Source organism: Ruegeria sp. G5 (assembly GCF_056533365.1).
Genome location: NZ_JBQFOK010000016.1, coordinates 1 through 54,054, shown reverse-complemented (window position 1 = coordinate 54,054; position 54,054 = coordinate 1). Strand labels below are relative to the sequence as shown.

51 protein-coding genes are annotated in these 54,054 nt (G+C 56.0%); 33 read left to right on the top strand and 18 right to left on the bottom strand.

All coding sequences use genetic code 11. The features are described 5' to 3' along the window. The coding region (locus tag ACR0BD_RS19530; protein ID WP_480832931.1) for a DUF7507 domain-containing protein at positions 1 to 1,545 on the top strand (1,545 nt) is incomplete at its 5' end. 472 nt (positions 1,546 to 2,017) lie between these two features. Here ACR0BD_RS19530 and ACR0BD_RS19525 read toward each other — a convergent pair. The 5 genes from ACR0BD_RS19525 to ACR0BD_RS19505 form a co-directional block, all read right to left on the bottom strand. Further along, positions 2,018 to 2,749 (bottom strand): amino acid ABC transporter ATP-binding protein, encoded by a 732-nt coding sequence (locus ACR0BD_RS19525; protein ID WP_480832929.1) that lies wholly within the window; start codon positions 2,747 to 2,749, stop codon positions 2,018 to 2,020. Then, positions 2,746 to 3,606 (bottom strand): amino acid ABC transporter permease, encoded by an 861-nt coding sequence (locus tag ACR0BD_RS19520; protein ID WP_480832928.1) that lies wholly within the window; start codon positions 3,604 to 3,606, stop codon positions 2,746 to 2,748. The genes ACR0BD_RS19525 and ACR0BD_RS19520 overlap by 4 nt, the downstream gene beginning before the upstream one ends. Next, positions 3,607 to 4,431: an ABC transporter substrate-binding protein gene (locus tag ACR0BD_RS19515; protein WP_480832926.1), complete on the bottom strand. Its 825-nt coding sequence runs from the start codon at positions 4,429 to 4,431 to the stop codon at positions 3,607 to 3,609. 97 nt (positions 4,432 to 4,528) lie between these two features. Further along, a complete protein-coding gene (locus tag ACR0BD_RS19510; RefSeq protein WP_480832925.1) occupies positions 4,529 to 5,251 on the bottom strand; it encodes a glutathione S-transferase family protein in 723 nt (240 codons plus the stop codon). Further along, positions 5,238 to 5,846: an NAD(P)H-dependent oxidoreductase gene (locus ACR0BD_RS19505; RefSeq protein ID WP_480832923.1), complete on the bottom strand. Its 609-nt coding sequence runs from the start codon at positions 5,844 to 5,846 to the stop codon at positions 5,238 to 5,240. Before ACR0BD_RS19505 ends, ACR0BD_RS19510 begins: the two co-directional genes overlap by 14 nt. A gap of 114 nt (positions 5,847 to 5,960) precedes the next feature. Between ACR0BD_RS19505 and ACR0BD_RS19500 the strand changes: the two genes are divergently transcribed. The 5 genes from ACR0BD_RS19500 (at position 5,961) to ACR0BD_RS19480 (ending at position 11,250) form a co-directional block, all read left to right on the top strand. Continuing rightward, positions 5,961 to 6,335, top strand: a complete 375-nt coding sequence (locus ACR0BD_RS19500; RefSeq protein ID WP_480832921.1) for a winged helix-turn-helix transcriptional regulator — start codon at positions 5,961 to 5,963, stop codon at positions 6,333 to 6,335. 235 nt (positions 6,336 to 6,570) lie between these two features. Next, positions 6,571 to 7,521: an ABC transporter substrate-binding protein gene (locus ACR0BD_RS19495; RefSeq protein ID WP_480700191.1), complete on the top strand. Its 951-nt coding sequence runs from the start codon at positions 6,571 to 6,573 to the stop codon at positions 7,519 to 7,521. Between the two features lie 84 nt (positions 7,522 to 7,605). Continuing rightward, complete coding sequence (locus ACR0BD_RS19490) at positions 7,606 to 8,643, top strand: quaternary amine ABC transporter ATP-binding protein (protein ID WP_480700190.1); 1,038 nt, start codon at positions 7,606 to 7,608, stop codon at positions 8,641 to 8,643. After that, positions 8,636 to 10,225: an ABC transporter permease gene (locus ACR0BD_RS19485; protein WP_480700189.1), complete on the top strand. Its 1,590-nt coding sequence runs from the start codon at positions 8,636 to 8,638 to the stop codon at positions 10,223 to 10,225. The genes ACR0BD_RS19490 and ACR0BD_RS19485 overlap by 8 nt, the downstream gene beginning before the upstream one ends. Positions 10,226 to 10,275: 50 nt before the next feature. After that, on the top strand, positions 10,276 to 11,250 hold the full coding sequence (locus ACR0BD_RS19480) for an arginase family protein (RefSeq protein WP_480832918.1): 975 nt from the start codon (positions 10,276 to 10,278) through the stop codon (positions 11,248 to 11,250). Here the strand turns inward: ACR0BD_RS19480 and ACR0BD_RS19475 are convergent. Both ACR0BD_RS19475 and ACR0BD_RS19470 read right to left on the bottom strand, forming a co-directional pair. Next, a complete protein-coding gene (locus ACR0BD_RS19475; protein ID WP_480832916.1) occupies positions 11,247 to 12,215 on the bottom strand; it encodes an agmatinase in 969 nt (322 codons plus the stop codon). The genes ACR0BD_RS19480 and ACR0BD_RS19475 overlap by 4 nt on opposite strands. A 60-nt stretch (positions 12,216 to 12,275) precedes the next feature. After that, on the bottom strand, positions 12,276 to 13,793 hold the full coding sequence (locus ACR0BD_RS19470) for a trimethylamine methyltransferase family protein (protein ID WP_480832914.1): 1,518 nt from the start codon (positions 13,791 to 13,793) through the stop codon (positions 12,276 to 12,278). Positions 13,794 to 13,975: 182 nt separating this feature from the next. Between ACR0BD_RS19470 and ACR0BD_RS19465 the strand changes: the two genes are divergently transcribed. Beyond that, positions 13,976 to 16,411, top strand: a complete 2,436-nt coding sequence (locus ACR0BD_RS19465) for a GcvT family protein (protein WP_480832912.1) — start codon at positions 13,976 to 13,978, stop codon at positions 16,409 to 16,411. A gap of 90 nt (positions 16,412 to 16,501) precedes the next feature. Next, positions 16,502 to 17,473: a LysR family transcriptional regulator gene (locus tag ACR0BD_RS19460; RefSeq protein WP_480700184.1), complete on the top strand. Its 972-nt coding sequence runs from the start codon at positions 16,502 to 16,504 to the stop codon at positions 17,471 to 17,473. Here the strand turns inward: ACR0BD_RS19460 and ACR0BD_RS19455 are convergent. Continuing rightward, on the bottom strand, positions 17,470 to 18,495 hold the full coding sequence (locus tag ACR0BD_RS19455; RefSeq protein WP_480700183.1) for a LacI family DNA-binding transcriptional regulator: 1,026 nt from the start codon (positions 18,493 to 18,495) through the stop codon (positions 17,470 to 17,472). The two genes, ACR0BD_RS19460 and ACR0BD_RS19455, sit on opposite strands and share 4 nt — an antisense overlap. A 138-nt stretch (positions 18,496 to 18,633) precedes the next feature. Here ACR0BD_RS19455 and ACR0BD_RS19450 point away from each other — a divergent pair, with 138 nt between their 5' ends. From ACR0BD_RS19450 to ACR0BD_RS19385, 14 genes are all read left to right on the top strand, one after another. Then, positions 18,634 to 18,819 carry a hypothetical protein gene (locus ACR0BD_RS19450; RefSeq protein ID WP_480700182.1) on the top strand — a complete coding sequence of 62 codons (186 nt, stop codon included), beginning with the start codon at positions 18,634 to 18,636 and terminating at the stop codon, positions 18,817 to 18,819. Positions 18,820 to 18,844: 25 nt separating this feature from the next. Then, positions 18,845 to 19,990 (top strand): TRAP transporter substrate-binding protein, encoded by a 1,146-nt coding sequence (locus tag ACR0BD_RS19445; protein WP_480700181.1) that lies wholly within the window; start codon positions 18,845 to 18,847, stop codon positions 19,988 to 19,990. 100 nt (positions 19,991 to 20,090) lie between these two features. After that, positions 20,091 to 20,603 carry a TRAP transporter small permease gene (locus ACR0BD_RS19440; protein WP_480700180.1) on the top strand — a complete coding sequence of 171 codons (513 nt, stop codon included), beginning with the start codon at positions 20,091 to 20,093 and terminating at the stop codon, positions 20,601 to 20,603. 11 nt (positions 20,604 to 20,614) lie between these two features. Next, entirely contained in the window at positions 20,615 to 21,943 is a 1,329-nt protein-coding gene (locus ACR0BD_RS19435; protein WP_480832909.1) for a TRAP transporter large permease, read from the top strand. Between the two features lie 12 nt (positions 21,944 to 21,955). Next, positions 21,956 to 23,263 carry a histidinol dehydrogenase gene (gene hisD, locus ACR0BD_RS19430; protein WP_480832907.1) on the top strand — a complete coding sequence of 436 codons (1,308 nt, stop codon included), beginning with the start codon at positions 21,956 to 21,958 and terminating at the stop codon, positions 23,261 to 23,263. After that, entirely contained in the window at positions 23,256 to 24,017 is a 762-nt protein-coding gene (locus ACR0BD_RS19425) for an SDR family NAD(P)-dependent oxidoreductase (RefSeq protein WP_480832933.1), read from the top strand. The genes hisD and ACR0BD_RS19425 overlap by 8 nt, the downstream gene beginning before the upstream one ends. Beyond that, complete coding sequence (locus ACR0BD_RS19420) at positions 24,014 to 24,994, top strand: alcohol dehydrogenase catalytic domain-containing protein (protein WP_480832905.1); 981 nt, start codon at positions 24,014 to 24,016, stop codon at positions 24,992 to 24,994. The genes ACR0BD_RS19425 and ACR0BD_RS19420 overlap by 4 nt, the downstream gene beginning before the upstream one ends. Positions 24,995 to 25,017: 23 nt before the next feature. Beyond that, positions 25,018 to 25,428: a universal stress protein gene (locus tag ACR0BD_RS19415; protein WP_480832903.1), complete on the top strand. Its 411-nt coding sequence runs from the start codon at positions 25,018 to 25,020 to the stop codon at positions 25,426 to 25,428. A gap of 50 nt (positions 25,429 to 25,478) precedes the next feature. Then, a complete protein-coding gene (gene comD, locus ACR0BD_RS19410) occupies positions 25,479 to 25,985 on the top strand; it encodes a sulfopyruvate decarboxylase subunit alpha (protein ID WP_480832901.1) in 507 nt (168 codons plus the stop codon). Next, entirely contained in the window at positions 25,982 to 26,536 is a 555-nt protein-coding gene (gene comE, locus ACR0BD_RS19405; protein ID WP_480832899.1) for a sulfopyruvate decarboxylase subunit beta, read from the top strand. The genes comD and comE overlap by 4 nt, the downstream gene beginning before the upstream one ends. A gap of 349 nt (positions 26,537 to 26,885) precedes the next feature. Continuing rightward, entirely contained in the window at positions 26,886 to 28,184 is a 1,299-nt protein-coding gene (locus ACR0BD_RS19400) for a hypothetical protein (RefSeq protein WP_480832897.1), read from the top strand. A 15-nt stretch (positions 28,185 to 28,199) separates the two neighbouring features. Continuing rightward, complete coding sequence (locus ACR0BD_RS19395; protein ID WP_480832895.1) at positions 28,200 to 29,321, top strand: cytochrome-c peroxidase; 1,122 nt, start codon at positions 28,200 to 28,202, stop codon at positions 29,319 to 29,321. Next, positions 29,321 to 30,055, top strand: a complete 735-nt coding sequence (locus tag ACR0BD_RS19390) for an MbnP family protein (protein WP_480832893.1) — start codon at positions 29,321 to 29,323, stop codon at positions 30,053 to 30,055. Before ACR0BD_RS19395 ends, ACR0BD_RS19390 begins: the two co-directional genes overlap by 1 nt. Before the next feature lie 178 nt (positions 30,056 to 30,233). After that, the gene (locus ACR0BD_RS19385) at positions 30,234 to 30,689 is read left to right on the top strand and encodes a hypothetical protein (protein WP_480832892.1); all 456 of its coding nucleotides are present in this window, start codon (positions 30,234 to 30,236) and stop codon (positions 30,687 to 30,689) included. 30 nt (positions 30,690 to 30,719) lie between these two features. Here ACR0BD_RS19385 and ACR0BD_RS19380 read toward each other — a convergent pair whose 3' ends face one another. Both ACR0BD_RS19380 and ACR0BD_RS19375 read right to left on the bottom strand, forming a co-directional pair. Further along, positions 30,720 to 31,472 carry an outer membrane protein gene (locus ACR0BD_RS19380; protein ID WP_480832890.1) on the bottom strand — a complete coding sequence of 251 codons (753 nt, stop codon included), beginning with the start codon at positions 31,470 to 31,472 and terminating at the stop codon, positions 30,720 to 30,722. Between the two features lie 39 nt (positions 31,473 to 31,511). Then, a complete protein-coding gene (locus ACR0BD_RS19375; RefSeq protein ID WP_480832888.1) occupies positions 31,512 to 32,756 on the bottom strand; it encodes a DUF3179 domain-containing (seleno)protein in 1,245 nt (414 codons plus the stop codon). A 419-nt stretch (positions 32,757 to 33,175) separates the two neighbouring features. Between ACR0BD_RS19375 and ACR0BD_RS19370 the strand changes: the two genes are divergently transcribed. Continuing rightward, the gene (locus tag ACR0BD_RS19370) at positions 33,176 to 33,355 is read left to right on the top strand and encodes a hypothetical protein (RefSeq protein WP_480832886.1); all 180 of its coding nucleotides are present in this window, start codon (positions 33,176 to 33,178) and stop codon (positions 33,353 to 33,355) included. 113 nt (positions 33,356 to 33,468) lie between these two features. Here the strand turns inward: ACR0BD_RS19370 and ACR0BD_RS19365 are convergent, their stop codons facing one another. The 7 genes from ACR0BD_RS19365 to ACR0BD_RS19335 form a co-directional block, all read right to left on the bottom strand. Further along, positions 33,469 to 34,566, bottom strand: a complete 1,098-nt coding sequence (locus ACR0BD_RS19365) for an ABC transporter ATP-binding protein (protein WP_480832884.1) — start codon at positions 34,564 to 34,566, stop codon at positions 33,469 to 33,471. Further along, positions 34,563 to 35,573, bottom strand: a complete 1,011-nt coding sequence (locus tag ACR0BD_RS19360) for an ABC transporter ATP-binding protein (RefSeq protein ID WP_480832883.1) — start codon at positions 35,571 to 35,573, stop codon at positions 34,563 to 34,565. The genes ACR0BD_RS19365 and ACR0BD_RS19360 overlap by 4 nt, the downstream gene beginning before the upstream one ends. Before the next feature lies 1 nt (position 35,574). Beyond that, positions 35,575 to 36,717, bottom strand: a complete 1,143-nt coding sequence (locus tag ACR0BD_RS19355; RefSeq protein WP_480832881.1) for an ABC transporter permease — start codon at positions 36,715 to 36,717, stop codon at positions 35,575 to 35,577. 3 nt (positions 36,718 to 36,720) lie between these two features. Then, positions 36,721 to 37,728: an ABC transporter permease gene (locus ACR0BD_RS19350; protein WP_480700164.1), complete on the bottom strand. Its 1,008-nt coding sequence runs from the start codon at positions 37,726 to 37,728 to the stop codon at positions 36,721 to 36,723. Between the two features lie 72 nt (positions 37,729 to 37,800). Continuing rightward, a complete protein-coding gene (locus ACR0BD_RS19345) occupies positions 37,801 to 39,855 on the bottom strand; it encodes an ABC transporter substrate-binding protein (protein ID WP_480832878.1) in 2,055 nt (684 codons plus the stop codon). Positions 39,856 to 39,939: 84 nt separating this feature from the next. After that, complete coding sequence (locus ACR0BD_RS19340) at positions 39,940 to 40,848, bottom strand: LysR substrate-binding domain-containing protein (protein WP_480832876.1); 909 nt, start codon at positions 40,846 to 40,848, stop codon at positions 39,940 to 39,942. 164 nt (positions 40,849 to 41,012) lie between these two features. Continuing rightward, the gene (locus ACR0BD_RS19335; RefSeq protein ID WP_480832874.1) at positions 41,013 to 42,068 is read right to left on the bottom strand and encodes a LacI family DNA-binding transcriptional regulator; all 1,056 of its coding nucleotides are present in this window, start codon (positions 42,066 to 42,068) and stop codon (positions 41,013 to 41,015) included. A gap of 181 nt (positions 42,069 to 42,249) precedes the next feature. Here ACR0BD_RS19335 and ACR0BD_RS19330 point away from each other — a divergent pair, with 181 nt between their 5' ends. From ACR0BD_RS19330 to ACR0BD_RS19300, 7 genes are all read left to right on the top strand, one after another. Beyond that, a complete protein-coding gene (locus tag ACR0BD_RS19330; RefSeq protein ID WP_480700160.1) occupies positions 42,250 to 43,566 on the top strand; it encodes an ABC transporter substrate-binding protein in 1,317 nt (438 codons plus the stop codon). Positions 43,567 to 43,694: 128 nt separating this feature from the next. Beyond that, positions 43,695 to 44,642 carry a carbohydrate ABC transporter permease gene (locus ACR0BD_RS19325; RefSeq protein ID WP_480832872.1) on the top strand — a complete coding sequence of 316 codons (948 nt, stop codon included), beginning with the start codon at positions 43,695 to 43,697 and terminating at the stop codon, positions 44,640 to 44,642. After that, positions 44,639 to 45,577 carry a carbohydrate ABC transporter permease gene (locus ACR0BD_RS19320; protein ID WP_480700158.1) on the top strand — a complete coding sequence of 313 codons (939 nt, stop codon included), beginning with the start codon at positions 44,639 to 44,641 and terminating at the stop codon, positions 45,575 to 45,577. Before ACR0BD_RS19325 ends, ACR0BD_RS19320 begins: the two co-directional genes overlap by 4 nt. Next, positions 45,574 to 45,762 (top strand): hypothetical protein, encoded by a 189-nt coding sequence (locus tag ACR0BD_RS19315; protein ID WP_480832870.1) that lies wholly within the window; start codon positions 45,574 to 45,576, stop codon positions 45,760 to 45,762. Before ACR0BD_RS19320 ends, ACR0BD_RS19315 begins: the two co-directional genes overlap by 4 nt. Positions 45,763 to 45,766: 4 nt before the next feature. Beyond that, positions 45,767 to 46,864, top strand: a complete 1,098-nt coding sequence (locus tag ACR0BD_RS19310; RefSeq protein WP_480832868.1) for an ABC transporter ATP-binding protein — start codon at positions 45,767 to 45,769, stop codon at positions 46,862 to 46,864. Further along, complete coding sequence (locus ACR0BD_RS19305; protein WP_480700156.1) at positions 46,857 to 47,852, top strand: ABC transporter ATP-binding protein; 996 nt, start codon at positions 46,857 to 46,859, stop codon at positions 47,850 to 47,852. Before ACR0BD_RS19310 ends, ACR0BD_RS19305 begins: the two co-directional genes overlap by 8 nt. Before the next feature lie 11 nt (positions 47,853 to 47,863). Further along, positions 47,864 to 49,486, top strand: coding sequence for a dihydroxyacetone kinase subunit DhaK (locus ACR0BD_RS19300; RefSeq protein WP_480700155.1), 1,623 nt, complete (start codon positions 47,864 to 47,866; stop codon positions 49,484 to 49,486). A gap of 39 nt (positions 49,487 to 49,525) precedes the next feature. Here ACR0BD_RS19300 and ACR0BD_RS19295 read toward each other — a convergent pair whose 3' ends face one another. Next, positions 49,526 to 50,341, bottom strand: coding sequence for a DeoR/GlpR family DNA-binding transcription regulator (locus ACR0BD_RS19295; protein WP_480832866.1), 816 nt, complete (start codon positions 50,339 to 50,341; stop codon positions 49,526 to 49,528). A 146-nt stretch (positions 50,342 to 50,487) separates the two neighbouring features. Between ACR0BD_RS19295 and pyk the strand changes: the two genes are divergently transcribed. The 3 genes from pyk to eno form a co-directional block, all read left to right on the top strand. After that, entirely contained in the window at positions 50,488 to 51,936 is a 1,449-nt protein-coding gene (gene pyk, locus ACR0BD_RS19290; RefSeq protein WP_480832864.1) for a pyruvate kinase, read from the top strand. 33 nt (positions 51,937 to 51,969) lie between these two features. After that, positions 51,970 to 52,971, top strand: a complete 1,002-nt coding sequence (gene gap, locus ACR0BD_RS19285; protein ID WP_480832862.1) for a type I glyceraldehyde-3-phosphate dehydrogenase — start codon at positions 51,970 to 51,972, stop codon at positions 52,969 to 52,971. An 11-nt stretch (positions 52,972 to 52,982) separates the two neighbouring features. Further along, positions 52,983 to 54,054, top strand: a 1,072-nt coding sequence (eno, locus tag ACR0BD_RS19280; protein ID WP_480832861.1) for a phosphopyruvate hydratase, incomplete at its 3' end; no start/stop codon positions are given.

Sequence of the window (54,054 nt, the reverse complement as noted above, 5' to 3'; positions counted from 1 at the left end):
GACAACAGCATCGACAACACGGCCACGGCGAACAGCGCGGAGACGGATGAGGTCTCTGACAGCGCGCAGCAGCCGATTGATTACCTGCCTGATCTTGAGATTGAGAAGACGATCACGGGCGTTACGGATGTGAACGGGAACGGGTTCACGGATGCGGGTGATGAGATCAACTACAGCATCACGGTGACGAACACAGGGAATGTGACGCTGACGGATGTTGTGGTTGAGGACCCGCTTCTTGGGGGTGTTCTGGCCTCTGGCGAGACGTTCGCGGTGGGTGCTGAAGAGACCTATATGGGGTCTTACACGATCACGCAGGCGGATGTGGACAGCCAGGGGGATCTTGAGCCTGACGACCTTGGCGATGACGATGATGACAACAGCATCGACAACACGGCCACGGCGAACAGCGCGGAGACGGATGAGGTCTCTGACAGCGCGCAGCAGCCGATTGATTACCTGCCTGGTATCGACCTCGTAAAACTTGTCGATGTTGGTGATGGAAACGGTTTTCAGGATGCAAATGATCCCAGCGGCCCAGAAGCTCAAGTTTCCGGTGGAGACGCAACTTTCCGTATTGAGTTGACCAATACTGGCAACGTGACGCTGACAGGTCTCACGATTACCGATTTCGATAGCTCGACTGGAGACATCGATCTGTCGGGCTTTACTCTTATCGAGTCTGGCGACCAAGACGGTATTTTGGATGTGGGTGAAAGTGCATATCTGGAATACTCGCTAGCGATCACGGCTGGTCAACATCTGAACACGGCGAGCGTCACAACTGATCAAGGTGCTTCTGACGACGACCCGGCCTATTATTTCGGCCTTGAAGACGAAGGTCCGGGCGTGCGTACTCCTGGTGGATGGGGGAACAGCTTTAAGCTGCTCAGCTACTGGGATGGAGTGGAAGGTAATGAAATCGAACCTGAGAAAGATGAATTTCCTGATGGTGAACTGACGTACAACGTTCGTTACGACAGTGACGGAGACGGAGATATAGATGAGAATGACGAAATCTATAATCCAGACAACGACTTAGACACCGTAGATGCATTGCTCATCGGGGACTACAACAAGAATGGTTATGCCGATAATGGCGAAACGGTAATCTTGGTTGATCTCGATGACGCGCTTGATCTAGTCCGGAACGAGGCTGACACGTCAAAACAAAACAAAATAGATGATGTTGGGCGACAAGCCGTTGCAACCTGGTTGAACTACCTGGCTGGAAACTCAATCACAGATGGTGATGCAGACATTGATAGCGATGACGCCGAATTCTGGCTGGATGAGGCTGTGGATTGGCTGCTGGAGAACGCAGATGGTGCACCCGTCCCTAACGGGGATTCCAAGTTTGATTTGAATGGTCCCATCGTAAAGGCGAAAAGTGACGCCTGGAAAGATGGAGGCAAGGACATCTTGGACGCGCTGGACGAGTACAACAATGACGGTACCGTAAATGGTGAGGTCAACGCGTTGGATGCGGACGAACCATCTACGTCGACATCTTTGCTTTCAGGCGACCAATTCGATTTCGTATGACCCATGTTGCGAAACGGGGTTTCGTCTTAGTTTTCGCGAAAACCTAAAAAAACGGCGGAGGGGGATAATTCCCCTCCGAACCTTAACTGCCAAACAAGCGTTGGGCGGTTTCCAATCGGTTGCGCGATCTAGCGCAATCCAGAACCTGTATGTAGTTACTGAATAAGTGCGGATTTTTTTATTCATCAAATAACCGCGCTTTTTCAAAGCCGCAGATGCGTACCTTAGCTTTCACTTTCCAATCGAGCCAGACCAGAGGCCACCACACAACCTGTAGAACTTTTGGCGAAAGAGTGTCTGGTTAGAAATTAGATACGGCCTCAAAAACTGGAGCCGCTTCCGTGATGTTAGGCTTTGCGTAAGAAAGTCATTGGGGCAGCTAAAGCACGAATTCTGATCAGAGCTTAGCGAGGGTATGGTTCCACGAAGGGCTGCTTGTCCGGCAGACCGCTGGCGACATTCATGTCTTCCCCTAAAGAACCCGCGACAAAAACGCCTTGGTGCGCGCTTCGCGTGGGTTGGTGAAAAGCTCTTGGGGTGGACCTTGTTCCAGGATGCGTCCGGCATCCAGGAAGCACACTTTGTCAGCAAGCTCTCGGGCAAAGCCCATTTCGTGGGTGGCAAGAACCATCGTCATGCCCTGCTTGCGCAAGTCGCGAAGAACGTCCAGGACTTCACCGACCAGTTCGGGATCCAGAGCGCTTGTGATCTCGTCGAAAAGCATGATCTGGGGCTCCATTGCAAGTGCACGAATGATTGCCACGCGCTGCTGCTGACCGCCGGATAGCTGGTCCGGGTAGTGTTGCATCCGGTCGCCCAAGCCAAAGCGTGTGAAAAGCTGCGTCACCTTTGGGCGCAGGGCGTCTCGGCTTAGTCCGTGTACACGTCGGGGGGCAAGCATTACGTTTTCTGCGGCGGTCATGTGAGGGAAGAGGTTATAGCTTTGAAACACAATGCCGATCTTTTGGCGTACGGGTTGGGGATCCAGGCCGGGTTCGGAGATATCAGCTCCATCCAACCAGATCGTCCCGTCATCAATTGGTTCCAGCAGGTTCATGCAGCGCAGAAGTGTGGATTTGCCAGACCCGGATGCCCCTATCAGGCAGACCATCTCACCTTCGGCGACATCGAGATCGATGCCCTTACATACCTCGTGTTCATCAAACCGCTTTCGAACGCCGCGCAAAGATAGCTTTGCCTTCATGTGCGCGCCTTGTTTTGTTTGTTCATAAGATAGTCAGCGTATCGCGTGGCCGGGATGGTCAGCGCCAGAAAGATCAGTGCGGCGCCAACATATGGTGTGAAATTGGCGTACAGAGATTTATAGACACCGGCCTGACGAAAAATCTCAACCGGGCCAATGAACGACAAAAGTGCCACGTCTTTCTGCAAGGCGATGAAAAGGTTCATATTGGCGGGAACCACGTTGCGTATGGCCTGTGGCAGCACCACATACCGCATCGTGTCACCGTCACTTAGGCCGAGCGATGCCGCGGCGGATCGTTGCGATTGATGCACAGAGTCGATGCCAGAACGGATGACCTCTGCCACGTAGGCCGAATAGACCAGAACCAGCGCCAGGGTTCCCCAGATATAAGGGCTATTCCAAGGCCGGGGCAGGCCCAGACCCGGAATGCCAAAGCCTATTATGTAGATGACAAGGACGACGGGAAGGCCCCGGAATATGTCGGTATAGGCTATTCCGAACAAACGTAGCGGAAACAAAGCTGGCGCACGTGTGTCCCGGCAAAGTGCGATTGCCAAGCCGGTGATCGCGATAAGCGGCGCAGACCATGCAAAGATCATCACATTCACTAGAAAAGCGTCCAACAACCCGGGAAAGGTGGCAGCGAACACCCGGCCATTGAAGAACGCGCGCTGAACCGCGTCCCAGCCCGGAGCAAGCGGGATGAGAACGATCAGTGCAACGATAACACTGACTGTCGAGATCAGAGCGATCCGGTTGGATTTTCGTCGTACGCCCGCCTCGTACAGATCCCGGCGCGTTGGCTTCGAGGACGGGTGTTCGGACGAGCCGCTTTGCACTGAGGTTTCGTTCATTTACTTGATGACCGGAACACCCGTCGCCTCGGACAGCCACTGGGCCTCTATTGCGGCAAGCGCGCCGCTTTCGGTCAGTTCCGTAATGGCGGCATCGACGCATTCTTTCAAAGCGTTACCTTCTTCCATCAGCAGACCGAACTGATCGGGGCTTTCCGATTGATCGGCTGGGAACTGACCCAGCAACGCGCCGCCCTCTACCACCACGGCTGACAGGTACAGTGCAGTTGGCAAATCATAGAGCGCTGCATCAATCTGACCGGCCATAATGGCGGCGTTTACATCAGCATTGTCGTTGTACAATAGCGGATCATCCGACGGTTGGATCACGTTGTTCAGCATGGGAATTGCGGTTGTCGTCGCCACGGCACCCCATTTCAACCCTTTCAGACCCTCCAGCGTCGCTTGCGCGCCGTTGTCGACAACGTTTTGCGTGGTCAGAACAGCCATGGCAGACGTGTAATAGGGCAGGCTGAAATCGACCATCTCCTCTCTCTCGGGTGTGATCGAGTATTGCTGCATATTGAAGTCGAAGTTCTTTGCACCGGGTTGAATGGCTTCGTCAAAGCTGGTGCGAACCCAGCTGACGCTGTCTTTGTCAAACCCCATCTTTTCTGCGATGGCATAGGCAACCGCAGCCTCAAACCCCTCGCCGCTTTCCGGCGCGTCGTTCATGACCCAAGGGTAATAGGCTGGGTTGCCTGTGGCGATCGTCAAAGTGCCATCGGTCAAGGTCTTACCTGCCGCACAGGTTTCACCGCCTGCGGCAAACGCCGAGGAAGCTGAGAAAACCAAGGCCAGACCCGTCAAAGCAATCCGTTTCATTCAAACGACTCCCTATTTTTTGATTTCGCACAGGTTCTTACGCGCGAACGCATTTGTCTAGGGTGAGGAATGAATGGAACGGGGTGTGGCCATGCACTTAAGTTTCGGGTTTAACATCGCCTGCAAAACGCGCGGCATTCTCCTTGGCAAAATCTGACGCGTCGGCATTTGCGTCCCAAAACTGAGGGTTCGCCTTGGGGATTGTCAGGGCTTTCTGGACTGCGGGCCGCGCGTCGATACGCTCGAACCAATCGTTCAGATGCGGCAAACCTTCGACCGAAGCGCGTGCCCAGACATAAGCGCGGGCCCACGGGTACAGCATCATGTCTGCGATTGTGTATTCGTCTGCTGCAATCCACTCGCGCCCCTCAAGCCGTGCGTCCATCACTTCCAGCAGTCTGCGGCTTTCATCTACATAGCGGCGGATCGAGAATGGCTCATGATGCCCGTTGGGGGCTGCTATGTGTTGAAAATACATGGCCTGTCCCATCATGGGACCGATATGCCCGACCTGAAACAAGAGCCACTGCATGACCTCGGACCGTTTGACCGGATCCGATGGCAGGAACTGTCCGTATTTCTCGGCCAGATGCCACAGGATCGCGCCGCTTTCGAAGATCGCGCGGTTTTCCGTTCGGTCATAGATCGCCGGGATCTTGCCATTGGGGTTGAGCGCCAGGAATTCGGGTGTTTTCTGTTCCTGTTTGGAAAAGTTGATATGCGTCAGGTCATACGGCACGCCCGCCTCTTCCAGGAAGATAACCGGTTTGTAACCGTTCATAGTACCTGCGGTGTATAGATGGATATCAGGCTGCGACATGATCGACCTCTTTGAAAATGGTGTTCAGATGTGTTTGGAAACGCGCGAAATCTGCCTCGATCGTCGGATTCTTCATAACATCGAATGCGGCAAATGTGGGTAATGGCTGCAAAGCCATGAATTTGGCCGTCAGGTGGATCGGTTTCAGCAGATCGTCTACGCTGTCACCGGTAAAGAAGGGCTCGGCCGGATTCTCAAATGCGTCCCGTGGGGCGTTGAATGTGACTGAGAGCATGTATTTCTTGTCGTGCAACAAGCCACCCGTCCCGTAATTCGCCGTGGGCTCTTGGCTGGTCCGGCCGTCGCCGTTTGCAAAGCGGCCATCCATTGCAGCCGTGTAAATTTCGTCCATGTATTTTTTGAAAACCCATGGAACACCCATCCAGTTTACGGGAAACTGCATGATGATCGTATCTGCCCAAAGATGCGCATTGATCTCGGATTGGAGGTCATAGCCCTCGGCAACCGTCGTGACCCTGACATTGTGACCTATGGCCACCAACTGCGCCCGCGCCGCCTCAGTCAAGCTGGCGTTTAGTTTGCCGGGCGCAGAGGGGTAGGGTTGCGTACCGTTTAGAATGAGAATGTTGCTCATGCTTTTGTCCTTGGAAAATAGGCTTAGCCGTTGTTTGTCGAAAGTTGGGGGTGGTGGAGACAAAAAGCAACCAGTATACTTTTAGTAACCTAGTGTTTGAATAAGGGGTATGTCATGCGCGCAAAGGTCAACGTAGACGGAAGCGGGCGGCGTCAAGCTGTCGATGCTTGCCTGGAACCTTGTGCGGTTGAACGTGGCATGCGCATCATAGGTGGTAAATGGACGGGGTCTATATTGTGGCACCTCAAGGACGGGCCGGTCCGATTTAACGATTTGTCCCGTATGATCGGCGGGGCCAGCAAAAAGATGATCACCGAGCGCCTGCGCCAGCTTGAAGCGCAGGGGTTGGTAAGTCGGCAGGTCTTGCAGACCTCACCGGTTTCGGTTGAATATTCGGTTACAGAGTTGGGGCGCACAGCGCTGGGTTTTTTGGATGAAATCAGGCGCTGGAGCGAGGCTTTGCCCAGTGCGGTTTCTCAAGAGCGCTGAAAATTTATTCGAAAAAACAAAAACAAATCTATGATAATGCCGGATACACGTTTTTGTCTGACGTAATGCTTGATGGGTGGCGCATCGCTATGCTTCAATTTTGCTGCCAACCCAGCGTGTAAAGCTGCTGGCCTAATAACCGGGAAGTTGTTGCTTTCCGACACAGTTTGCAAAGTGCGGATCCGACAGCAGTCGAAAAAAACAGCACTGTGAACACCCAACATGGAGATACCAGATGAAAAAACTAGCCACGCTTATGGGAAGCGCAACCGTTATCGCCGCAGGTCCTGCGCTTGCGGCAGATATCGTGATTGGCGTACCGAACTGGGCTTCGGTCAATGCGACTGCGCATATCCTTGAAGCTGTGATCGAAGATAACCTTGGCCTGGATGTTGAACTGCAGAACGGCACAAATCCGATTGTGTTTGAGGCGATGGATTCCGGTGCAATGCACGTTCATCCCGAGGTTTGGATGCCCAACCAGCAGAACCTGCATGACACCTATGTCAAAGACAACGGTACCGTTGTGATGAACGAAAACCCGGTTCAGGCCGAGCAGGGTATGTGCGTTCCCACAAGCATTGCCGAGAAGTATGATATCAAGTCCATCGACGATCTCAGCGATCCGGACAAGATGGCGATCTTTGACACCGACGGCAATGGAACCCCCGAAGTATGGATCGGGGCACCCGGCTGGGCGTCGACCGTAGTGGAAAAAATCCGGGCCAAGTCCTATGGCTATGACCAGATTTTTGATCTGACCGAATATGAAGAAACGATTGCCTATGCCAACCTCGCAAATGCGACAAAGGCGGGTGATCCATGGATCGGGTTCTGCTACAGCCCGCACTACATCTTTGTCACGCAGGATCTGACAGTTCTGGAAGAGCCAGCCCACGACCCTGCAACCTGGACCATCGTCCAGCCCACAGACGATCCGGACTGGCTGGCAAAATCCGAGGCGTCGTCGGCCTGGAATGGTGCCACACTTCACCTGCACTACGCCAAAGAGCTGGAAGAAAGCTATCCAGAGGTTGCTGCCCTGTTCCGTAACTATCAGATGAACGGCGACGATCTGAGCGCGATGGGCAAGGCGTTGGCTGTGGACAACATGGAGGCCGCTGATTTTGCTCGCGAGTGGGTGGCCAATAACGAAGACACCGTTATCGGCTGGCTAACGAACTAAAGTTCAACTCCGAGGGGCCGTCGCGATAAATCGCGGCGGCCCTTTGCTTATAGGTCGGGGGCAAACCCCGCAGATGAGGGGCAAATGGACGATCCTGTCGTAAAACTGGAAAATGTCTGGAAAATCTTCGGCGCGCGCGCCGAAGAGGCCATGGCCGCGGTTCGGAGTGAGGGGATCGGTAAACCCGAAGTTCTGGAAAGATACAACTGCGTCGTCGGTGTTCAGGGCGCAACCTTCGAAGTGCCGCGTGGAGAGATCTTTTGTATCATGGGCCTGTCTGGCTCTGGCAAGTCGACACTGGTGCGCCATGTCAACCGATTGATTGAGCCGACGGCGGGTAAGATCGAAATCATGGGGCAGGATGTCTCTAAGATTTCAGAGGCCGAGCTACGCCGCATCCGTGCTCAGCAGATTGGTATGGTCTTTCAGCACATGGCCCTGATGCCGCACCGGTCGGTGCGCGATAACGTGGCCTACCCGCTGGAAATCCGCAAAGTTTCAAAGTCCAAGCGTTGGGCGGTTTCTGATCACGCGCTGGGACTGGTGGATTTGACAGGTTATGAGGACCGCCTGCCAAAAGAGCTGTCAGGCGGGATGCAGCAGCGCGTGGGTATCGCTCGCGCTTTGGCCTCAGACCCCGAGATTTTGTTGATGGACGAGCCGTTCTCGGCCCTCGACCCACTGATCCGGCTACAATTGCAGGATCAGTTCAAGGCTCTGGTGGCACAGCTGAAAAAGACCACGTTGTTCATTACGCATGATTTGGACGAAGCCATCCGCATCGGCCATCGCATCGCCATTATGAAAGACGGTGTAATCGTTCAGATCGGGACCCCCGAAGATATCGTGATGAACCCGGCCGACGATTACGTGCGCGAGTTCGTTCAGGGGATTTCCAAGCTGAAGCTGGTCAAGGCCCATTCGATTATGGAACCGATGGAGAGCTATTCGGGCAGCCTTGAAGGTGCTCCGCGCGCCGATGAAGGGGCCGATCTGGACCAGTTGATTGATCTTGCTGTCAGTTCAGACTTGCCGGTTGTGATAACGGATGCGGGTGGCGACGTGGGCGTTGTCACCAAACCACGTTTGCTGCGCGGTATTCAGGGGGGCAAAAATGACTGATGCAACGACGGAACTAAAGGTCACCGCCGCCTCGGATATCGAAGTCGACCGCGATGCGCTGGATCGCTCGATTCAGGAATTCGCAGGGCCAAATGGCGACTACTACGTTGAGACGTTCCACAAAATCCACGACAACACCAGTTTCTTGCCCCGCACGTTCAATCTGTGGGCTGCGGTTCTGGGCCCGCTTTGGGCGTCATCGCGCGCGATTTGGGGGATGTTCTGGGCCTTTCTGATACTCGAGATCATTGCCTGGGTGCAGATCGGGCGTGGTTTGTGGGGCACGCCGGGGTCTGAATTCCTGGAACGCGCGGCCGCACAGACAGAAACTATGCAACGCCGTCTGGAGCAAGCTGCAGAAGCGACGGACCAGGCCGACATTGATCGCTTTACCAAGCTTGCGGACAACATGCAGCGCGCCATCGACACTAATCTGGAACGGGTCGAACAGGCGCAGGCCGAAGCAACCGGCATTATGATCACAGGTCTCATAATGCTGGCGTTTTTCAAACTGATTCAGGGGCTCTACGCCAACACCGTTTATGAAAAGCAATACTCTCGCTGGCGGATAGACCCTGACCATACCGAAAGCGGGCGGTCAACGCGTAACGCTGTCTTGGGGGCTGTTCTGACCTTTGCGATCGCACCGCTGGTCATCTATCGCTTTACCGTCAACGCGTCGATGGCCGCGCTTGAGGCTTTTCCGGACCGTCAGGTTTCGGAATACGTATTGGGTGAGGGCAACGGGACACTCTTCAGCGCTGTGGCGTCCTGGATGGAGGTTCGTATCGATGCCGCGGCCATTGCCGGCGACGATGTCTTCGATGGCATCGTCACGGGGGTTCGTACCGTACTGGACGGCTTGACCATCGCATTGAATGAGACCCCATGGCCGGTCGTGATGCTGGTCATTGCCGTGACAGCATGGCGATCAGCGGGTCCGCGCGTGGCGGTATTTACAGTCGCGGCGATGGCTTACATGGCACTGCTTGGGTACTGGGCGCTGGCTATGGAAACGCTGGCTCTGGTCGGGGCCGCGGTGTTGCTGTGTGTTGTGATCGGCATTCCGCTGGGCATTTGGTTCGGCAAGTCGCGACGCGCCTACCGGATGGCCGAACCTGTGCTGGACCTCATGCAGACCTTGCCGGCTTTCGTTTACCTGATCCCCATCATCGCGTTCTTTGGTACCGGCAACCCACCCGGCATTCTGGCCACGATCATTTTCGGAATGCCGCCGGTGATCCGCCTGACTGCGCTTGGGATGCGGGGTGTGCCTGAAAGCATCAAAGAAGCGGCGGATGCCTTTGGCGCGACGCGCTGGCAAAAGCTGAAGGATGTTGAAATACCGCTGGCGCTTCCTTCGATCATGGCGGGTGTGAACCAGACCATTCTGATGTGCCTGTCCATGGTTGTGATCATCTCGCTGATCGGTGGCGGCGGATTGGGGCAGGAAATTCTTGAAGCGTTGCAATTCGCGGCCAAAGGGCCGGGGCTGCTGGGCGGTTTTGCCATTCTGTTCCTTGCAATGGTCATGGACCGGATCATTCAGGGCGCCTTCAGGCGAGAAGACGAAAAAGTCTGAACCAAGCGCCCTCGGTTGCCGGGGGCGTTTTTCTTTGACCGGAGGCAGAGATGACCGACCGCTATGAACAGTCGATGATGGATAACCTGTACTGGTGGGGTGTGCCGACGTTGTTTCGTTGCCCCAACCAAGGTCCCGAAGGGCAGGATATCGCACTGGTCGGCGTGCCCCATTCGACCGGGAATGGAACGACCGAGCGCGATCAGCACCTTGGCCCACGGGCCCTGCGTCATGTCTCGGCCGTCCAGCGACGTGTGCATTCTGTTTTTGAAATTGATCCATGGACTAGCGCCCGGATTGCTGACGTGGGCGACGTGCCGTTTCCGCGTGCCAATGACAACGAAGATTGCATCGAACAGATCACGACCTTTTTCAAAACAATAGATGCCGCCGGTGCACGACCAGTTTCGGTGGGCGGCGACCACTCGATCACCGGCGGGATTGTTCAGGCTTTGGGCCGGGGTAACTTGGCGGGTGGAGAACCGATCAGCTTTCTGCATCTGGACGCGCATACGGACGTTTTCACCAAGGTAGACCACTTTCTGGGTGCTAAGAAATCTGCGGCCCACTGGGGGGCGTATCTGGCCGATCAGGGGCAGGTTGACCCAACCCGTTCGATGCAGATCGGCCTGCGCGGCCATCCACGCAGTCTGGATTGGCTGCAACCGTCTTATGACTATGGCTACAACATCGTCACCATGCGCGAATTCCGCCAGCGCGGGCTTGAGGACGTGGTGGCGCAGACGCGCGAGGTTCTAGGGGATCGGCCAGTCTATGTCACTTTTGATCTCGATTGCCTCGACCCGACCGTAGCGCCTGCAGTGTCAAATCTTGAACCAGGTGAGAAAGGGTTCGATATTGATGAGGCCGTTTGCATTCTGCGTGCGGCGCGCGGGTTGAATATCGTGGGCGGAGATGTCGTCTGTATGATGCCAACGAAGGACAGCCCCAACAACATCACCGCGCTGACAGCCGCAGCGGTGATGTTCGAGATGATTTCCATGATCGCTGAAAACGTCAGTTAGCAGCGCGCATTGACGGCTTGTGCCAAAACACAAAGCAGTTCGAACATCAGCGATATCCCCAGCCACGCGGTGCCGCCGCTTGGATCAAAGGGGGGCGAGACCTCGACCAGATCGGCCCCCACAAGGTTCACCCCGGCCATTTGGCGTATCACCTGTTGCGCCTGAAAGCTGTTTGGTCCGCCGATCTCGGGTGTGCCCGTTCCGGGGGCAAATGTGGGGTCCACGAAGTCGATGTCATAGGTGCAGTAGGTGGGTTCAGAGCCGACGATGCTGCACACTTCGGCCATAACGTCACTAATGCCGCGGTCGAACAGTTCTTCGATGCGTATGATGCGAATGCCCTGTGCCTCGCCCCATTCCACATCCTCGGTGTTGTAGGCGGTGCCGCGAATGCCGACCTGTACGAAACGCTTGGGGTCGATCAGCCCTTCCTCGACTGCGCGACGAAAGGGGGTGCCGTGCGTGAACTTATGCCCGCCGAAATAGCTGTCGAACAGATCGGTGTGACTGTCGAACTGGATCAATCCCAGTGGACCGGATTTAGCCAGTGCACGCAGGACGGGAAGGGTGGTCAAGTGATCCCCCCCGGCGGTCAGAGGGGTAATGCCTTTTGCTGCAAGCTCCGCAAAAAAGGCGGTCACACGATGAAGCGTGTCTTCGATATCGACTGGGTTTGGTGCGACGTCACCCACATCGGCGCAGTTCACCATTGAGAATGGCGAAACCCCGGTTACAGGGTTCATCGCGCGGATCATGGTCGAGTAGTCTCGCAATTGGCGCGGCCCATGTCGCGCGCCGGGTCGGTTCGTGGTGCCGCCGTCCCACGGAATTCCGACCAACCCAATATCGACCTCGCCAATCCGCTCATGATCGGGTGTCATGCCGGGCAGGCGCATGAAGGTCGGCACGCCTGCAAAGCGCGCGAGTTCCATTGCCGAGACTGGCTGAAAAAAGGGGTCGGTCATATGGGCCTCATTGATCAGACGTTCCCTTGACCCTAGCCGCCGAATGCGCGTTGAGAAAGATCAATTGAGGATACGAAACCGCGCGCGTATTTCGGCATCCTGCGCAGCTGTCAGGTACTGAGGGTGATGCGTGGCAAGAACCTCTCGCGCGCGTTCACGGGCGACTGTCCATGCGTCTGCGGCCCCTTCGTCGGCCCATGTGCGCGGCTCGTTTCGGTCGGCCAGTTCCGGATAGTAGTAATCCCGTTCCATGGCGGCATAGGTGTGCGTGCTGCCCAGAAAATGCCCGTCGCCCAGAACGGATTGGCAGATGGCGTCGAACCCAAGGTTTTCCTCGGTCACTTCGATCCCACGCAGCGCGCGGTAGGTGTGGGCATGCATTTCGTTATCCAATACGAAACCTTCGAAACTGGCACCCAACAGGGAAGCAGTCATCCCTGAGCTTTCGTAGATCAAATTGCCCCCGGCCAATGCGGCAGCCAGCGAAGTGATCCCTTTCTCAGCCCCATATTGCGCATCGATGGCCTTGGCGTCGGTCATCGACGCAGCGACCCCCGATGGCAGCCCCAGCCAGTTCGTAATCTGCGCCGAGGCCGCGTTTAGGATCGCGGTTTCACCGCTGCCACCTGCAAAGGATCCGGTTCGCAAATCTACAATGAACGGCCAGTTGGAAAACACCATCGGAAAACCGGGTTTGATTGTGTTGACCATGACGAGGCTGGCCAGTGTCTCGGCCAGAGATTGCGCCAGAAATCCGGCCAACGTTGCCGGGGCTGTCGCACCTGCCTGAGCAGCGGTAATGCAGGACATGGGGATGTTGTGAGCTACGCATTCATAGACCACATCGACGGCGTCCTCACCGTAGCGCAAAGGCGAGATAACCGGGCTGATATGAGCCTTCAGGAAAGGGCGCTTGGCGAATTCGCCGGGTCCGCCGGCGACGATATCCAAAAGCTCGACAATCGGAGCCACATGCTCTGCCAGAGTGAACGAGGTTGCGATCGGTTTGGTCGTGTTACGCACCAGCGCATAGACTGTATTGATGTCCAGGTCACGGACATCCGGTACATCTGTCGCAACACAGCAGCGGGTAAACCAACTGACATTGGCCAATGTATCCTGCAAGCGCGTGAAATCGTGCAGATCGGTCAGCGTGGCCGGTCGATATATCCCGCTGTCGATATCCAGCGTCTGAACCGCTGCACCACCGGTGCCGAAATACACCCGGTCACCACCCACAGTGATCGAACGCGCTGGGTCGCGGCCATGAAAAACAAAGCTTTTGGGTGCGGCGGAAATCGCGCCCTCGACCATGTCGCGGGGAAAAAGCAGGCGCCCGGGTTCGCCCGGTTTGGCACCGGCAGCCAACAGATCCCGGGCCAGACGATCTGGTACGTTGCCCATGCCCAGTTTTCCAAGCAAACGAATTGCTGTGTCGTAGATTTGCGTGATCTCGGGCACTGTTAGCGGTTTGAACGCCCCGCCGACCTGACCGGGCGGACAGGGATCTATGACAGGTGCAGCGGCGCGCTGCGCGTGCCGGGCACGTCTTCCACTTCTTTTGCCGCTTGCTGTCATGCGGTTCCTTCTCTGTTGCCTTTCGCAAACCCTAAGCGTCGAAATGCAACCTTCGCAAAGGCGAAGTGCAATTTGCAGAATCCGCAATCGCGGTTTCGATTTTTCAATACAAGTGACTGTCCTGTTGTCGCCAGAACCCCTTGTTCCGCAAAACTTGAACCGAAATAGCGGGAGAAGAGCGGATGAAGTCGCGCACCAAAGTGGTTGTGATCGGAGGCGGAATTGCTGGGTGTTCAACGCTCTACCATCTGACGCAGGAAGGCTGGAGCGACGTGGTCCTGGTCGAGCGGAACGAGCTGACCTCGGGGACCACGTGGCATTCCGCCGCGCAGGTGACGAATTTCGGTATGAACCAAACCATGGTCGGGCTGAAATCGCATTCGATCCGATTGTATAAAGAACTGGCCGAAGACCCGGACTATCCTATCAACTACCACCACGGCGATGGGGGTATCCGACTGGCCAATACCGAAGCCCAGATGCAGGGGTACCGCCATTTCGCCTCGATGGCGCGGGGCATGGACGTACATTTTGAGGTCATCGACGCGGCAGAATGCGCACGCCGTCATCCGTTGATATCGACTGAAAACCTGATCGGCGGGCTGTGGGACCCGCTGGACGGAGACATCGACCCGGCGCAACTGTGTCAGGCGCTGGCGCGACGTGCGCGCAAGGCCGGGGCGGAGGTCTATCGCAACACGCCCGTGATTGGCTTGAGACAACACGCAGACGACACTTGGACCGTCCAGACGGAACACGGTGACATAGACTGCGATATCGTGGTCAACGCCTGTGGCTACCGCGTCAACGAAGTGGGCGCGATGATGGGTGTGCACCATCCGGTATCGTCCATGGAACATCAGTATTTTCTGACTGAAGAAATTCCGGCGATCCGCGACGCTGGCCACCGGATGCCCCTGCTGCGCTGTCCGATCAGCGACTATTATTGCAGGCAGGAAAAGAACGGTTTGCTGCTGGGGTTTTATGAACAGGACTGCAAAACCTGGGGAATGGACGGGATCGATCCGAATTTCGTCAACGCGCTTTGCCCGGACGATCTGGATCGCGTGACGGATGTGCTTGAAGGCGCTTTTGCCCGGATGCCTGCCTTGATGGAGGTTGGCGTACACACGGTGGTCAATGGCCCGATCACCTACACGATTGACGGCGCGCCTCTGGTAGGGCCGATCCCCGGCAAGCGAAACGCGTTCTGTATTATCGGGTTGCGTGCAGGGCTGGGTGAAGGGGGTGGTCACGGCTGGCTATTGGCGCAGCAGATTGTACACGGCGAGGCGTGCTACGACACATGGTGCCTTGATCCACGCCGATTTGCAGGTCACACCAATGTCGAGCTGACGGCGCTAAAGGCCATCGAAGACTATCAGAACGAGTTTCGGTTTCACTTTCCGCATGAACATCGCCCCGCTGGACGGCCGGCAAAGACAACCCCCCTGACGCCTGTTTTGGCGGCCGAGGGGGCTGAGTTTACGGTGGTCAATGGATGGGAGAGGGTGGATTACATCAAGCCGTCCTCTGATTTCTCACCGACCCTCAGTTTCGATTTTGACGAAACCTTTGATGTGGTGGCTGCCGAGGTTGAGAATGTGCAATCCGGTGTTGGTATCGCCGAAGTAAACGGTTTCAACAGGATTGAAATAACGGGTGCAGATCGTCATGCGTTTCTGGACCGGCTCTTTTGCGGCAAGTTGAACCGCCGCGCTGGCCGTGTTGGATTGGGGTACCTGCTGAACCAACACGGGATGGTCAAGGCCGAGGCTACGGTGGCGAACTTACCTGCCAGCGATCGCGGCCCCGAACGTGTCTGGTATGGCTCAGCCGCTGCCAGCGAACTGCATGACATGGACTGGCTGATCCGCCATCGACGCGCCGGAGAAGACGTGCAGATACGTAGTCTGACCAACGACCATACAATTCTGATACTTGCTGGCCCAAAGGCGCGCGCCGTGCTGTCAGGTTGCGCTAGGGGGGACTGGTCAGCAAAGGCTTTCCCTTGGCTTAGTGTGCGCGAGTGTTTCGTCGGCATCGCGCCCGCTGTGGTCATGGGCGTCAGTTTTTCTGGCGAGTTGGCATATGAAATTCATGTCCCAAACGCGTCTCTGTATGCAGCGTATCTGGCACTTCGGCAGGCCGGAGAAGCGCACGGAATACAGCTTTTTGGCGCTCGCGCGGTTGAGTCGATGCGCATGGAGAAAAGCTTCCTTCATTGGAAGGCCGATCTGATCACCGAGTTTGATCCGTTTGAGACCGGGCTGGACCGCTTTGTAAATCTGGAAAAGGAGGAGTTTGTCGGTCGCGAAGCCCTTTTGGCCCGTCATGCCGAAGGGCCGCGCAAGAAACTTGTGGTGCTGCAAATTGATTCTACGCAGGGCCCGGCGCATGCAGGTGCGTCGCTGATGCACGAAGACGGGGTTGTTGGAACGATTACTTCAGGTGAATGGGGGCATCGCACCGGCCTCAACCTAGCACATGGGTTCCTGGCGCCGGAATTCTCTGCCATCGGTTCTGAGTTGGAACTGGACCGGTGCGGCGAACGTGTTCCGGTTCGGGTGATTGACCCGTCACCCTATGACCCTGGTTTCAGTCGGATGAAGTCCTGATCGTTCCTTGCGGCATCCATTTCTTCGTTGCCGCAGGGTGCAATCTCTGGTTCCATAGTTTCGAAGAAGTCGAAACTATGGGTGTCGGATATGTCGAAATCTCTGAGCCTCCGCTGGCTGGAGGTGTTTCAGCTCATTGCCAAGTCGGGCTCAATTCAGCAAGTCGCATCTGAGACGGGGCTGTCGATCAGTACTGTTTCAAACCATCTGCGCAGCCTTGAAAACGCCCTTGGAATTGAGCTGGTCGACCATAGCCGTCGTCCGATGGGTCTGACCCCGGCGGGCGAAGTCTTTGCGCGCTATGTCCGGGACGGTTTGACCACCCTACGGCGAGGCGAGGCCGAGATTCGCACCGGAAACTGGCGCCACGCTACCGACTTGCGACTGGCCTTAATCGACGATTTCGACAATCAAATTGCGCCGGATCTGTTCAGGTTTCTGGCACAAGCCCTGCCGCGCTGTAATTTCCGCCACTTCACACGCCCCAGCCATGAAATCATAGCCAAGCTGCAAGAACACAAATTGGACGCTGGTGTCGCAACGCGCCCGTCCGAGCGAACAGACGGGCTGATTGAATATCCGTTGATGCGCGATCCGTTCATTGTGATCCTACCCAGCGGCTTCGAAGGCACAGCCGAGGCATTGTTCACCCCAGATGCCGATCTGCCCTTGTTGCGGTACTCGCGCGACTACATGATCGGCAAACAGATCGAGATCCAGCTGACCCGAAGCAAGTACAACTTACCGAACCGGTTCGAACTGGAATGCAACCAGTCGATCATTGGGTTGGTCGCCGAAGGTGCCGGCTGGGCCATAACGACGGCTGCTTGTTTTCATCGTGCCCAAAGGTTCCATGACAACGTGCGCGCCATCCCGTTCCCTGGCCGGAACTTTGTGCGCACGGTGTCGCTGTTTACAACCGAAGTGTATCCCGAGACCACCTCGGCTTTGATCCAAAAGGCGATGGGGAAATTGATCCGACAGCACTTCACCGGCCCAATGTGCAGCAAACATGAATGGCTGAAGGATGATTTCAGAACGATGGAGGCAGAGGCAGCTTAGACCCGTGAAGGTGGGCCAAGGGATTTTCCGTCAATGATACCGGTCGCCAATTGTTCACCGGTTCCGGCAGATTGATTTTCTACCATTTCCACAAGCTGAAGTGCTGCCTTTCGGCCCATTTCACGATGCGGAACGTGAACCGTGGTCAAGGCAGGCGTGACGATGCGGGCCAGTTCGATGTCGTCGAAACCGGTGATCGATACGTCTTCGGGAACCTTGAAGCCTAGGTCTTGTGCGCGCCGTAGCGCTCCGACCGCAAGCACATCGTTGCCGCATAGAACGGCCGTAGGTGGTTCAGCATCAGCCATAAGCTCAGAAAACGCCTCGGACCCGTGTTCAATTTCGTATGGGGTTTCTTTGATCCGAAGGTCTGCTGGGTCGAGGCCGCTCTGGCGCATTGCATCCTTGACGCCTTCAGCCCTTAGGCGGGCCCGATCGTTGCCAAGGCGAATACCTGAGATCACCGCTAAACGTCGATGACCCAACCCTATGACGCGGTTTGCCAGAGCACACATGGCGGCCCGGTTGTCGAAACCGATGGAGGGTAGGCTTGCGCCCTCCAGATAGGACCAGGCGACCAGGGTCGGGATTTTACGCCGCTCAAGATATTCATAAATTTTGGGGTCGCGGTCGTGGCCAATCAACAGCAAACCATCCACGCCGCGGGCGGTCAGTGTTCGAATTTGTTCTTCTTCGATGTCGGGTTTGTAGGCCGAACTTGACACAAGTAGGGTAAAACCGCGCTGATGCAGTTCTTCCTGAAAGGCTTGCAGACCACGGGCAAAGATTGCGTTCTCCATCGTTGGGATGATTGCGCCGATCGTAAAGCTACGTTTGGCTGCCATGACCCGCGCTGCGAAATTTGGTGTATATCCCAGGGAGTCCACGGCTGACTGGACCTTTTGCCGTGTTTTTTCCACGACGCGATCGGGATTGTTCAGGCAACGAGACACAGTTGCCGTCGAAACACCGGCCATCTTGGCGACATCATCCAGCGTTGGTGTGGACCTTAGTTTCGACATTTCCAAACCCGAAATTCACGTTCTCCAATAACTCTATGCGCAAGCACGGCGTATTGAAAGCAGATATGTAAGCGCTTGCATTTTGTATGTAAGCGCTTACAAATGAAATTGAGCCGAATCCAATAGGGAACCCGGAAGATGTTTCTGTATGCGTCAATGATCGTATTCGTCGTCTATTTTGCGAATGTTTCGATGGGCGCTTTTGCGAACAGTGCATTCCTCGGGGACGTGGGAGAGATGTTGGTTCTATTCGCGGCGTCGATTCTGTTCGTTGTCGCAATTCTGAAAAAGGAGGCTGACCGCGACGAAAAAAGCGACGGCTGAATTTTTTGCTTGGGAGGGCAACTTAATGAACGACGACAGAAAAGAACTTGCATCTGCAGAGCGGCGCAATTTCCTGAAGCTAAGCGCCACTGGTGCTTTTACGGCTGCGTTGGTGGCCGGGGCAGGGGGGGTCCTGTGGTCCTCTGAAGCAGCTGCGCAAACCGCCAAGGAAGAGCGTGAACGCGAGCAGGCCGCAGAACATGTGATGACAATTGCAACAGCTTATGTTCTGGGTGCCTCGCGCAGTTACCCGATCATGCAACTGGACCTGAAAGAGAACATTCAGAACGCGACCAATGGCAAGGTATACGTCAAACTAGCACCGGGCGGTCAGCTGGGTGCAGGCGGATCGCTGGTTCAGAAGGTGCAGGGTGGTACCATTCAGGCGGCACAGCATTCCCTGTCTAACTTTGCTCCGTTCGCGTCGACCGTTGACCTAATCAACATGCCGTACCTTTGCGGTTCGAACCAGAAATTTACCAATCTTGTTCATTCGGACACATGGCAAAACGAGGTGCATCCCAAGGTCGAAGCTGCAGGCTTCAAAGCACTGTTTTATGTGGTGATCGACCCGCGGGTTGTGGCTGTACGCCAAGGTGGAAACGCCATTATCACTCCGGGTGATATGGGCGGCGTCAAGTTCCGTGTGCCGGGCTCTAAGATGCTACAGCAATACTACCGTATGGTCGGAGCGAACCCGACACCCGTCGCTTGGGGAGAGACCCCCTCGGCCATCAAGCAGGGTGTCGCGGATGCGCTGGATCCGTCTGTCGGGGCGCTGTTTGTCTTTGGGTTCAAGGACATCCTCAGCCATGTGACCTTTACGCAGGCCGTTCCGGACAGTCAGGTTTATTCCTGTAACCTTGAATGGTTCAATTCGATGCCAGCCGACGTGCAGGATGGCATCATGTGGGGGTCCGAGATGACCAGCCACCAGAACCTTGCCAAGGTTCCTTCGGCGCGGGCCTATGCAATGGCCGAGTTGAACAAGGCCGGTGTCGAGTTCCATTCTCTCAGTTCGGATCAACTGGCCGAGTGGGAAGATGCTGGCGGATATCAGAACGCAGAATGGGATCCGTTCAAGACAGAACTCGCCGGGTCGATGGACGCGTTCGAAAAGCTGGTCGAGGCGGCCGGTACGCAGGGCAAGTACTACGTCCACGACGCTTGATCCGATCCGGGCGGGCGACCGCCATCACCTCATGCAGTCAGGCCGGTAAAGACCCGGAACAGAAGGCGTGCGCCTGACTGCTCTATCGACGAGGGAACTGATGACCTTACTACAAAACATAGACCGCAACGCCGAGCGCTGGCTGCTGTTGGTGTTCTACGTGATGCTGGTCATCACCATGGCCATCGAGGTCCTTCGGCGCGAGATTTTCGCATTCTCGTCGATTTGGGGCGAAGAAATCGTCCGCTATTCTTTCATCTATCTGGCGTGGATCGGCGCGGCTGCGGCGGTGAAGGAACGCGCCCATATCCGCATCGACGTGATCATGCATTACCTTGGGCCGCGCCCCAAGGCGCTGCTGTATATCTTCGGTGATCTGGTCATGTTCGTCGTCGCGGTCATCGCGCTCTACTGGTCCTACGAGGCGGTGCATGTCTCGGCCAAATTCGGATCGGTGACCGACGGTCTTCGGGTGTCCAAGGTCTGGTTCCTGATGGCCGTACCAACCGGATTTGCACTAATGATCTGGCGGTTGATCCAGTCGCTGATGCGCGACCTGAAATCCCTTCGTGACGGCACGCCCGTCTTCGAAGGCGACAAACTTTTTGACTGAGGGAGATCACGATGCTTTGGGGTTCCCTCAATCAAACCGTTGAACTGGGTTGGGATTTCTACCTGCCCGTAATCCTGTTCGTTGGGCTAATCGCACTGGCCGTGCCCGTCTGGGCGGCCATTGGTACCGCCGCCATCGTCATGCTGGTTATGTCCGGTGACCTGCCGCTGAGCCTTGTGGGCGAAAGCTTGTTCACCGGCATCGACGCCTTTGCCCTGACCGCCGTGCCGCTGTTCATTTTGACGGGCGACGTGCTGGTGAGAACCGGATTATCCCGAAAATTCCTGGATGTGGCCGAGGCACTGACATGTTTCGCCAAAGGCGGGTTTGGATCTGCGACCGTTCTGGTCTGTGGCATGTTCGCCGCGATCTCAGGCTCGGACGCGGCAGGTGCTGCTGCGGTCGGCCGGATGACGATCAACCGTCTGGTCGAAAGCGGCTATCCGCGTCCCTATGCCTGCGCGCTGGTGGCAGCCGGGGCCTGTACCGGCATCCTGATCCCGCCATCAATTGCGTACATCATCATCGGGCTTGTGCTGGGTATTTCCGCCTCGACCCTGTTTTTGGCGGCCCTTATCCCCGGTCTGGCCATTCTGGTCTCGATCCTTGTGACCAACATCATCATGAACCGCATCTATTCCTATGAGGGCGGCGGTATGATGACCATGAGTGAATGGCTGGCCAATCTGGGCAAGGCGCTGAAGTCCGGCTGGTATGCGTTCATCGTGCCGGGGATCATCTTCTACGGCATCTTCTCGGGCCGCCTGACGCCGACCGAGGCCGGTGCGACCGCCGTGGTCGTCACCATCATCATGGGCTTCATCCTGCGCACGCTGACACTGGCTGATTTCCCGTCGATGCTGGTCAGTTCGGCCAAGGTGAACGGGGTGATCCTGCCGATCATCGCCTTTTCGGCCCCGCTTGCCGAAGCTTTGGCGATCATGGGTGTGCCGCAAGGGTTCGTGACAGCCGTGACTTCGCTGACCGAAGACCCCTATCTGTTGATCCTGCTTATGATCGGCATATTGATCGCCGCCGGCTGCGTCATGGAGACGACACCCAACATTGTTATCCTGGCCCCCATTCTCAAGCCGCTGGCCGACAACATTGGGATGAACGAGATTCAGTTCTGTATCATGATGATTACGGCGCTGGGGGTTGGGTTTATTACGCCGCCGCTTGGGCTAAATCTGTTTGTTGTGTCGGGGATTACCGGTGAGTCCATCCTTAAGATCGCAGCCCGGGCCATACCGTTTGTTTTGACAATGCTCATCGTGGTCATCCTGATTGCCTATGTTCCGGCAGTTTCGACCACGTTGCTTCCTGCAATCTACCAATAGGGCTTTACGATTATGCCGCGTGAGTATCTGAAAAAGGCGACGCTGACCCCGCAATCCCATGCGTCCGAAGTGCATGAGACGGTCAAGACGATCCTTGCCGACATCGAAGTCGGAGGGGACGCCAAAGCGAAAGAATACGCAGCCAAGTTCGACAAATACGACGGCAACGTGTTGATGACCCAGGCCGAGATCGATGCGGCGATTGCAAGGGTTCCTGAAAAGTTGAAAGCGGACATCCGGTTTGCGCATGACAATGTGCGGCGTTTTGCGGAAACGCAGAAAGCGACGGTCTCTGATGTGCAGATGGAGATTGTACCGGGCTTTGTAGCTGGCCAAAAAGCGATCCCTGTGGACGCTGCGGGCTGCTATGTTCCGGGCGGGCGATACAGCCATATCGCTAGCGCAATCATGACGGTTACCACAGCCAAGGTCGCCGGGTGTCGCCATATTACAGCGTGCTCTCCGCCGCGTCCGGGCGAGGGGGTTGCGCCCGCAATTGTCTATGCCGCGCATATCTGTGGTGCTGACAGCATTCTTGCCATGGGCGGGGTGCAGGGTGTGGCGGCGATGACCTATGGTCTGTTCGGCCTCCCGCGCGCGAATATCCTTGTGGGTCCCGGCAACCAGTTCGTGGCCGAGGCCAAGCGTATTCTCTATGGCAAGGTTGGCATCGACATGATCGCGGGGCCGACCGACAGCCTGATCTTGGCCGACAATTCGGCTGACGCCCATGTTGTCGCCACCGACTTGGTCAGTCAGGCTGAGCATGGCTATAACTCGCCCGTTTGGCTGGTCACGGATGATCGCATGCTGGCGCAAAAGGTTATGGAACTGGTGCCCTCGCTGATCGCCGATCTGCCCGAATTGAATCGCGAAAACGCCTCTGCCGCATGGCGCGACTATGCCGAAGTGATCGTCTGTTCGGATCGTGAGGAAATGGCGGCCTGTTCTGACGAATACGCCCCCGAACATCTAACCGTTCAGGCCGAGGATCTGGATTGGTGGCTAGGTCGCCTGACCTGCTATGGATCACTGTTTCTGGGCGAAGAGACGACCGTTTCCTATGGCGACAAGGCTACCGGCACCAACCACGTGCTGCCGACCTCGGGCGCGGCCAGCTATACGGGCGGGCTGAGTGTCCACAAGTACATGAAGATCGTAACCTGGCAGCGCGCCACGCGCGAGGGCTCAAAGCCCATCGCCGTGGCCACAGCTCGGATTTCGCGGTTGGAGGGGATGGAGGGGCACGCCCGCGCCGCCGATGTGCGCTTGGCCAAGTATTTCCCTGATGAACAGTTCGATCTGTCCGCAGATGGATGACCCAAGGACGCTTTTTGATCTGACGGGCCGTGTTGCCTGTGTGACCGGCGCAAGCACTGGCTTGGGGCGTCGTACTGTTCAGGTTTTGTTTGCGGCCGGTGCGCAGGTTGTGGGTGTTGCACGGCGTGAGGACGCGTTGAAAGCCCTGCGCGAGGAGGTCGGAGACCGCGTCAAGACGGTCACGGCTGATGTGTCTGACAGGACCCGTTTGCCTCAGCTTTCCAGTGAGATCAGCGCCTGTTTCGGCGCGCCTGATATCGTCGTCCATGCTGCGGGCATCAACACCCGTGAGATCGCAGATGAAGTTACCCATGACGGCTGGGACAAAACGCTTGAGTTGAACCTGAGTGTGCCGTTTTTTCTTAGCCAGGCATTGGTCCCCGCGATGAAACGCAAAGGCTGGGGGCGGATCGTCAACTTTGCCTCATTACAGACAACGCGCGCGTTTCCCGGCGGGATCGCCTATGGTGCCACCAAGGCTGGGATCGGGCAGCTAACCCGAGCCATGGCCGAGGCGTGGTCGCGCGACGGTATCACCGCGAATGCGATCGGACCGGGTTTTTTCCCAACAGAACTGACACAAGCCGTGTTTGACGACCCCGCACGGGCAGAGAGGAATGCAGCGCAAACCTGTGTCAATCGCAATGGGCGACTGCAGGACATTGACGGCCCGATCCTCTTTCTGTGTTCGCGTGCGTCTGACTATGTCACGGGGCAAGTCCTGATGGTTGACGGGGGGTTTACGGCGAAATGAAAGCCCTTGTCTATGAAGATGTCGAACAGCTTGCGTATCGCGATGTCGCGGACACTGTACCGGCATCGGATGAGCATCTTATTCGCGTCGAAGCGGTTGGGATTTGCGGGTCGGACATGCACGCTTATCTTGGCCATGACGAAAGACGCCCTGCGCCGCTTGTTCTTGGTCACGAGGCCGCAGGTGTGGTGGTCAGCGGGCCTTTTGATGGACATCGGGTAACGATTAATCCTTTGGTCACATGCGGTCGCTGCCCGGCTTGCACGGCTGGGCGGGAAAACCTGTGCCCGGACAGGCAGATCATTTCGATGCCGCCTCGTCAGGGTGCGTTTTCCCAGTTTGTTTCGATGCCTGAACGCAATCTAATCCGAGTTCCGGATGCAGTCCCATTGACCCGCGCGGCGTTGGCTGAGCCATTGGCGGTTAGTTGGCACACGGCACGGTTGGCCTTGGCTGCATTGGACCCGTCAATGGATCGGCGTGCGCTTGTGATTGGTGGTGGTGCGATTGGATTGGCCGCGGCGCTGGCCTTGGGCGCGATGGGCGTCAACGATGTGCGCGTGCTTGAACCGAACGACCTGCGCCGCGCCTTTTTGAAAGATCTAAAGAGTTTTGACGTAGTTGCCGAGACAACCGATATGTTCCCAATGATTATCGATGCGGTTGGGTATTCTGCAACACGCGCGGTCGCATCTGAACAGGTACTACCGGGCGGTGTCGTGGCGCATGTCGGTCTGGGTGAGGATGCGGGCGGCTTGGATATCCGAAGGATGACCTTGCAGGAGATCACTTTTATCGGCACCTATACATATACTGCCGATGATTTCCGCCAAACGGCACAGGCAATTTTCGATGGACGCCTCGGTGCCTTGAACTGGCCGGAAGAGAGGGCGATGTCAGACGGGTCCAAAGCGTTTCAAGATCTTCGCAATGGGGCGGTGGCTGCGCCCAAAATCATCCTGAAGCCTTGGGAATAGGCCCGTAAGAAAGAGAGGGACCAATGTATCAGAAAATTCTCGTACCCATGGCGCTGGACCACGACATATCGCAGCACACGCTGCAAGTTGCTCAGGCCCTTTCTGCTGCTGACGCCGAGGTTGTCGCGCTGCATGTCTACGAAATGCCCCAGGGATCTGTCAGCGCCTATCTGGACAAGGACGTTGTCGCCGAAGGGTTTCGCGCCGCGCGTAATCTCTTGCGCGAAAAGGTTTCAGGTTTGGACGGGGTCAAGCCCGAGATCGTCAAGGGCCACACCGCCCGAACGATCATTGATTTTGCTCATGACAACAACTTCGATTGCATCGTCATAGGGTCCCATAAGCCGGGCTTAAGCGACTATTTCCTTGGCTCGACCGCATCGCGGGTCGTGCGCCATGCAACCTGCGCGGTGCATGTGCATCGCCGAACCTGATCGTCTCAATCGCGCCTGAAGGCGCCTTAAACAGGACTTACAGATACGACATGAACATAGACAAAAAGATCACCGATGATCTGATGGCGAACGATATTTCGTTTGTCACCACCGTCCCGTGCAAGCAATTGGCGGGTGTCATCGCCGAGATTGATGAGCGCGAGGGTATCTACCACATCCCCTCGAACAAGGAAGACGAGGGTATGGGGCTGTGCGCAGGTGCATGGATGGGCGGTAAGCGTCCGGCCATCATCATGCAAAACACCGCCATCGGGGTGACGATCAACACACTGGCCACGTTGATCCAATATTACCGGATGCCGCTGCCAATGCTGATCTCGTATCGTGGCGAACTGCGCGAACCCATTGCCTGTCAGGTCGAGATGGCTGTGCACACCAAGGCACTGCTGGCCCAGTTGAACATCCCAACGTATCACTTCCACCATCAGGCGGATGTCGAGGAGTTGGATGCAATCCTGAAATACATATTCATGTGCAACAAGCCGGTCGCCATTCTGACCGACGCCAATTTCTGGGGAGGCTATGGCGACCAATGATCCGTTCTGACATTCTGAAAGAAATCGCCCCGATCCTGCGTGACCAGCTTGTTGTCTGCAATATCGGCATCCCCAGTCAGGAGTTGCACGCGATCGACGATCAGCCCAGCAATTTCTACATGCTGGGAACAATGGGGCTGGCCTCAAGCATCGGTCTGGGCTTGGCGCTGTCGCAGCCTAAACCGGTGATCGTGATTGATGGTGACGGCTCGGTGCTGACCAATCTGGGCACTCTGCCGACCATCGCCAACAACGTGGCGGACAACTACATCCTGCTGATCGTGGACAACGGTTCTTATGGATCGACCGGTGATCAGCCCACCTATGCCGGGCAGAAGACATCGTTGACGAAAATGGCCGAGGCCGCAGGATGCGAGCGCGTCATCGAGTGCGCGGCTGAAGATACAGGCCGGGTCCTGCAAGAGGCGTTGGACGCGGGTCAGATGACCATCATTGTGTCTAAATGCGAGAGCGGAAACGCAAAGATGCCGCCGATCACGATGGATCCGGTGGTGATCCGCGACCGTTTCATGAAGGCCGTTCAGTCCTGATTGACTAAGAGTTTCCGAAAAAGTCGAACTGATATCGCCGCCTCGAAATGTCGAGGCGGCGATTTTTCATTCGGCGTAGCGAATTGAGTCGAAAGGTATTTCCTTACCGGCTTAAAGCACCCGGAATTGTTCTGCGCTGGGCGCAATAATATCTATGCGAGACAATGGGCCTAAATTGCTCGCTCACCGGTTGATAAAGCGCGTAGTTAAACGCTTTACCACCGATGTTTGACCAATCTTCAGCGGACTTCATTTGGCGCAGCTTTCGCTCTGTGTTAATAATTTACGTAAGGTAAAGTGCCTTGAGCGCTACAGTTTTTCGATTCCGCATCATCCGGGGGGAAATGCCATGAGACTGAATTCTGTTGTTCAAACCGTGTTGCTGGGGTTGGGCGTTTCTATCGTCGCATTATCGCCAGCCCAATCGCAAAACCGGGAAGAAAGTCAGGGGATGGTGCTGCTGCGTGGGTTGCCAACGCTGGACACCAGTCACAGCATTGCGATTGTCGAACTCGACCCGGAATCTGATCGTTTCGGAGAGATCCTGAGCGAAGTTGAACAACCAGATATCGAACACCCTCTGCACCATTTGTATTACAGCCCGAATGGCAGATTGTATTCGACCGGGCTGGACCCGGCTTGCAGCTTGGCCGAGGTCGGTCTGTCCCGTGACGCGTCCGGCGCGCCCGTAATCGAAGGCTTTACCTGTCTGGATACGCAAGGCCAGATTGTTGGCGAAGACATCATGTGGACCACCTCGAACGGGCAGGAATATATGTTCGTCACCTTTATGGGTGGCACGGGCGGAGACGATGGCGGCTCGGTCGGGGTCTTTGATCCGCAGACCAATGAGGTCGTCAAAGTCATCGAAGCGCGTAAAAGCCAGATACCAGAAGGCGAGCCTTATATCATGTACCCACATGGCATTTCGGCCTTTGAGGACCGCATGGTGGTGACATCAACGGTGCATCCCGACCTTGCGACAGGTGTCGGTAACGTTCTGACGATTATTGACCTGAACACGTTGGAGCCGATTCAAAACATCACTGTCGAAAATGAGAAGCCACTGAACTTCCCATCCTCACCGGTCGAGGTTCTGTTTGCGCGTCCCACTATTCACCCCGATATCGAACCGGCAATTCTTGCCAATACGATGTTCGGCTTTGAAACCTGGAAAGTGCCTTATGATGCGTCCTCTAAGACATTTGGTACGCCCGAGGTTATCTATAGCGGCGTGGCAAATGACACTGCTGTTCCGCTGGAATTCTACGGCACCGAGGATGAACTGTTTGTTTCGCATGCCTTGCCCGGCGTGGTGAAGCGGTACGAACTGGCAGCTTTGCCCGAGCTCGTGTCCAGTGGGCCTGATATCGTCGCGGATCCCGGTGCCCATCACATGATCTTTTTCACCTCGGCATCCGGCCGGGATCTGATCGCGATCCAAAACAATCTTCTGAACCTTGGGAACGGCGCGGAAGATGACCCGACGGATGTGGATTTTATCGCCAGTCTGAATGCCCACACGATATCAGTGCACGATCTTGAAACGGGCGAGCGTATCGCGACCGTCGACTTCAAAGAACGCTACAACAAAGGCGTTGAAAACGTCGAAGGTCTGTTCGGTTCGGGTTTTGTACATCACCACTAAGGGGCCGAGAACGCAATGAACCGTGTGCTGGTCCTGTTGATCGCTGTCTTGATCTGTGCGGCGACAGGGTGGTTGATCTGGGATCGCACACGCGTGCCGCAAACTACTCCGATCGCGGATTTTTCGGCGCCTTTTGTTTTCGGCCGCTTTAGTGTTCCGCCAGATAATCCGTTGACCGAGGAAAGCTTTGCGCTTGGTCGGCACCTGTTTTACGACCCGATTTTGTCGGGCAACAATCAGGTATCCTGCGCGACCTGCCATGTGCAGGCGCTTGCGTTCACAGATGGCCGGGCCAAGGCCCCGGCTTTGTCAGGCGGTGAGCTGGAATTCAGCTCGATGAGCCTAACAAACCTGCTTTGGGGGCAGGAAAGGTTCTTTTGGGACGGGCGTGCGACGTCACTGGAGCAACAGGCGTTAATGCCAATCCAGCACCCCGAGGAAATGGGACAGGACATCGACGCGCTGGTTGATGAGCTTTCCGCGTCGCGCATGTACCGAAGGATGTTTCGGGCCGCATATGGCGATGTCAGTGCTGATAACATAGCGCGGGCCCTGTCGAACTTTATGCGAATGCTGATCTCGGCTGATTCAAAATACGATCGGTTTCTACGCGGAGAAGCCCGCCTGACCCCGCAAGAAGAACATGGGCGTAAACTGTTTATGGCGCACCCCGACACCAAGGTTTCATTGCGTGGGGGCAATTGCATTGATTGCCACAGCCAGTTCCTGACTTCCGGATTTCGCGACGCTCTGGATGGCTTTTCAAACAACGGTCTCGACAGTGATAAAGAGCTAGCGCCAGGTCTGATGGCCGTGACAGGCAACGCCGCGCACAAAGGGTTTTTCAAGGTGCCCAGCCTGCGCAACATCGCGGTAACTGGGCCCTACATGCATGACGGACGTTTCGAAACGCTCGAGGATGTCATGGCGCACTACAATGACGGCATCGTCGCCAGCGACACACTCAGCCCGCTGATCCTTGAGGCGGATAATGCGCCCGATACCCCAGACGATACGATCGGATTGCGGATGACACCCGAGGAAATCACCGCGATCATCGCCTTTCTGCATACGCTGACGGACGAAACCTTTTTGACGGATCCAAAATTCTCTGATCCGTTCGACGGAGGCACATGATGCAACGACCTCAGATCATGACCGGAGTCGCCGTTGTTTTGACCGTTATCATCGGTGCCTGGGTCGCGATGGCTATGCGGGAAACAAAGCCCAAGACCGTGACGCTGATCTTCCATGCGGAAATGGACGACTCTCCATTGGTTTTCGACCAATTTGTTTATGAAAACCCCGGTGGGGAAGGGACGTTCCGAATTCGCGATTTCCGTTTTTACGTCAGCAACTTGTCTCTGTCTGGCGGTAACGAAATTTATGCAGAACCGGACAGCTACCATCTTTTACGTTTTGATAATGCAGACGGGTCACATTCGGTCACTGTGCCGGACGTTCCGATACGGGCTGTAGACGGATTACAGTTTTTGATCGGTGTCGACCCAAGCGCCAACAGCTCTATCGAGGTGCGCGGAGACCTTGATCCCAACAGCCAGATGGCTTGGAATTGGGAAGTCGGCTATAAATTCGTCGTGTTCGAAGGTGCCTTACAAGTGGGGGATGTGGTTTCCCCGCTTGTGTATCATGTCGGATTTTCTGAAAACGCCCGCGAAGTTTCTTTCACTTTGCCTGCTGAGGTATCAGAGGACGCCAACCCTGAAATCCATCTGAACGTTGATCTGTCCCAGCTGTTTTCCGGGCCCTATGATATCGACATGCAAAAACTGCCATCCGTTAAATTCGATCGCGACGACGCGCGTATGCTTGCCGACAATTATACGCAGATGATTTCACTCAAGAAATAACGGCTCCCTCGTGTTCAACGCGACGGTTTCGAGGCAATTTTTCGCGTTTTGAGGTCCACCGGCATGTCAATACGCAGTGCCGTACAAGGACAAAGTCAAACTTCCGCCCTTATTTCGTCAGATCAACCGCAAAATCACGGCTCACAAAGACGTAGTACACAGTCAGAGGGTCTTCGTGGTGAAGCGGGTCTTTAAACATCTCGATCAGGAAAAACGAAGACTGTATTCGATCGCGTTTCTGGCGTTTTCCGCAGGGTATGTCCTTTACGCTCATATCGATGCAACCCGCATGGGTTTGCCGCTGCCGGTTCTGACCGGTTTGATCTACATGGGAGCCATCGTGATCGCGACAGCGTTTACAAGCTATTTCCTGCCCGGTTTGACCCGCGTGACGGATGCCGTCGCCGTCACCCGTCTTGGATTTGCGTTGTGGATCGCCAGCACGCATAGCCACGACCTTGCGGCCTCACCAGTATTAGGCGCGACAATTGTTGTAGGTGGGGCGATGGTCCTGCTGCAGCTTTGCACGTGGTCACAGCTTGCAGCACAGAAACTGCCGCAAGCGCTTCCTCACTTCTTCATGCTTGGAATGGCTCAACAGCGCCTGGCCGTTCAAACCGTCAGAGCGGTTTGAACAACACTTAGTTGATTTTGGACCGACGTTTCAGAACCGATAGGTAGCGCCAAACACAGGTCCGGACTGATCGAACGAAAAGTCATTTCCGTCAATCTCATGGTCGAATGAGATATAGCGATAGCCAAACCGCAGTAGCCAACTGGTGTTGATCTCATAATCAGCAGTCAGCAAAACCTGCCAGGTCTCGCTGCCGCTGCGAAATCCGCCATAGTCGAAAAACCCGGTCGCTGACCAACGCTCAGTCAACTGGGTTTGAGTGCGTATCCCGATCACCGGATCGGTCCAATTCTCGCTGACATTCACCGAGCGACCGGGGGCCGCCCCGGGGGTTACGGTCAGATCGGTTTCCGTTTTGAACCAGCGAAAGCCACCAGCCAGATCGACCTTGGATTTGTCGGTGGTTAATACACGATATCCGACATAGCCGCTAAAGAACTGTGTCGTCAGTGAGGTGTTTAGCTCAGCACTACCCGGCCCGGGGGCGTTATTGCTGAACGATAAGTCCGTATAATTGTAATCAGCCAACAGGGACCATCGTCCGTTGCTTGCCGAAAACGCGCCCATAAAGGCCAGATCAAGGTTCTCCAGCGCGTCTGAAAAACTGAGCGTGCCTTCCAGTTCCCCAGTAGCGGTTTCTTGCGAAACGTTGGTTTCGGGCGTGAACAGGTAAATCGTAGCTTGATAAGACCAGTCCGATTGTTGGGCAGCAAGTGCGGTCGGAACGCAGGCAGAAATGGCCGCGCCCAACGTCGCGTTTATGATTTTTGAAAAGCGATGCATATCTTTGCTCCAAATCTAAATGCTTTGCATCAATGCCGGTTAAGCGGCCGTTACGGTTCCATGTTCCCGATTGCGATTGATGCGATTGATGTCCGTGTTCGGGAAAAACTCGGACCACACGTGCCAAAAGACACCCGCCCGAAGGGTTTCAACCCGGCTTAGTCTGCCCTGATCTGACATGCCCCAAAAATCGCACCGGGATACGGGCTGGCCGCTGTCATTATACCAGACACCAAGGCTTTCGTATCTTGGGTCAAGGCTGACAACGACATCCCGACCACCTACCTGGGCATTAACAATCCAGTTGTTTGCAATAACGAAATCATCGGTCCAGCACGTCGCGTCCTTGCCGATTGTGATGCCCCAAACATACGTCTTGTTGGGCAGTCGGGTGTCCGAACGCTCCATATTATCCATTACGGGTGCGTCTTCCTGATGTTGTCGCGCAATGCCCCAGCCAAAGGTGATCTCGGTCACCAAATCCAGCAACCTCAGGACAGGGTTCGGCGAAGGTCTGTTCAGGAAAACCTCACCTTTGGGAAAGGCTTTTTGGAACCCGCGAAACGTCATCCGGTAGGTCGGCCACGGTTTCATCTGAGCCTCTGGCCGCAACGGGCAAGCCGCACCTTCTGCTGCGCGGTCCTGATCGGATTCTCGAAACCCGTAGATATGCTGGATTGGTTCCCGGCTTTCGTTGTCTCGCAGGATCAGGTTGTTTCCATGCTGGGCCAGAACCTCAAGGTCCAGCCGTTTTCCCTCGATCCGGGGGGCATACCCCTGTCCAAGATTGGCCATCGCACAATAGGTCATCACGATGTCTTCTCCGCCCAGCCCGTCCGAGTCGCCTGCCAAATGTGGGCGCATGATCTGAGCGTCCGGATGCGCGCGGGCATGCCCGTTGTTTTCGATCACGATAACTGGCGCTGTGGGCCCTACATATTTGCGCGCTTCGTCGATTGGGAAAAAAGCGGCGTTGTTGAGCTGGTTGCGAAGCCCCAAATGCACCCAGACATAAGGAAACCCAAAAAAAACAAGCGTGAGCAACGCACCGATCAACCAAATCCAGAATGGACCGCCCCCCAGAAATAAGAACGACAGTGTCGCAACAGCGAACCCACCCAAGCCGATGGCGATCAACCGGTATTCATGTCGAATGAAACGCACCATGTTCTGGCGCTTTACCTTCAGCAGCATTTGAGACACGTCGCCCAAATCCCTGAAATAGACAAAGCCGATCCCAAGCGACACAATCAGTCCAAGTGCAAAAAGAATACTTCCGGTCATTTATGTATCCTGTGTCAAAGGCATTGCGGTCGTTCGTCAGAACCGGGACCGGCGCTGGCAGAGTGAACTCACAGAGCCCTCCCTTGTTTTTCAACGGGCTGGCAAGACCGTTCCAGGCGCATTTCACATTGAAACATCGCAATGTGAATTGGGCAAGTCTTTTAACGGAAAGAACATTTTGGACTATGAGGCGCTGTTTCGCGGATCTGACGCAAAAATCGCCCGAATAATCCATAGGTTGAGTGCTCGTTCGTTCAGAATTAGTGAACAACGTGCCGATCCCATTGAGATTATCCCCACTATGTCGTCAAAAACCGCGATAATCCTGCTAAAACCTGCGCGTTCACATTGGGTTAAAGCAGCGCTAGATATTTTGTATTTGTGGTTAAAGTAACGAGTTGAATATGTTGAAGCAGATCATGAGAGAGCCGTTTCCATCATCCCTGAAAACTGCGATCGCAGTGCGTATCGGGAACGGCTCTCCCAAATCCAAAAAAGACGCGCTGGAAATGATCGCTCCGCTAGCTATTTGCGTAGGGTTGTTGGCGTATTACCTGCATAAAGCATCTGTAGAAAGCTACGTCTCTGTCTTGATGTAAGCACTGTAAACGTAATTATTTACAATCGCTTAACATCCTTTCTGTTCTGAGTGACAGCCCGTTCTCTGGGATCACCGCGCAATCTTGTCCGTGATCCCAACACCTCAGACACCTCACCTTCGACTAAAGTCAAATGAATCGGCAAAATGGCACGCAACAAAGTGCTCTTTGTCCACCTCACGCCACTCTGGCACTTCGGCTTTGCAGCGGTCTTTTGCAAAAGGACAACGTGTGTGAAAGCGACACCCAGATGGGGCGTCAAGCGGGTTCGGAATTTCACCCTGCAGGCGGATTGGTTCAAAATTGGCATCGGGGTCAGCGGTTGGAATAGCGCTGAGCAATGCGTGGGTGTATGGATGCTTAGGGTTGAAAAACAGCTTTTCAGTTGGGGCGTATTCGACGAATTTCCCTACATATAGCACGGCAACCCGATGCGACATCTGCGCGACGACACTCAGATCATGGGCAATGAACAAAAAGGACACGCCCATCTCTTCTTGGAGGTCCTTCAGCAGATTGACGATTTCTGCCTGAATCGAAACATCCAATGCAGAAACGCTTTCATCACACACGACGAATTTCGGTTTTGATACCAAAGCCCGGGCGATACAGATACGCTGGCGCTGCCCGCCGGAAAACGCATGCGGGAACCGCCGCAGATGTTCCAGGTTTAGCTTACAACGCGCGGCGATCTCGCGCACACGCGCATCAATCTTTTCCCGATTCTTGAATTTGCCGGACGCAACCAAAGGTTCGGCGATAATGTCGCGCACCGTCATACGCGGATTCAGCGATGAGTAGGGGTCTTGAAAAACAAGGCTCATCTCTGGCCTGAAAGCGCGCAGCACGTCACCTGCCAATGTATGCACTTGGATCCCACCTTCGCTGAAGGCCATGTTCATCTTGGAGCGGACCTTGCGCAGCTCGGCCTCGGACGCATGGGCCAGATCAATGTCGCCCTTTTTCTTGCGATGGAAAATCACCTCGCCATCGGTCGGGTCTATCGCCCGCAGGATTGCGCGCCCGACGGTGGTTTTGCCTGATCCGGATTCGCCAACCAGACCAACGGTTTCGCCGCGTTTGATGTCAAAGGTTACGCCATCCACGGCACGCAGCATCTGGACTTGGGTCTTGAACATCTTACGGGTCTTGATCGGGAAATGAACCGACAGGTCCTTTACTTCGATCAGGGTGTCGTCTTTCGGGGTCATGCCGCGCTCCGATCTTTTTGGTCGTGCAGCCAGCAACGGACAGAGCGGCCGGGCAGTGGTGTCGTTTCAGCAGGTTCGCGCACGTCGCATGTGCCGGCGATGCTATGCGCGCAGCGTGTGTGAAAGGGGCACCCTGTAGGGCGCGCTGTCGGGCTTGGGATGTCGCCCGGAACTGGCTTCAACCGATCATGCAGGTGGTCGACGCTTGGGATCGCGTCAAGCAGACCCTGCGTATAGGGATGTTGCGGGTTGCGGATAACGTCGCGTGCTGGTCCACGTTCGACAATGGTGCCCAGGTACATGACGGCCACATCGTCTGCAATTTGTGCGATCACGCCCAGATCATGGGTGATAAAGATCATGCCCATACCTAAATCACGCTGCAGATCACGCATCAAATCAAGCACTTGCGCCTGAATTGTCACGTCCAGAGCAGTGGTTGGTTCGTCCGCGATCAACAGGGCTGGGCCTGCGGACAAAGTCAGCGCAATCATCGCACGCTGGCGCATCCCCCCTGACAATTCGTGCGGATACTGGTCGACGCGCGCAGTTGCGTTGGAAATGCCCACCTTGTTCAGCATTTCGATCGCGTATTCCCGTGCCTCGCGTTTTTTGAGGCCACGATGCAGCATGATGGCCTCCATCATCTGGTTGCCAATCGTGTATACCGGCGAAAAGCTGGCCATCGGTTCCTGAAAGATCATCCCGATCTCACCACCTCTGATACGCCGAAGCTCTTTGCTGCCGGGTTTGAGATTGCCCAACGTGATCTCTTTCCCGTTCTTGTCGGTATAGGTCAATCGCGTGTCATGACCCAGCGATGCATTACCAGGCAGCAATTGCATCAGGGCTTTGGTCGATATGGATTTACCTGAACCGGATTCACCCACCAGGCCGAGTGTCTTACCGGCCTCGACGCCGAAGGACACACCCTGGACGGGGGTAATGACACCTTCGCCTGTATTGAATGAGATCGACAGGTTTTCCACGCTCAGCATTTTGGACATGTCAGTTCGCCTCCGAATAGGGATCAGCGGCATCACGCAGGCCATCGCCAATGACGGTGAAGGCGAGAACGGCGACCACAACAAAAATTGCGGGAATAAACAGCCAGGGCGTCTGCTCGATGGCGCGGACGGATTGTGCCTGTTGCAGCAGAACGCCCCATGAAACTGATGGCGGGCGCAGGCCGAGACCAACAAAAGACAGGGCCGTTTCAGACAGGATCATGTAGGGGAAGCTGATCACAAGGTCGACGATGATAAAGCTGGTAAAGCTTGGCAGCATATGCTGTGCGATGATCCGGCGCGGGCGTGCACCCGCCAGACGGGCTGCAACCACATAGTCTTCGTTGCGGATCGACAGCAGCTGTGAGCGGATCCGCCGCGCCAGCGTGGGCCAGCCAAACAGGCCAAGGATAAGCGTCATCGCGAAATAGACCTGCGTGGTCGACCATTCCTTGGGCATGGCGGCGGCTAAACCCATATAGAGCGGGATGATGGGAACAACGCGGATCACCTCGGTTACGCGCTGTATGACATTGTCGATCATGCCACTGAAATACCCGGCAACACCGCCAATAATCAGCGCCAGAACGAAAGAAATCATAACCCCGATAACCCCAATCGATAGCGAGGTGCGCGTGGCATAGATGGTGCGACTGAACACGTCGCGCCCCAAATCATCGGTGCCCCAGAAGTGGATTTTCTGGTCCACATCGGGGCTGAGCCCCACCAAATGCCGGTCAATTGGGATAAAGCCTAACAGTTTTACAGGCTCTCCCTTGACGAAGAATTTAATATAGTGGCGCACTTCGGGGTCCGGCACCGAGATCGCGCGCAGGGTGACAGGGTCACGTTCGGTTTTTGTGCCATTCACGAAGGGAAAAGCCGAACATCCTTGCGCATCACAGAAGCGCGGTACTTGTGGCGCGCCTTCGATATAGTTCGTGTCTCGGGTCACCGGACCATAGGGCGCAACGAATTCGGCAAAGATACCAGCCAGCGCCATAAGGCCCAAAAGCGAAGCCGCGATCATGGCTGCACGGTGGCGACGGAAGCGCCACCAGATCAGCGTCCACTGTGAGGCTGAATAGTACTTTAGCCGCGCTTCTTCGGCCTTGGAATCCGCTTGGTGAGTTGCATCTGTCATGGATCAGGCCCCCAGTTTGATGCGCGGGTCCAGCCACGCCAGCAAAAGGTCGGAAATGAAGTTCATGAACACAATTGCGAAGGTCAGCATCAGCAAGATCGCCCCGGCTACGTTCATGTCGAGGTCCAGATAAGCGCGCAGCAACAGCTCTCCCAGCTCGGTCAGGCCGAGCACGACAGCGACGATTGGCAACTCGGAAAAGATACGGTTGACGTCAAACCCGATGGTCGAGACGACCGGGTTGATCGCCAGGCGCGTCGGGTATTTGATCAGCAACTTCATCTCGGGCACACCGCGGGCGCGGGCGGCGGTGACGGACAGCTTGTTCAGCTCATCCGACATTGTGGCACGAACCGTCTGGATCTGGATCGCGACGGCTGACCATGCCAGGACGACTGCGGGCAGCCAAAGGTGTTTGAGCATGTCCCAGAACTTGGCCATCGACCAGGGCGCATCACGGTACTGATCTGAAAACAACCCGCCGATATCGGCGCCGAACCAGCGGTTCGCGAAATACAGCATGACCAAGGCCATCAGAAAATTCGGCAATGCGAGACCCAGGTATGAAAATACGGTCAGCCCATAGTCGACTGCTGACCCACGTCGTACCGCAGCAAAGATGCCGATGGGGATCGATACGATGTAGGTCAGCAGCAAGGTTGAGAACAAGATACCGGCGGTCAGCCAAACCTTGTCCCCGATCACTTTGGTCACCGAAGTTTCAAAAGCGAAAGCCTGTCCAAAATCCCAATGCAGAACGATGCCGCCGATCCAGTCGAAGTAGCGCAGCAACATGGGTTTATCCAAACCCAGATCGCGCCGAATGGCCTCGATATCCGCTTCGGTAACATTCACCCCCGTTCCCGAGTATTTGCGAAAAGCATAGCGATCAGCGTAATCGCCCGGTGGCAATTCCATGATCAGGAAGACCATTACCGATACCAACAGCATCGTGACGATCATTCCGATGAAACGCTCGAGAGTGAATCTTAGCAAAACGGTGTCCCCCATCAGGCCCCTCAGGGCCGAAACCGGAACGCAGACGGGCTGCGTTCCGGCATCATTTTCAGGCTGTCGCCTTTGTTATTGTTCCAGCCACCACTGCGACGGGCGGTATGGATAGGTCCAGTAGAAGTCGTAGGTTTTCGACTTGATCGGCTTCACGTTCTGGAGGTCGTTGCGATACAGGAACGGGGCCACAATGTCGCCAACGGTGCCGATTTTCAGCATGTTGTCGGTGTGGATCTTGACGATCTCTTCGCCCAACTGGTTGCTTTCATCGGTGCCCATTTCAACCTGGATGAACTTTTCGCTCAGGTCCCACAGCTTCTTGATGTCTGCGGGCGGTTCGATGCCTTCGCTGCCGCCACTGGTTTTCCACGCAGCCCAGCCAAACCCGGTGCCGGGGTTGAAGAAATCACCGAAGGGCGGAACGAAAACGGTCACGTCCTGGCTGATGGTCGGGCCGGCATTGCCGTCATATTTCCATACGGTCAGGTCCAGATCGTTGTTGTTGCCCGAGGCGCGGTATTCGTCCGAGGTGACCTCTTTCAGGTCAACGCGCACGCCGACCGCCGACCAGTAGTCGCGGACCAGTTCCTGCATCTTCACAGGCGCACCCTGTGACGAGTAGACCAGACGCACAACCAACGGCTTGCCATCGGGGCGTTCCAGCGTGCCGTCGCCATCCGCGTCGGTCAGGCCCATCTCGGCCAACAGCGCCTTGGCGGCTGCGGGATCATAGGCGATGTCGCGGTTCAGAACTTCGTCCGAGACAAAGGACACGGTTTTGGGTTCCGCAGGCACACCCTGCATCGGGGTGCCCTGACCCAGATAGACGATCTCGTTGATCTCGTCGCGGTTCATCGCCATCGACATGGCGCGGTTAAAGCGAACGTCGTTGAAGATTTCGCGCAGAACCGGGTCCTGATGGGTGCGGTTGAACGAATAGAATACGTTCTCACCAAAGGTGGGGGCGAAGTTGATGGTATAGCCACCATTACCTTCGTTTTCCTTTAGCAGCGGGAAGTCTTCGAGGAAGACAGCCTGCTGTTTCCAGACAACGTCGCCGTTCATGATCTTGAGGTTCTGCACCTCTTTGTCGCCCACATAGGTCTCAACGATTTCGTTGATATAGGGCAGCTGGTTACCTGCGGTGTCGACCTGGTGGAAATATGGGTTGGCCACCAATTTACGGCCTTCGGCTGTTTCTTCGACAACGATATAGCTTTCCAGCGTCGGCACGACGGCGCGACCGATCTTGGCAGCTTTTTCAGCGTCTTTCAGCAGCGGGCTGGGCACGTCTTTCCAGTCGGAACCACCATAGTAGAAATCAACCGCGGCAGCAGCGTTTTCAAAGCCGTATTCCTGCGCCAGCGATTCTGCGTTCTCGTTGTGCTTGGGCATGAACTGGCCCAGGAAGTGCTTGGGCTGGAACGGCTGACCGTAGTCGACGGCAAAGCGATTCAGAATGCCAGGTGTCGGAACAGGGAAGGTGAATTTGACGGTGGTGTCGTCGACAGCCTCTACCTGAGCCTGCTCGCCCGCGAACAGCCAACGATCTGGTGTTTTGTCATAGACGTCAGGGTTGTAGATGACGTCGTTCAGCCAGAACTCGACATCGCTTGCAGTGAAGGGCGCGCCATCCGACCATTTGTGACCTTCACGCAGCACGATTGTCAGCTGAGTGTAGTCGTCATTCCAGGACCATGCTTTGGCGATGTTGGGAACGACAGTCTGCAGATCATCGGCATAACGCACGAAATTCACGTGGCGCACCGACAAAAGGTCCGAGGTGCCCGATTCCGTGCCTTTGGACAGGCCGGTGATGGTGCCGCCATACTGACCAATGGTGTCGTAAGGCATAACAACAAGCGGCTCAGTAGGCAGGCGGTCTGCGACGGGAGCCAGATCAGCGTTGCCCAGGATGCGCGCGTTCAGATCAGCGATCGATGGGTTTTCTGCAAAACCCAGTTCGCATGATGCTGCGTTCTGCAGTTCAACCAGTTCCAACTGTTGTGGGAATACAGGCTCCAGACCCATTGGGTCGGCGACGGTTGCAATGGGGCAAGCGGCCAGAGCGGGTGTTCCCAGTGCGGCCAATGCGGTGAAAGAAAGAAGAGAGGTGCGAAGCTTCATAGCCATCCCTGCGTTTGTGTGACGAGAGAGCGCTAGTGCTGGAAGTTAACAAAATTATGATGGTTATTGATAAATAGGAAAAAGCTATGATGCATCCGCTGACATGAAAGCATCACAATCCCGCATTTCTTCTGCGATCTTGAAAAAATTCGACACAGCGGATGTGTGCCGCATTGCCGGTAAACAGGCCAGAAAATGATACGCTTTCAGGTTTCTGTCCTGAACGGGCACGAATTTAACGCCCGGCTCATCTTTGCATTCCTGAGCGAAAGCAACGCCGACGCCGACGCCCGATGTGACTAGCGTCCGAATGGATCCCCAGGAGCCAAGACCCAGAATCGTTGTGAGGTTTACCCGAGACACTCGGGCCGCTGCGTCGAAAATCTGGCGTGTGGAAGAGCTGGGTTCACGCTGAATCAGTTTTAGCTGTGCAACATCGGTCCAGGTCACCTTGGCCGAGTCGGCCAGTGGATGATCATGGGGTAGAACTAGGCCAATTTGGGTTTCAGATATTTTGGTTCCCGCCAGATCGGGTGGCAGTTCTTTGGCCGTGATCAACCCAACATCGAATTCGCCCGTGTAAAGCAGAGGCATCAAGTCATGAGACGCCAACGTGCGTGCTGTCACTTCGACCGAGGGAAAGGATCGTACGAACTCGGATATCAGCGGCATCGCGATCTGATATGTGGAATAGCCAATCTGAAAGTTCCCGGAATGCAGGTTGCGTGCGGCAGACAGCTGATCGTCAATGTCGTTGCGCAGGGCAATCAAGGCTTTAATGTCGCCCCGGATTTTATTCAAAAGGTCTGTGGACGTAATAACTGAACCAGAACGATCAAGTAATCGGCACTGATATTGCTGTTCCAGGGAATTGACCAGATTGGACACGGTGGGTTGCGATACGCCAAGCTCTTTTGCGGCCTGGGTAAAGCTGCCTAAACGCACAACGGTTTCAAGGGCCTGTAATTGTTTGAGGCTGATCTTAGATCTCATGCATCTGTCCGCTATAGTCTGTCCCCGGCGTCTTAAGATGGTAAGACGTTTGATTGGATCTGCGCCCGTCTCTCACTAATCCTCTGCGAAGCGTGGATTTTCAACGGTTTTTTGAAGCTCTGGGGCGGTAGGTATTTTTTTCTGCGCAAGTCGTGGGCCGTCCGTCAATCGACTGAGTTTGAGGGGTCTTCCATACTCTGTAGCGGCAGCAGGTTTTCCTGAATCAGGATTTCGATGCGGATTTGTTCCTGCGTCTTCATGATTTTTCTTTTGTCGCACCGTGCCCGCAAAAGCCGGACTGAACTACGCACCAGGTGACCCGGGTTCTGTGCGATGACGGCATCCAATTCGCCGTCCAGTAGCCCCTGACGCGTGCGCCGCGTCAATTCGTGGGCAACGACGGTCAGCGCCTTGGGATCTGTCTTTTGACATAGCGCATCGAGCGGCGTCCGCGCTTCTGAGCTCATGATATAGGCGGCAACGATGCCCGAGTTGTTTTTCAGCGTATTCGCGATGATCTCATGGGCGCGGGCCTCATCCCCGTGCGTTTCAAGCGAGGGCAGGGCGGTTAGGTTTGGGTAGTCCTGTGTCAGCACCTGATCAAAGCCGCGACGTCGTTCAAGGCTATCACGGGCGTTCATCGTTTCAGACACAACGACGATCTTACCCTCGCGTCCACAAATGAAGCGGCCCAAAAGACGGGCTGCGGTCGCGCCTGCGGCGTGGTTGTCGATCCCGACGAAATCCGTATCGCGTTGACCGGAAATCAGATTAACCACCTGAACGCCTTTTTCCTGTAGCCGAACAGTTGCGTCGCGCACCTGCGGTGATTCCGGTGCCATGAGGGCAACACCGTCAACCTCTTCGGGCCGGACCTTCAAGAGGGTCTGCGCAATCAGGTGGGGGTCTGCCTGAGAGATTTCGCGATGCGATACTTCCAGCCCCTCGGCGGAAAGGCCCATGTTGGTCTCAGAGATACGGTCCCGCAGTTCCGAGATGAACAGGTCACCGCGTCGGGGCAGCAAAAACTGAAACCTGTAATGTTTGCTCTTGGCCAGATTGGCGGCCGAAAGATTGCGGACGAATCCGATCTCCTCAATCGCCTTGTTGACGGCTTCGACCGTCTTTTTTCGAACGCCGGGCCGTTCGTTGAGAACGCGATCAACCGTAGCCAGGCTAACGCCTGCGGCTTTTGCCAGATCTTTGGTTGTAGGTCGCATGGCGTGTTCTTCACTCGAAAATCCAAGGAAATATTTGCTGAATCAAAAGGCACATGCAAGCGAAATGAGGTACGTGCCTCAAAAAAGTCTTGATCTGAGGTACGTACCTCAAATATCAAGGGTGTCACACACGAGTCGCCGCTTGAATCATCGGCGCAGATCATTTGGGAGGAACCAACAAATGAAAGCGAACTTGAAATACACCGTGGCGGCAGCCGCCTTGATTGGTGCATCGGGGGCCGCACAGGCCGAAGATCTGACGCTTTGCTGGGCGTCTTGGGATCCGGCGAATGCGCTGATCGAGTTGAGCAAGGACTTTGAGGAAAAGTCAGGTCACAACATGAATTTCGAATTCGTGCCGTGGCCCAACTTTGCGGACCGGATGCTGAACGAGCTTAACTCGGGCGGTAAGCTGTGCGACTTGATGATTGGCGACAGTCAGTGGATCGGCGGCGGCGCCGAGAACGGGCATTACGTCAAGCTGAACGACTTTTTCGATGCTGAAGGCATCACAATGGATGACTTCATCCCGGCCACTGTGACGGGTTATGCGGAATGGCCAAAGAACACGCCGAATTACTGGGCGCTGCCCGCATTTGGTGACGTTGTGGGTTGGACCTATCGCAAAGACTGGTTTGAGCGCCCGGAACTGCAGGCTGAATTCAAAGAAAAATATGGCCGCGATCTGGATGTTCCAGCGTCATTGGATGAACTAAAAGATATCGCCCAGTTCTTCCAAGGACGTGATATCGATGGCACCACTGTTTACGGGGCTGCGATTTATACCGAGCGCGGGTCCGAGGGCATCACAATGGGCGTGACGAACGCGCTCTATAATTACGGGTTCGAATACGGTAACCCTGACAGCCCCTATGAACTGGACGGTTTCGTAAATTCGGATGAAGCCGTTGCGGGTCTGGAGTTCTACAAAGAGCTGTATGACACAGCGACGCCTCCGGGGTCTTCCAACTGGTACATGGGCGAGAATATCGATGCCTATAAGTCCGGTCAGGTCGCATTGCAGATGAACTTTGCCTTCATCTGGCCCGGGGTCGAGGCCGACCCGAATGTGGGTGGCGGCAAATCCGGCTATTTCCCGAACCCCGCAGGTCCGAACGGCCAGTTTGCGCAACTGGGCGGGCAGGGGATTTCGGTCGTATCCTACTCGGATAAGCAAGACGCGGCCCTTGAATACATCAAGTGGTTTGCGCAGCCCGAAATTCAGGCCCGCTGGTGGGAGCTGGGCGGCTACTCGGCCCTCAAGGCAGTGGTCGAAGATCCCGAATTCGCGACCAGCCAGCCTTACGCGCAGACATTCCTGGACTCGATGGCAATCGTAAAGGATTTCTGGGCAGAACCGGCCTATGCCGAATTGCTGCTGGCGATGCAGCAGCGCGTTCATGACTATGTCATCGCGGGCAACGGAACGGCCAAAGATGCTTTGGATGGCTTGGTCGACGATTGGACCGAGACCTTCGAAGACGAAGGCAAAATCTAAATTCAAAACTCCCTGCCGGGCCTCTGCTTGGGCCCGGCTCTCCCTCTCCCGGTTGGTATGGCATCAACCGGGAGCAATCTGCCAACTTCGGTGGTCGTCTACCTGCCCGCCGATGAAGGACCAAAACCATGATACATACACCGATGGATAAGATCGCCAAAGCGACACCCGAGCCGATGGCCCGGAAAGTGCGCGGGTTGTCTGATCGGGCCATCGCCTGGATTTTTGTCGCGCCGTCCATTTTCCTGCTGTTGGCCGTCAACATCTTTCCGCTGATCTGGACCATCCGGCTGAGCTTTACCAACTACAGGGTGAACCGTCCCAACCGTGAAATCGACTTTGTCGGCTTGCGCAATTACGAGCGTATCCTGACCGACAGCGATACGTGGATGACGATGCAGGCCACGGCCCATTTCCTGATCTGGACAATTGTCCTGCAGGTTCTGATCGGCTTTGCGCTGGCTTTTCTGTTGAACATGAAGTTCAAGGGCAACGACATGTGGACCACGATCATCGTGTTCCCGATGATGCTTAGCCCCGCGGTTGTCGGGAACTTCTGGACGTTCCTGTACCAGCCACAAATCGGTCTGTTCAACTATGTGGTGACGTTCTTCACTGGCGGCGATCCGGCCAGCTTTTCGATGATCGGGGATGTTAATCTGGCCCCTTGGGCCATTGTGATCGCGGATACCTGGATGTGGACGCCCTTTGTGATGCTGATCTGCCTGGCGGGTCTGCGTTCGATCCCGGACTCGATCTATGAGGCAGCAGAATGCGACCGCGCCAGCAAATGGCGGCAGTTTTGGACGATTACGATCCCGATGGCGCTGCCGTTCCTGATGCTGGCCGTCCTGTTCCGCGGGATCGAGAACTTCAAGATGTTCGACCTGGTAGTGCAGCTGACCGGTGGCGGGCCGGGCAACACCACGACCCTGACCTCGATCGACCTCAAGCGTGAAGCGTTCGAGAAATGGCGCACCGGTTATTCCTCGGCCTACGCGGTCATCCTGTTCGTCACCGTCTTTGGACTGGCTTCGATCTACGTCAAAGCCCTGAACAAGGTAAAAGAAAGATGAGCTTTTCTGTTACAGAGCCGTCCAACCGGACGAAGTGGGTCGCGGGAAGTGCCGTCGTACTTTACGCAATCATCACGATCCTGCCTTTGGTGTGGATTATTGCCACCGGGTTCAAATCGCCGGCAGATTCCATCGCTTACCCGCCGAAGGTTGTGTTCGAGCCGACGCTGGAAGGCTACGTCAACCTGTTCACCCAACGTACGCGCATGAATGAAGATGATCTGGCCGCGCTGCCGCCGCCAGAGACTTGGTACGATGAAATGGTGCGCGAGCAGGGGCAGGTGATAACCGGGGCATCGCGCTATGGCGAGCGGTTCTTAAACTCGGTCATCATCGGGTTTGGATCGACCTTCCTGTGTATGGTGCTGGGCACTGCTGCGGCCTACGCGTTCAGCCGGTTCCGGGTGCCGCTCAAGGACGATCTGCTGTTTTTCATCCTGTCGACCCGGATGATGCCGCCGATTGCGGTGGCGATCCCGATCTTTCTGATGTTCCGGCAGTTGGGGCTGAACGACACGCATCTGGGGATGATCCTGCTGTATACGGCGGTGAACCTGTCCCTGTCGGTCTGGCTGTTGAAAGGGTTCATCGACGAGATCCCAGTGGAATACGAAGAGGCTGCGCTGATCGACGGATACACCCGCTTTCAGGCCTTTTACAAAGTGGTACTGCCGCAAGCAGCCACTGGTATCGCCTCAACCGCGATCTTCTGCCTGATCTTTGCGTGGAACGAATACGCTTTTGCTGTCCTGCTGACCTCGGGCACTGCGCAAACCGCGCCGCCCTTTATCCCGACCATCATCGGGGTTGGCGGCAAGGACTGGCCCGCCGTGGCCGCCGGGGCGACGATCTTCCTGGTGCCGGTCATGGTCTTCACCATCCTTCTGCGCAAGCACCTGTTGCGTGGCATTACATTCGGAGCGGTACGCAAATGAGTAGCTTTATCAATGGCCTGCTGCGGCTGCGCCGTGGACCTTGGGAAATGGTGGCCTCGATCCTCATCGCGTTGGGTGTGATCATGCTGATGCAGCCCTTCGTGCTGGCGCTTTTCACCTATTCCTTCATCGTCACGCTGATTGGCACGGTGATGTTCATCATCGTCAGCCACTTCCCGGAGTAAACACATGGCACAGATCAGAATTGAAAACGTGCGCAAGGATTTCGGGACTTTCACCGCGGTGCAGTCGTCGAGTTTCACAATCGAAGATGGTGAGTTCTTCATGCTTCTTGGCCCCTCAGGCTGCGGCAAGACCACGACCTTGCGGATGATGGCCGGGCTTGAACTGCCGACCAGCGGCGAGATTTACATCGACGGCGAAGAGGTGGGCATGAAGCCCGCCAGCCAGCGTGATATCGCCTTTGTGTTCCAGATGTTCGCGCTCTACCCACATATGAACGTCGGCAAGAACATCAGCTATCCATTGCTGAGCCAGGGAATGCCCAAGGCGCAGGTAAAAAAGAAGGTGGATGAGGTCGCCCAGATTCTGGGGATCACCGACATTCTGAAAAAACCAGTTGGCGGCCTGTCTGGAGGAGACCGTCAGCGCGTGGCCTTGGGGCGCGCCATTGTGCGCGATCCCAAGGCGTTCTTCATGGATGAGCCACTGGGAGCACTGGACGCAGAATTCCGCGAGCATATGTCCGAGGAATTGCGCGCCTTGCATGACCGGATGGGGGCAACAACGGTTTACGTGACCCATGATCAGTTGGAGGCGATGCAAATGGGCGACAAGATCGTGGTCATGAACCACGGCGTAGTCGAACAGTTTGGTGTTCCGCAGGATATCTACGATTGGCCCGCGACGATGTTCGTGGCCAGTTTCATCGGCTCGCCCGCGATGAATTTCCTGAATTTCCACGGCATTGTCGGCAGTGGCACCACTTCGGTCAATCTTGCCGATAGCGAGATCCGCATTCCCGAACAGCATGGCGGCGCGCGCGGAGATCTGGCATTGGGCGTGCGCCCTGAACATGTGCACCTGGATGACGGCTCCAGCTATCGCGGTGAGGTGATGGCGACCGAATATCTGGGCACAACCCAAATCGTGACGCTGAATACCCCGAACGGTGAAATCAAGGCTCGGGTCCCATCCAGCGACCGGGTAGAGGTCGGTGAAAAGACGGGTTTACGTTTTGATGAACGCACGATCACCGTGTTCGATACCGAAAAGGGCAGGGCGGTGTTGTCCGCCGGAAACGAAGGAGTTCTGAGCCATGGCTGAGGTCGAGCTTAGAAATGTGACGAAAACCTATGGCGACACGGTCGCGTTGGACGGCGTTTCGATGACGATCCCGGACGGTGCGTTTGTGGTGTTACTTGGGCCGACCGGCGCGGGCAAAACTACCACGCTGCGCATGGTGTCGGGGCTGGACAACCCCGATGAAGGTGACGTGTTGATGGATGGTCAGTCGCTGAACGGGTTGACCCCGGCGCAGCGCAATGTGGCGATGGTGTTCCAGCAATACTCGCTGTACCCGCACCTGACGGTGTATGAAAACCTGGCTTTTCCGCTGCGCTCTCCGCTGCTGAAAACCCCTGAGGACGAAATCAAGATCAAGGTGCATCGTGTCGCTGAGACGTTGCAGATCGGGCATAAACTGGAAAACAAAGCCACGGCGCTTTCTGGTGGTGAAATGCAGCGTGTTTCGATTGGCCGCGCATTGGTGCGCAACCCCGAAGTCTACCTGATGGACGAACCTCTCAGCTCATTGGACGCAAAGCTGCGTGCAGACCTGCGGGTCGAGCTTAAAAGCATTCAGGCGGACAGCGGCGCAACGCTTTTGTATGTCACGCATGACCAGATCGAAGCGATGACCATGGCCACGCATGTCGGCGTCCTGGACCACGGCAAACTGGTTCAATTCGGCACCCCGCGCGAGATTTACGAAGACCCGGTCAGTATCTACGCGGCCAGCCGCCTCGGTCAGCCACGGATCAACATTCTGCCAGCCGATATCTTTGGTCACGCCCCGACAGGGGCCAAATCCATCGGGCTGCGGCCAGAACAGATTGGTCAGGGCGATGGTCAGGACAGTTTGGTGACCCGCGTCGAACATCTGGGCGATCAGACGCGTTTGCATCTGTCTTTCAAAGATCATGACCTGATCACGGTTACCGATGCCCATACCCCGCTGAAATCAGGCGATATCGTCAAGATCGCCCCGAATAACCCGTTTTTCTTTGACGCCTCTGGCGCTCGGATCCAGTGAAAGAGATCGACATGACCCATTTCATAAACAAAAAAGAAGACATCGTTGCCGAGGCAGTAGATGGAGAAATAGCAACATCTGGTGGTCGGCTGGCGCGGTTGGACGGCTATCCGCATATTCGTGTTGTCGTGCGAACCGATTGGGACAAGTCCAAAGTCGCTTTGGTTTCTGGTGGTGGTTCCGGGCACGAGCCCGCGCATGCGGGGTTCGTTGGCGAAGGCATGCTGACGGCTGCGGTTTGTGGGGACGTCTTTGCCTCACCTTCGGTTGATGCGGTTCTTGCGGGCATTCTGGCTGTGACAGGACCGGCAGGGTGCCTTTTGATCGTCAAGAACTACACCGGTGACCGGCTGAATTTTGGTTTAGCGGCCGAGCGTGCACGCGCATTCGGGCTGAACGTTAACATCGTGATCGTTGACGACGATGTCGCCCTGCCTGATCTGCCGCAGGCACGCGGCGTCGCGGGAACCCTGTTTGTGCATAAAGTCGCCGGGGCACTGGCGGAAAACGGGGCCGATCTGGCCTCTGTGACGGCTGCCGCGGAAAGAGTCATTGCGGGTACGTGTTCGATTGGCATGTCGTTGGACACCTGCACGATCCCCGGTGCCCCGAAAGAGGATCGGATCCCCCGGGGCAAGGCCGAACTTGGTTTGGGTATCCATGGTGAGGCTGGCATAGAACAGGTTGACTACTCGGACGCGAAAACGGCGATCGGCATGATGGTCGACAAGTTAAGTTCAAAGATGGAACCCGGTCAGCGTTATGTCGCGCTATTGAACAACCTTGGCGGTGCTTCCGTTCTCGAGATGTCCATTCTGGCACATGAATTGACCAACTCGTCTATCGCATCGCAGATCAGTCACATCGTGGGGCCAGCCGCAATGATGACATCTCTTGAAATGCGCGGTTTCTCGATTTCACTTTTCCCGGCTTCGGCCGAGGACCTGATGGCTCTGCAAGCCAAAACGCCTCTGAGCGCGTGGCCGGGTGTAAACGCGGTGGTTGAGGTTCCCGTGCTGGATTTGCCAGATGGGTTGAAGCCGATAAAGCCGCTCGCTTCGGACCACCCCGAAACGCGTTCATTCCTGACGCGATGCTGCGAAATCCTTATCGCTGCCGAAGCGGATCTGAATGCACTGGATGCCAAATCTGGTGACGGCGATACGGGATCGACGCTGGCCGGTGCGGCCCGCGCGTTGATTGCGGCGATGGACAGGTTGCCATTGGCGGATCACACACAGCTCTACCGCGCGATCGGGCAAGAGCTTAGCCAGACAATGGGTGGTTCGTCCGGCGTATTGCTGGCGATCTTCTTTGCGGCGGCGGGCGATGCGGCCTCCAGCGGTCAGACGATGCGGGACTCTTTGCACGTTGGTCTCAATCGCATGCAGGAAATCGGGGGTGCGCAACCGGGTGACCGGACGATGATTGACGCGCTGAAACCTGCATTGGACAAGTTGGAGAATGGCCTTCCTGATGCGGCTGTGGCTGCCCGGGCGGGTGCCGACAAAACCGCAACGATGTTGCGCGCGCGCGCTGGGCGGGCATCCTACATAAACGCCGACCAGTTGCGTGGGCATGTTGATCCGGGCGCAGAAGCGGTCGCGCGGCTGTTTGAGCGGTTGGCCAGTTAACACTGCGCCGGGGTTGCTTTGGCGGCCCCGGCGTTGTCCTCAGGACGCAGCGATCACTATGGAAGTATCAAGCTCGGCCGAACGCTGGGCCATGTCAGGCGGGAGCGGAGCGTCTGTGAACAACGTATCTGCGTCGCCAAGATTACCAATCCGACCCGGAGCAGAGCGCAGCAGTTTCGAGCTGTCGGCCACAACAAATGTGGACTTGGTTTGGCGTATGATGGATTTGGTCGCGCGGACTTCCTGGAAGTCGAAATCCAACAGATCAAAGTCCGCATCAATACCAGCGCAGCTAATAATAGCATGATCAAACTTGAATAGATCAACCACTTGCGTCGTGAGATTGCCCAGCAACCCGCCATCCGTCCGACGCAATGATCCACCTGCGACTACAATCTCGATATTAGGGTTTGAGGCCAGAATATTGGCCGTATTCAGGCTGTTAGTCACCACAAGCAGGTCTTTGTGGGTCAGCATCTCGCGCGCTACGGCCTCGGTCGTTGTGCCGATATTGATAAAAACGGTCGACCCATTGGGAATGTGGCGCGCGCATTCCCGACCAATGCTCGCTTTGCCTTCGGTGTTTCGGTTGCGGCGCTGCACATAGTCCAGATTGCCAATACCAGAAGACAAGACTGCACCGCCGTGAACACGTTCTAGCTGCCCGGCTTCGGACAACTGCGCCAAATCCCGACGAATTGTCTGTTCGGCAACCTCAAAACGGCTGGCAAGGTCTTCGACACGGATTGTGCCTTCGTCTTGCGCGATACGTAGGATTTCGGATTTTCGGTTTCGGCTGAGCATGAATATGGCCTCGGTTTCAGCGAAAATGCGCGAATGAACAGGTATTCGCAAGTGAATTTCCCTAAATAGAACAGAAATACTCACACTTCGCGCATATATGACCGTTTTTAGTGAGCGACTATGTTGACTTTTTGCGCGATACTTGCTTGTTAGCGGTAACGGGCGTGCCCGCGAAAGAAGCGAAAGCCGGAGGTCACATGACCAGAACCAGAAGTGTAAAAGTTGTCGCAACGCTCGGACCGGCCTCGAATTCGTACGAAACCATTCGCGCGTTGAAGACTGAAGGGGCGGATGTTTTTCGCCTGAACATGAGCCACGGCCAGCACGAGGATATCGCCGCGGTTCACGCAACGATCCGTAAGGTCGAGGCGGATATGGGATCTCCGATTTGTATTCTGGCGGACTTGCAGGGACCCAAACTGCGCTGTGGCGTATTCAGTCAAGGCAGTGAAGCGCTCGTCGACGGGCAAACGTTTCGATTTGACCTGAATGATGCGTCGGGCGACGCGACGCGTGTTCAGCTGCCGCACCCCGAAATTTTTGCGGCTTTGGCGCCGGGGGCCACCTTGTTGGTCAATGACGGTCTGATCCGCCTGTCAGTGGAAGACTGCGGCGAGACCTACGCCGATTGCCGTGTTGTGGTCGGAGGGCAAATCTCGAACCGCAAGGGTGTAAATGTGCCGGACGTGGTTTTGCCGCTGGCAGCCCTGTCCGAAAAAGATCGGTCGGACCTTGAGTTCGTGTGCGAGCTTGGTGTCGAGTGGCTGGCGTTATCCTTTGTTCAGCGTGCCGCCGATGTCGATGAGGCCCGTGATCTAGCAAAGGGTCGCGCGAAAATACTCAGCAAGATCGAAAAGCCGACGGCGGTGGATAGTTTCGACGAAATCCTGACGGCATCGGACGCAATAATGGTTGCGCGCGGCGATCTGGGCGTTGAACTGCCTGTGCAGAAGGTGCCGTCGATCCAAAAGCAACTCGTGCGTGCTTGTCGGGATGCAGGCAAACCGGTCATCGTAGCCACGCAGATGCTGGAAAGCATGACCAGCAGCCCGGTGCCAACACGGGCAGAAGTGTCAGATGTGGCCTCTGCAATTTATGACGGCGCGGATGCGGTGATGCTGTCTGCCGAGTCTGCTGCCGGTCAGTTCCCCATCGCCGCGGTTCAAATGATGAACGCGGTTGCCGAAGAAACAGAGCAGGACCCGGGCTATCGAGAGACGATAGAGGCAACCAGAACCCCATGCAGAAACACAGTGTCCGAGGCGATCACATCGGCGGCGCGTGAAATTGCTGAAACGACCGAGTTGAAAACGATCTGCTGTTACACGCGGTCGGGGTCGACGGCTGCTTTGGCCGCGCGCGAACGCCCGCGGGTTCCGATACTGGCGCTGACGCCTGACCAGTCTGTCGCGCGATCGCTGGGGTTGGTGTGGGGCTTGTCCTGCGCACCCGTCGATCCGGCGGTGCGCTTCAAAGGTGCTGTGCGCGCTGCGGTCAACGCCGCGCGCGAGGCAGGGCTGGCCGATGGAGATGACCGCATTGCCGTAACAGCCGGTCTGCCGTTTTACACCGCGGGAACAACCAACATTCTGCGCGTTGTCGCAATGTCCGAAACACTGGATACGCCCACCGAAGCGGCGTTCTGATCCTCATAAAGCCAAGAATTCAGGAGAAATGAAATGGCGGTAAAAGTCGCAATTAACGGGTTTGGACGTATTGGTCGCAGTGTATTGCGGTCATTGGTTGAATCGGGTCGGAACGATGTGGACGTCGTCGCGATCAATGATTTGGGGTCGGTGGAAACAAACGCGCATTTGCTGAAGTATGACAGCGTCCACGGACGCCTGAACTCTGAGGTCGAAGTGGACGGCAACACGCTGTTGGTCGGCGGACGAGAAATCCATGTTAGCGCCGAGCGGGACCCGGCGAAATTGGCGTGGCAGGGCGTGGATGTTGCCTTGGAATGCACGGGTTTGTTTACCAAACGCGAGAGCGCAATTCAGCATCTGGGAAATGGGTCAAAGAAAGTGCTGGTATCGGCACCTGCAACAGATGCGGATAAGACAATCGTTTTTGGCGTCAACCACGAGACACTGACGGGTAAAGAGCTTGTCGTATCGAATGCCAGCTGCACGACAAACTGCCTGTCTCCGGTTGCCAAGGTGCTCGACGATGCCTTTGGAATTGAAACGGGGTATATGACGACAGTGCACTCCTATACCGGTGATCAACCGACGCTGGATACAATGCACAAAGACCTTTACCGTGCACGGGCGGCTGCAATGTCGATGATCCCTACATCCACAGGTGCCGCGCGCGCAGTGGGCGAAGTTCTGCCCCAACTCAAGGGTAAGCTGGACGGGTCTGCAATTCGCGTGCCGACCCCCAATGTTTCGGCCGTGGATTTCTGTTTCATGCCAAAACGCGACGTCACAGTTGATGAGATCAATGATGCGATCCGGGCCGCGGCCTCGGGCAGTATGCGTGGCGTTCTGGCAGTAACGGATGAACCGCTGGTGTCCGCAGACTTCAACCATGATCCGCATTCGTCGATCTTTGCGACAGAGCAAACGCGCCTGACCGACGGTGGTATGGTTCGTATTCTCAGCTGGTACGACAACGAATGGGGCTTTTCCAACCGGATGTTGGACACGGCCTGTGCCATGGCAAATCTGGGTTGAGGGTCAAATCAATGAGCACGATCATCGACATACACGCGCGGGAGATACTTGATAGTCGGGGCAATCCGACGGTTGAGGTTGACGTAGTACTGGAGGACGGCACGATGGGCCGTGCTGCGGTGCCTTCGGGTGCGTCAACGGGCGCGTATGAGGCGGTTGAAAAGCGCGACGGTGACACCGCACGCTACATGGGTAAAGGCGTTTTGGAGGCCGTTGCCGCCGTGAACGGTGAGATCGCCGAGGAGTTGGTGGGCTTTGACGCGACCGAACAGGTGGCTATCGACCAGGCGATGATCGAACTGGACGGGACCGAAAACAAGGGCCGTCTGGGCGCGAACGCGATTCTTGGCGTCTCGCTGGCCACCGCCAAGGCGGCCGCTGATTTCACCACGCAGCCTCTGTACCGCTATGTGGGCGGCACTTCGGCCCGCGTTCTGCCGGTGCCGATGATGAATATCATCAATGGCGGTGAGCATGCAGACAACCCCATCGACATTCAGGAATTCATGATCATGCCGGTCTCGGCCGCGAATATCCGCGAGGCGGTGCGCATGGGGTCCGAGGTGTTCCACACCCTGAAGAAAGAGCTGTCGGCTGCCGGTCTGGCTACCGGTGTCGGTGACGAAGGCGGCTTTGCGCCCAACATCGCCAGCACCCGTGAGGCGCTGGATTTCATCCTCAAGTCTATCGAGAAGGCGGGCTACAAACCGGGTGAAGAAATCCACCTCGCGCTGGATTGCGCCGCGACTGAATACTACAAGGACGGCAAATACGTTTTGGCGGGCGAGGGCACGACGCTCACCTCTGAGGAAAACGCGGCCTATCTGGCAGCGCTGGTCAATGACTATCCGATCATTTCCATCGAAGACGGCATGTCCGAGGATGACTGGGACGGCTGGAAGGCCCTGACCGACGCCATCGGCAACGAAGTGCAACTGGTGGGCGACGACCTGTTCGTGACCAACCCCGAACGGCTGGCCGAAGGGATCGAGCGTGGCTGCGCGAACTCGATGCTGGTCAAGGTGAACCAGATCGGCTCGCTGACTGAAACGCTGCGCGCCGTCGATATGGCCCACCGTGCGC

Bases quoted from the DNA above. Each gene is read 5' to 3' on its own strand.
- ACR0BD_RS19520 (WP_480832928.1), bottom strand. From the start codon at position 3,606: ATGAACGAAACCTCAGTGCAAAGCGGCTCGTCCGAACACCCGTCCTCG.
- ACR0BD_RS19475 (WP_480832916.1), bottom strand. From the start codon at position 12,215: ATGACCGACCCCTTTTTTCAGCCAGTCTCGGCAATGGAACTCGCGCGC.
- ACR0BD_RS19340 (WP_480832876.1), bottom strand. From the start codon at position 40,848: ATGAGATCTAAGATCAGCCTCAAACAATTACAGGCCCTTGAAACCGTT.
- pyk (WP_480832864.1), top strand. From the start codon at position 50,488: ATGACCAGAACCAGAAGTGTAAAAGTTGTCGCAACGCTCGGACCGGCC.
- ACR0BD_RS19460 (WP_480700184.1), top strand. From the start codon at position 16,502: ATGTCGAAATCTCTGAGCCTCCGCTGGCTGGAGGTGTTTCAGCTCATT.
- ACR0BD_RS19500 (WP_480832921.1), top strand. From the start codon at position 5,961: ATGCGCGCAAAGGTCAACGTAGACGGAAGCGGGCGGCGTCAAGCTGTC.
- ACR0BD_RS19450 (WP_480700182.1), top strand. From the start codon at position 18,634: ATGTTTCTGTATGCGTCAATGATCGTATTCGTCGTCTATTTTGCGAAT.
- ACR0BD_RS19380 (WP_480832890.1), bottom strand. From the start codon at position 31,472: ATGCATCGCTTTTCAAAAATCATAAACGCGACGTTGGGCGCGGCCATT.
- ACR0BD_RS19490 (WP_480700190.1), top strand. From the start codon at position 7,606: ATGGACGATCCTGTCGTAAAACTGGAAAATGTCTGGAAAATCTTCGGC.
- ACR0BD_RS19370 (WP_480832886.1), top strand. From the start codon at position 33,176: ATGAGAGAGCCGTTTCCATCATCCCTGAAAACTGCGATCGCAGTGCGT.
- ACR0BD_RS19445 (WP_480700181.1), top strand. From the start codon at position 18,845: ATGAACGACGACAGAAAAGAACTTGCATCTGCAGAGCGGCGCAATTTC.
- ACR0BD_RS19400 (WP_480832897.1), top strand. From the start codon at position 26,886: ATGAGACTGAATTCTGTTGTTCAAACCGTGTTGCTGGGGTTGGGCGTT.
- ACR0BD_RS19305 (WP_480700156.1), top strand. From the start codon at position 46,857: ATGGCTGAGGTCGAGCTTAGAAATGTGACGAAAACCTATGGCGACACG.
- ACR0BD_RS19435 (WP_480832909.1), top strand. From the start codon at position 20,615: ATGCTTTGGGGTTCCCTCAATCAAACCGTTGAACTGGGTTGGGATTTC.
- ACR0BD_RS19505 (WP_480832923.1), bottom strand. From the start codon at position 5,846: ATGAGCAACATTCTCATTCTAAACGGTACGCAACCCTACCCCTCTGCG.
- ACR0BD_RS19515 (WP_480832926.1), bottom strand. From the start codon at position 4,431: ATGAAACGGATTGCTTTGACGGGTCTGGCCTTGGTTTTCTCAGCTTCC.
- ACR0BD_RS19320 (WP_480700158.1), top strand. From the start codon at position 44,639: ATGAGCTTTTCTGTTACAGAGCCGTCCAACCGGACGAAGTGGGTCGCG.
- ACR0BD_RS19390 (WP_480832893.1), top strand. From the start codon at position 29,321: ATGCAACGACCTCAGATCATGACCGGAGTCGCCGTTGTTTTGACCGTT.
- ACR0BD_RS19420 (WP_480832905.1), top strand. From the start codon at position 24,014: ATGAAAGCCCTTGTCTATGAAGATGTCGAACAGCTTGCGTATCGCGAT.
- ACR0BD_RS19455 (WP_480700183.1), bottom strand. From the start codon at position 18,495: ATGTCGAAACTAAGGTCCACACCAACGCTGGATGATGTCGCCAAGATG.
- comE (WP_480832899.1), top strand. From the start codon at position 25,982: ATGATCCGTTCTGACATTCTGAAAGAAATCGCCCCGATCCTGCGTGAC.
- ACR0BD_RS19425 (WP_480832933.1), top strand. From the start codon at position 23,256: ATGGATGACCCAAGGACGCTTTTTGATCTGACGGGCCGTGTTGCCTGT.
- ACR0BD_RS19375 (WP_480832888.1), bottom strand. From the start codon at position 32,756: ATGACCGGAAGTATTCTTTTTGCACTTGGACTGATTGTGTCGCTTGGG.
- ACR0BD_RS19360 (WP_480832883.1), bottom strand. From the start codon at position 35,573: ATGTCCAAAATGCTGAGCGTGGAAAACCTGTCGATCTCATTCAATACA.
- ACR0BD_RS19315 (WP_480832870.1), top strand. From the start codon at position 45,574: ATGAGTAGCTTTATCAATGGCCTGCTGCGGCTGCGCCGTGGACCTTGG.
- ACR0BD_RS19395 (WP_480832895.1), top strand. From the start codon at position 28,200: ATGAACCGTGTGCTGGTCCTGTTGATCGCTGTCTTGATCTGTGCGGCG.
- ACR0BD_RS19350 (WP_480700164.1), bottom strand. From the start codon at position 37,728: ATGGGGGACACCGTTTTGCTAAGATTCACTCTCGAGCGTTTCATCGGA.
- ACR0BD_RS19440 (WP_480700180.1), top strand. From the start codon at position 20,091: ATGACCTTACTACAAAACATAGACCGCAACGCCGAGCGCTGGCTGCTG.
- ACR0BD_RS19465 (WP_480832912.1), top strand. From the start codon at position 13,976: ATGAAGTCGCGCACCAAAGTGGTTGTGATCGGAGGCGGAATTGCTGGG.
- comD (WP_480832901.1), top strand. From the start codon at position 25,479: ATGAACATAGACAAAAAGATCACCGATGATCTGATGGCGAACGATATT.
- ACR0BD_RS19510 (WP_480832925.1), bottom strand. From the start codon at position 5,251: ATGTCGCAGCCTGATATCCATCTATACACCGCAGGTACTATGAACGGT.
- ACR0BD_RS19355 (WP_480832881.1), bottom strand. From the start codon at position 36,717: ATGACAGATGCAACTCACCAAGCGGATTCCAAGGCCGAAGAAGCGCGG.
- ACR0BD_RS19335 (WP_480832874.1), bottom strand. From the start codon at position 42,068: ATGCGACCTACAACCAAAGATCTGGCAAAAGCCGCAGGCGTTAGCCTG.
- ACR0BD_RS19415 (WP_480832903.1), top strand. From the start codon at position 25,018: ATGTATCAGAAAATTCTCGTACCCATGGCGCTGGACCACGACATATCG.
- ACR0BD_RS19310 (WP_480832868.1), top strand. From the start codon at position 45,767: ATGGCACAGATCAGAATTGAAAACGTGCGCAAGGATTTCGGGACTTTC.
- ACR0BD_RS19470 (WP_480832914.1), bottom strand. From the start codon at position 13,793: ATGACAGCAAGCGGCAAAAGAAGTGGAAGACGTGCCCGGCACGCGCAG.
- ACR0BD_RS19485 (WP_480700189.1), top strand. From the start codon at position 8,636: ATGACTGATGCAACGACGGAACTAAAGGTCACCGCCGCCTCGGATATC.
- ACR0BD_RS19345 (WP_480832878.1), bottom strand. From the start codon at position 39,855: ATGAAGCTTCGCACCTCTCTTCTTTCTTTCACCGCATTGGCCGCACTG.
- ACR0BD_RS19325 (WP_480832872.1), top strand. From the start codon at position 43,695: ATGATACATACACCGATGGATAAGATCGCCAAAGCGACACCCGAGCCG.
- ACR0BD_RS19525 (WP_480832929.1), bottom strand. From the start codon at position 2,749: ATGAAGGCAAAGCTATCTTTGCGCGGCGTTCGAAAGCGGTTTGATGAA.
- ACR0BD_RS19480 (WP_480832918.1), top strand. From the start codon at position 10,276: ATGACCGACCGCTATGAACAGTCGATGATGGATAACCTGTACTGGTGG.
- hisD (WP_480832907.1), top strand. From the start codon at position 21,956: ATGCCGCGTGAGTATCTGAAAAAGGCGACGCTGACCCCGCAATCCCAT.
- ACR0BD_RS19330 (WP_480700160.1), top strand. From the start codon at position 42,250: ATGAAAGCGAACTTGAAATACACCGTGGCGGCAGCCGCCTTGATTGGT.
- ACR0BD_RS19300 (WP_480700155.1), top strand. From the start codon at position 47,864: ATGACCCATTTCATAAACAAAAAAGAAGACATCGTTGCCGAGGCAGTA.
- ACR0BD_RS19495 (WP_480700191.1), top strand. From the start codon at position 6,571: ATGAAAAAACTAGCCACGCTTATGGGAAGCGCAACCGTTATCGCCGCA.
- ACR0BD_RS19365 (WP_480832884.1), bottom strand. From the start codon at position 34,566: ATGACCCCGAAAGACGACACCCTGATCGAAGTAAAGGACCTGTCGGTT.
- gap (WP_480832862.1), top strand. From the start codon at position 51,970: ATGGCGGTAAAAGTCGCAATTAACGGGTTTGGACGTATTGGTCGCAGT.